This window comes from Halorubrum aethiopicum (genome assembly GCF_001542905.1).
Taxonomy (GTDB): Archaea; Halobacteriota; Halobacteria; order Halobacteriales; family Haloferacaceae; genus Halorubrum; species Halorubrum aethiopicum.
The window spans coordinates 721,565-779,235 of record NZ_LOAJ01000001.1 but is presented as its reverse complement, the minus strand read 5'-3'; the positions used below and the strand labels follow the sequence as shown (position 1 = coordinate 779,235).

General features: G+C 69.3%; 52 protein-coding genes (2 of these 52 running past the window's edge). 28 read left to right on the top strand and 24 right to left on the bottom strand.

The genetic code is table 11. The features are described 5' to 3' along the window. The 7 genes from AXA68_RS03735 to AXA68_RS03705 form a co-directional block, all read right to left on the bottom strand. On the bottom strand, positions 1 to 577 hold the 5' end (the start) of the coding sequence (locus AXA68_RS03735) for an argininosuccinate synthase (RefSeq protein ID WP_066412995.1). It extends 647 nt beyond the left edge of the window; only the first 577 of its 1,224 coding nucleotides appear in the window; it begins with the start codon at positions 575 to 577; its stop codon lies off the left edge, out of view. A 454-nt stretch (positions 578 to 1,031) separates the two neighbouring features. After that, positions 1,032 to 2,369 carry a glutamate-1-semialdehyde 2,1-aminomutase gene (hemL, locus tag AXA68_RS03730; RefSeq protein WP_066412993.1) on the bottom strand — a complete coding sequence of 446 codons (1,338 nt, stop codon included), beginning with the start codon at positions 2,367 to 2,369 and terminating at the stop codon, positions 1,032 to 1,034. Positions 2,370 to 2,448: 79 nt separating this feature from the next. Beyond that, positions 2,449 to 2,904 carry a hypothetical protein gene (locus AXA68_RS03725; RefSeq protein WP_066412983.1) on the bottom strand — a complete coding sequence of 152 codons (456 nt, stop codon included), beginning with the start codon at positions 2,902 to 2,904 and terminating at the stop codon, positions 2,449 to 2,451. 92 nt (positions 2,905 to 2,996) lie between these two features. Beyond that, positions 2,997 to 4,685, bottom strand: a complete 1,689-nt coding sequence (locus tag AXA68_RS03720; protein WP_066412981.1) for an ammonium transporter — start codon at positions 4,683 to 4,685, stop codon at positions 2,997 to 2,999. 477 nt (positions 4,686 to 5,162) lie between these two features. Continuing rightward, positions 5,163 to 6,194 carry a DNA repair and recombination protein RadA gene (gene radA, locus AXA68_RS03715; protein ID WP_066412979.1) on the bottom strand — a complete coding sequence of 344 codons (1,032 nt, stop codon included), beginning with the start codon at positions 6,192 to 6,194 and terminating at the stop codon, positions 5,163 to 5,165. A gap of 101 nt (positions 6,195 to 6,295) precedes the next feature. Next, a complete protein-coding gene (locus AXA68_RS03710; RefSeq protein ID WP_066412972.1) occupies positions 6,296 to 6,796 on the bottom strand; it encodes an amino acid-binding protein in 501 nt (166 codons plus the stop codon). 143 nt (positions 6,797 to 6,939) lie between these two features. Further along, a complete protein-coding gene (locus AXA68_RS03705; RefSeq protein ID WP_066412970.1) occupies positions 6,940 to 7,416 on the bottom strand; it encodes a histidine kinase in 477 nt (158 codons plus the stop codon). 174 nt (positions 7,417 to 7,590) lie between these two features. Here AXA68_RS03705 and AXA68_RS03700 point away from each other — a divergent pair, with 174 nt between their 5' ends. Further along, complete coding sequence (locus AXA68_RS03700; protein WP_066412968.1) at positions 7,591 to 9,780, top strand: ATP-dependent DNA helicase; 2,190 nt, start codon at positions 7,591 to 7,593, stop codon at positions 9,778 to 9,780. A gap of 30 nt (positions 9,781 to 9,810) precedes the next feature. Here the strand turns inward: AXA68_RS03700 and AXA68_RS03695 are convergent, their stop codons facing one another. Then, positions 9,811 to 10,170: a DUF7473 family protein gene (locus tag AXA68_RS03695; RefSeq protein ID WP_066412966.1), complete on the bottom strand. Its 360-nt coding sequence runs from the start codon at positions 10,168 to 10,170 to the stop codon at positions 9,811 to 9,813. Between the two features lie 61 nt (positions 10,171 to 10,231). After that, the gene (locus AXA68_RS03690; protein ID WP_066412963.1) at positions 10,232 to 10,792 is read right to left on the bottom strand and encodes a TATA-box-binding protein; all 561 of its coding nucleotides are present in this window, start codon (positions 10,790 to 10,792) and stop codon (positions 10,232 to 10,234) included. A gap of 571 nt (positions 10,793 to 11,363) precedes the next feature. Between AXA68_RS03690 and rdfA the strand changes: the two genes are divergently transcribed. The 3 genes from rdfA to AXA68_RS03675 all read left to right on the top strand — a co-directional run bounded on the left by rdfA (position 11,364) and on the right by AXA68_RS03675 (position 15,011). Then, positions 11,364 to 11,975, top strand: coding sequence for a rod-determining factor RdfA (gene rdfA, locus AXA68_RS03685; protein ID WP_198530016.1), 612 nt, complete (start codon positions 11,364 to 11,366; stop codon positions 11,973 to 11,975). A 46-nt stretch (positions 11,976 to 12,021) separates the two neighbouring features. Then, entirely contained in the window at positions 12,022 to 13,986 is a 1,965-nt protein-coding gene (locus AXA68_RS03680; protein WP_066412960.1) for an archaea-specific SMC-related protein, read from the top strand. A 122-nt stretch (positions 13,987 to 14,108) separates the two neighbouring features. Further along, positions 14,109 to 15,011, top strand: coding sequence for an HpcH/HpaI aldolase/citrate lyase family protein (locus AXA68_RS03675; RefSeq protein ID WP_066412957.1), 903 nt, complete (start codon positions 14,109 to 14,111; stop codon positions 15,009 to 15,011). Between the two features lie 19 nt (positions 15,012 to 15,030). Here the strand turns inward: AXA68_RS03675 and AXA68_RS03670 are convergent, their stop codons facing one another. The 4 genes from AXA68_RS03670 to AXA68_RS03655 form a co-directional block, all read right to left on the bottom strand. Next, positions 15,031 to 15,846 (bottom strand): IclR family transcriptional regulator, encoded by an 816-nt coding sequence (locus tag AXA68_RS03670; protein WP_066412954.1) that lies wholly within the window; start codon positions 15,844 to 15,846, stop codon positions 15,031 to 15,033. A gap of 517 nt (positions 15,847 to 16,363) precedes the next feature. Further along, positions 16,364 to 17,182 carry an aldo/keto reductase gene (locus tag AXA68_RS03665; RefSeq protein ID WP_066412940.1) on the bottom strand — a complete coding sequence of 273 codons (819 nt, stop codon included), beginning with the start codon at positions 17,180 to 17,182 and terminating at the stop codon, positions 16,364 to 16,366. A gap of 137 nt (positions 17,183 to 17,319) precedes the next feature. Further along, on the bottom strand, positions 17,320 to 18,003 hold the full coding sequence (locus AXA68_RS03660) for a 4-carboxy-4-hydroxy-2-oxoadipate aldolase/oxaloacetate decarboxylase (protein WP_066412938.1): 684 nt from the start codon (positions 18,001 to 18,003) through the stop codon (positions 17,320 to 17,322). A 194-nt stretch (positions 18,004 to 18,197) separates the two neighbouring features. Beyond that, entirely contained in the window at positions 18,198 to 18,644 is a 447-nt protein-coding gene (locus AXA68_RS03655) for a universal stress protein (RefSeq protein ID WP_066412935.1), read from the bottom strand. A gap of 439 nt (positions 18,645 to 19,083) precedes the next feature. On the opposite strand from AXA68_RS03655, the gene AXA68_RS03650 reads away from it, so the two are divergent. The 10 genes from AXA68_RS03650 (at position 19,084) to rpiA (ending at position 30,719) form a co-directional block, all read left to right on the top strand. Next, positions 19,084 to 19,521, top strand: a complete 438-nt coding sequence (locus AXA68_RS03650) for a hypothetical protein (protein WP_066412932.1) — start codon at positions 19,084 to 19,086, stop codon at positions 19,519 to 19,521. 156 nt (positions 19,522 to 19,677) lie between these two features. Then, positions 19,678 to 20,580 carry an ABC transporter permease gene (locus AXA68_RS03645; protein WP_066412929.1) on the top strand — a complete coding sequence of 301 codons (903 nt, stop codon included), beginning with the start codon at positions 19,678 to 19,680 and terminating at the stop codon, positions 20,578 to 20,580. Next, positions 20,581 to 21,624, top strand: coding sequence for an ABC transporter ATP-binding protein (locus tag AXA68_RS03640; RefSeq protein ID WP_066412927.1), 1,044 nt, complete (start codon positions 20,581 to 20,583; stop codon positions 21,622 to 21,624). Then, positions 21,621 to 22,685 (top strand): oligopeptide/dipeptide ABC transporter ATP-binding protein, encoded by a 1,065-nt coding sequence (locus tag AXA68_RS03635; protein ID WP_066412924.1) that lies wholly within the window; start codon positions 21,621 to 21,623, stop codon positions 22,683 to 22,685. The genes AXA68_RS03640 and AXA68_RS03635 overlap by 4 nt, the downstream gene beginning before the upstream one ends. Before the next feature lie 109 nt (positions 22,686 to 22,794). After that, positions 22,795 to 23,793, top strand: coding sequence for an ABC transporter permease (locus AXA68_RS03630; RefSeq protein ID WP_157884773.1), 999 nt, complete (start codon positions 22,795 to 22,797; stop codon positions 23,791 to 23,793). 246 nt (positions 23,794 to 24,039) lie between these two features. Then, a complete protein-coding gene (locus AXA68_RS17040) occupies positions 24,040 to 25,887 on the top strand; it encodes an ABC transporter substrate-binding protein (RefSeq protein WP_198530015.1) in 1,848 nt (615 codons plus the stop codon). Between the two features lie 143 nt (positions 25,888 to 26,030). Next, positions 26,031 to 26,810: a fumarylacetoacetate hydrolase family protein gene (locus AXA68_RS03620; protein WP_066412917.1), complete on the top strand. Its 780-nt coding sequence runs from the start codon at positions 26,031 to 26,033 to the stop codon at positions 26,808 to 26,810. A 663-nt stretch (positions 26,811 to 27,473) separates the two neighbouring features. Next, positions 27,474 to 28,580: a THUMP domain-containing protein gene (locus AXA68_RS03615; RefSeq protein WP_066412911.1), complete on the top strand. Its 1,107-nt coding sequence runs from the start codon at positions 27,474 to 27,476 to the stop codon at positions 28,578 to 28,580. A 141-nt stretch (positions 28,581 to 28,721) separates the two neighbouring features. Then, entirely contained in the window at positions 28,722 to 29,849 is a 1,128-nt protein-coding gene (locus tag AXA68_RS03610) for an ORC1-type DNA replication protein (protein ID WP_066412909.1), read from the top strand. A 120-nt stretch (positions 29,850 to 29,969) separates the two neighbouring features. After that, on the top strand, positions 29,970 to 30,719 hold the full coding sequence (rpiA, locus tag AXA68_RS03605) for a ribose 5-phosphate isomerase A (protein ID WP_066412907.1): 750 nt from the start codon (positions 29,970 to 29,972) through the stop codon (positions 30,717 to 30,719). A 141-nt stretch (positions 30,720 to 30,860) separates the two neighbouring features. On the opposite strand, the gene AXA68_RS03600 is transcribed toward rpiA, so the two are convergent. Next, complete coding sequence (locus AXA68_RS03600; protein WP_004267503.1) at positions 30,861 to 31,028, bottom strand: DUF1931 family protein; 168 nt, start codon at positions 31,026 to 31,028, stop codon at positions 30,861 to 30,863. Between the two features lie 205 nt (positions 31,029 to 31,233). Between AXA68_RS03600 and larB the strand changes: the two genes are divergently transcribed. Both larB and AXA68_RS03590 read left to right on the top strand, forming a co-directional pair. After that, entirely contained in the window at positions 31,234 to 32,034 is an 801-nt protein-coding gene (larB, locus tag AXA68_RS03595; protein WP_066418336.1) for a nickel pincer cofactor biosynthesis protein LarB, read from the top strand. A 4-nt stretch (positions 32,035 to 32,038) separates the two neighbouring features. Further along, positions 32,039 to 32,299 (top strand): GIY-YIG nuclease family protein, encoded by a 261-nt coding sequence (locus AXA68_RS03590; protein ID WP_066412905.1) that lies wholly within the window; start codon positions 32,039 to 32,041, stop codon positions 32,297 to 32,299. Positions 32,300 to 32,329: 30 nt separating this feature from the next. Here the strand turns inward: AXA68_RS03590 and hisG are convergent, their stop codons facing one another. After that, entirely contained in the window at positions 32,330 to 33,220 is an 891-nt protein-coding gene (hisG, locus tag AXA68_RS03585; protein WP_066412903.1) for an ATP phosphoribosyltransferase, read from the bottom strand. Between the two features lie 424 nt (positions 33,221 to 33,644). After that, positions 33,645 to 34,031 (bottom strand): hypothetical protein, encoded by a 387-nt coding sequence (locus AXA68_RS03580; RefSeq protein ID WP_066412900.1) that lies wholly within the window; start codon positions 34,029 to 34,031, stop codon positions 33,645 to 33,647. 121 nt (positions 34,032 to 34,152) lie between these two features. On the opposite strand from AXA68_RS03580, the gene uvrB reads away from it, so the two are divergent. The 6 genes from uvrB to AXA68_RS03550 all read left to right on the top strand — a co-directional run bounded on the left by uvrB (position 34,153) and on the right by AXA68_RS03550 (position 41,815). After that, positions 34,153 to 36,207: an excinuclease ABC subunit UvrB gene (gene uvrB, locus AXA68_RS03575; RefSeq protein WP_066412897.1), complete on the top strand. Its 2,055-nt coding sequence runs from the start codon at positions 34,153 to 34,155 to the stop codon at positions 36,205 to 36,207. Between the two features lie 117 nt (positions 36,208 to 36,324). After that, complete coding sequence (locus tag AXA68_RS03570) at positions 36,325 to 36,570, top strand: DUF2061 domain-containing protein (RefSeq protein ID WP_066412894.1); 246 nt, start codon at positions 36,325 to 36,327, stop codon at positions 36,568 to 36,570. A 67-nt stretch (positions 36,571 to 36,637) separates the two neighbouring features. Continuing rightward, the gene (locus tag AXA68_RS03565; protein ID WP_066412891.1) at positions 36,638 to 37,165 is read left to right on the top strand and encodes a hypothetical protein; all 528 of its coding nucleotides are present in this window, start codon (positions 36,638 to 36,640) and stop codon (positions 37,163 to 37,165) included. Between the two features lie 93 nt (positions 37,166 to 37,258). Continuing rightward, on the top strand, positions 37,259 to 37,825 hold the full coding sequence (locus tag AXA68_RS03560) for a hypothetical protein (RefSeq protein ID WP_066412881.1): 567 nt from the start codon (positions 37,259 to 37,261) through the stop codon (positions 37,823 to 37,825). A 334-nt stretch (positions 37,826 to 38,159) separates the two neighbouring features. Further along, entirely contained in the window at positions 38,160 to 40,757 is a 2,598-nt protein-coding gene (locus AXA68_RS03555) for a ribonucleoside-diphosphate reductase subunit alpha (protein WP_066412879.1), read from the top strand. After that, entirely contained in the window at positions 40,754 to 41,815 is a 1,062-nt protein-coding gene (locus AXA68_RS03550; protein ID WP_269799184.1) for a ribonucleotide-diphosphate reductase subunit beta, read from the top strand. The genes AXA68_RS03555 and AXA68_RS03550 overlap by 4 nt, the downstream gene beginning before the upstream one ends. Positions 41,816 to 41,871: 56 nt before the next feature. Here AXA68_RS03550 and AXA68_RS03545 read toward each other — a convergent pair whose 3' ends face one another. Further along, positions 41,872 to 43,164, bottom strand: a complete 1,293-nt coding sequence (locus AXA68_RS03545; RefSeq protein WP_066412873.1) for an SPFH domain-containing protein — start codon at positions 43,162 to 43,164, stop codon at positions 41,872 to 41,874. 174 nt (positions 43,165 to 43,338) lie between these two features. Here AXA68_RS03545 and AXA68_RS03540 point away from each other — a divergent pair, with 174 nt between their 5' ends. Both AXA68_RS03540 and AXA68_RS03535 read left to right on the top strand, forming a co-directional pair. Next, positions 43,339 to 43,659: an antibiotic biosynthesis monooxygenase family protein gene (locus tag AXA68_RS03540; RefSeq protein WP_066412870.1), complete on the top strand. Its 321-nt coding sequence runs from the start codon at positions 43,339 to 43,341 to the stop codon at positions 43,657 to 43,659. A gap of 597 nt (positions 43,660 to 44,256) precedes the next feature. Beyond that, positions 44,257 to 45,558 carry an O-acetylhomoserine aminocarboxypropyltransferase/cysteine synthase family protein gene (locus AXA68_RS03535; RefSeq protein WP_066412867.1) on the top strand — a complete coding sequence of 434 codons (1,302 nt, stop codon included), beginning with the start codon at positions 44,257 to 44,259 and terminating at the stop codon, positions 45,556 to 45,558. Between the two features lie 22 nt (positions 45,559 to 45,580). On the opposite strand, the gene AXA68_RS03530 is transcribed toward AXA68_RS03535, so the two are convergent. The 3 genes from AXA68_RS03530 to AXA68_RS03520 form a co-directional block, all read right to left on the bottom strand. After that, complete coding sequence (locus AXA68_RS03530) at positions 45,581 to 46,825, bottom strand: PQQ-dependent sugar dehydrogenase (RefSeq protein WP_066412864.1); 1,245 nt, start codon at positions 46,823 to 46,825, stop codon at positions 45,581 to 45,583. A gap of 91 nt (positions 46,826 to 46,916) precedes the next feature. Further along, positions 46,917 to 47,732 carry an ABC transporter permease subunit gene (locus tag AXA68_RS03525; protein WP_066412861.1) on the bottom strand — a complete coding sequence of 272 codons (816 nt, stop codon included), beginning with the start codon at positions 47,730 to 47,732 and terminating at the stop codon, positions 46,917 to 46,919. After that, on the bottom strand, positions 47,729 to 48,682 hold the full coding sequence (locus AXA68_RS03520) for an ABC transporter ATP-binding protein (protein WP_066412859.1): 954 nt from the start codon (positions 48,680 to 48,682) through the stop codon (positions 47,729 to 47,731). The genes AXA68_RS03525 and AXA68_RS03520 overlap by 4 nt, the downstream gene beginning before the upstream one ends. Positions 48,683 to 48,993: 311 nt before the next feature. Here AXA68_RS03520 and AXA68_RS03515 point away from each other — a divergent pair, with 311 nt between their 5' ends. Continuing rightward, positions 48,994 to 50,409 (top strand): GntP family permease, encoded by a 1,416-nt coding sequence (locus tag AXA68_RS03515; RefSeq protein ID WP_066412856.1) that lies wholly within the window; start codon positions 48,994 to 48,996, stop codon positions 50,407 to 50,409. Between the two features lie 46 nt (positions 50,410 to 50,455). Here AXA68_RS03515 and ligA read toward each other — a convergent pair whose 3' ends face one another. After that, a complete protein-coding gene (ligA, locus tag AXA68_RS03510; protein ID WP_066412854.1) occupies positions 50,456 to 52,639 on the bottom strand; it encodes an NAD-dependent DNA ligase LigA in 2,184 nt (727 codons plus the stop codon). Positions 52,640 to 52,753: 114 nt separating this feature from the next. Between ligA and AXA68_RS03505 the strand changes: the two genes are divergently transcribed. Then, a complete protein-coding gene (locus AXA68_RS03505) occupies positions 52,754 to 54,484 on the top strand; it encodes a YegP family protein (RefSeq protein WP_066412852.1) in 1,731 nt (576 codons plus the stop codon). Between the two features lie 79 nt (positions 54,485 to 54,563). Further along, positions 54,564 to 55,439, top strand: a complete 876-nt coding sequence (locus tag AXA68_RS03500; RefSeq protein ID WP_066412850.1) for an endonuclease/exonuclease/phosphatase family protein — start codon at positions 54,564 to 54,566, stop codon at positions 55,437 to 55,439. A 28-nt stretch (positions 55,440 to 55,467) separates the two neighbouring features. Here the strand turns inward: AXA68_RS03500 and AXA68_RS03495 are convergent, their stop codons facing one another. The 3 genes from AXA68_RS03495 to AXA68_RS03485 form a co-directional block, all read right to left on the bottom strand. Then, positions 55,468 to 56,157 (bottom strand): DUF1028 domain-containing protein, encoded by a 690-nt coding sequence (locus AXA68_RS03495; protein WP_066412848.1) that lies wholly within the window; start codon positions 56,155 to 56,157, stop codon positions 55,468 to 55,470. A 101-nt stretch (positions 56,158 to 56,258) separates the two neighbouring features. Further along, positions 56,259 to 56,939, bottom strand: a complete 681-nt coding sequence (locus AXA68_RS03490) for an alpha/beta hydrolase (RefSeq protein ID WP_066412840.1) — start codon at positions 56,937 to 56,939, stop codon at positions 56,259 to 56,261. After that, the gene (locus AXA68_RS03485) at positions 56,936 to 57,550 is read right to left on the bottom strand and encodes a VOC family protein (RefSeq protein ID WP_066412837.1); all 615 of its coding nucleotides are present in this window, start codon (positions 57,548 to 57,550) and stop codon (positions 56,936 to 56,938) included. The genes AXA68_RS03490 and AXA68_RS03485 overlap by 4 nt, the downstream gene beginning before the upstream one ends. A gap of 118 nt (positions 57,551 to 57,668) precedes the next feature. Between AXA68_RS03485 and AXA68_RS17035 the strand changes: the two genes are divergently transcribed. Further along, positions 57,669 to 57,671 carry the 5' end (the start) of a hypothetical protein gene (locus AXA68_RS17035; RefSeq protein ID WP_198530013.1) on the top strand. It continues 153 nt past the right edge of the window, so 3 of the gene's 156 nt are visible here — the first part of the coding sequence; its start codon is at positions 57,669 to 57,671; its stop codon lies off the right edge, out of view.

The window sequence follows — 57,671 nt, the reverse complement described above, 5'->3', positions numbered from 1 at the left end:
GCGGCTCGTAGTTCGGGTTCTCGAGTTTCCCGCCCTCGACCGCGCGCGACCAGATGTTCTCGTCGATGGACCAGACGCCGCCGTCGCCCGCCTCGACGGGCAGGTCCTTCTCCGCGGCGTACTCGATCTCCCACTCGCGGGTGAGCCCGAGCTCGCGGACCGGCGCGATCACCTCGAGGTCGGAGCCGCGCCAGACGGCCTCGAAGCGGAGCTGGTCGTTGCCCTTGCCCGTACAGCCGTGGGCGATGGCGTCACAGCCCTGCTCCTCGGCGACCTCGAGGATCGACTCGGCGATGACGGGACGCGCCAGCGCGGTCCCGAGCGGGTAGCCCTGGTAGGTGGCGTTCGCCTTCACCGCGTCGAAACAGAGGTCCGCGAACTCCGCCTTCGCGTCGACGACGTGGAGGTCGAGCCCCAGCGCCTCGGCGGTCTCCTCCGCCTCGTCGAACTCGTCGGTCGGCTGGCCGACGTCGACGTTGACGCCGATGACCTCGTCGTAGCCGTACTCCTCTTTCAGGATCGGAACGCAAACCGTGGTGTCGAGTCCGCCACTGAACGCGAGTGCAACGCTTGTCATTATCGGAGCAGAACCGTCTTAGACCCTTAAATTCATCGATTTAGATGTCGTAACAAAACCCCGGAGCCGACGCTGACGGACGGTATAGTGACGACTCTCCGGGACGGAACGGCGCGAACGCGACGAGTGAACCCTGCGGCCTCAGGGGGCCGGTCGTCGCGCCGCGCCGGAAACCGGTCGCGGCGGTCGGACTGCTCGTCGCGGTCGCGGGGCTCGTCGCTGTCGGAAGAGGGCGGGGTCGCGACGAGCCTCCGCGGTCATCACTAGGACGTAATTCCGCTTCCGCATAAAAAGGTTCCGCACTTCCGACGAGCGCGAATCCCGACGAAGGTCCGCACGCGAGCGGCTACGGCTCGACGACGAGCAGCGTCAAAGCCCCAGTCGCGAGGACTCGCGCGGTGCGTTCGCGGCCCGAGGGGCCGCTCACGGCGCGCGCCACCGCACGGCGGCGTTCTCAGATAGCCTCGCGGTACGCCTCGAGCGTCGTCTCGACGTCCTCCTCGGTGTGCGCGTAGGAGGTGAACTGGCACTCGAACTGGTTGGCGGTGAGGAAGACGCCGCGGTCCTTCATCTCCTGCCAGAACACCCGCTCCCAGCGGTCGGTGGCGGCGTCCGCCACGTCCGCGCCGGTCTTCGGACAGGCGTCGTAGCGGTCGCAGTCGAGGTCCTGGAGGCAGCCGCCCGCACAGCAGGCGTCGGGGTCGTCGGGAGCCTCGCGGGTGAAGACCGTCTTGAACATCGAGTCGGTGCCGACGACGGTGTACTCGGGGGCGCGCTCGGCGCAGATCTCCGCGATCCCCTCCCGGAGCTTCCGGCCGAGCCGGTTCACGTGCTCGTACACGTCGTTCTCGGCGGCGTACTCCAGCGTGGCCTTCCCCGCGGCCATCGTGACCGGGTGCCCCGAGAACGTGCCGGACTGGAAGACGTCGCCGGACGGGGTGAACTCCTCGATCACCTCCGCTCGCCCGCCGATCGCGCCGACCGGGAACCCGCCGCCGATTATCTTTCCGAACGTCGTCACGTCCGGGGTGACGCCGAACTTCGACTGCGCGCAGCCGAGCCCGCCCACCCGGAACCCCGTGATCACCTCGTCGAAGATCAGAAGCGACCCGTGGTCGTCACAGAGGTCCCGCAGCGTCTCGTGGTAGCCGTCGACGGGCATCACGATCCCCATGTTGGCGAGGATCGGCTCGACGAGGACCGCGGCGATGTCGTCGCCGTGTTCGGCGAACACCTCCGTCGCGGCCTCGGGATCGTTAAAGGGGATCGGGAGGGTGTGTTCGGCGAACGACTCGGGGATCCCCGCCGTCGAGGGACGCGGGTTCTCGGGACCGCCCTCGACGAGCGTCGACTCCTGTGCGCCGTGGTAGCCGCCCTGCATCACGACGACCTTGTCGCGGCCGGTGTGGCCGCGCGCCAGCCGCACCGCCGACACCGTCGCCTCCGTCCCCGAGTTGACGAACCGGATCGACTCGACGCTCGGGACGTGTCGCGCCACGAACTCCGCGTGCTCGACTTCGATCTCCGTCGGCGCGCCGTACATCGGCCCGGCGGCGACGTGCGACTGGATCGCCGCCTCGACCGGCTCGGGCAGGTCGTGGCCGTACAGCAGTGGGCCGTACCCCATCACCCAGTCGACGTACCGGTTTCCGTCGGCGTCGATCACGTGCCCGCCGTCGCCGCGCTCGACGAAGAACGGGTGCGGCATCGTCGCCCGGACCGAGGAGTTGACGCCGCCCGGCGAAACCGACAGCGCGCGGTCGTACAGTTCACGGGAGCGTTCGTGGTTCATATTCACCGGTTCGACCGCCCCGTGGAAAGGTGTTACCGAGTCGGCCGCGGTCGCCCCCGCCGACGCCGGAACGGCCGGCCTACATTCCGCCGTCGCTCCGCACCATGATCGCGCCGCTGACGAGCATGAGCAGCGCGAGGACGGCCATCCCCAGGTCCCACGGCATCGCCGCGGTCACCGTCGCGTCGCCCATCGCGCCGCCCATGCCGCCGCCATCGCCCATGCCGCTCCCACCCATCGCCCCGTCACCGCCCATCCCGCTTCCGCCCGTGCCGCCCGCCATCCCGGTCGCCAGCGCCGCCTGGGTGGCGAGCATGACGACGGCGTACGCGAACATCAGCCCGCCGCTCGTCGCGTCGTCAAGGGGGAGGGTCGGCGCGAGCAGGAGGGCACCGTGGACGACGACCACCGCCCCGAGCGCGAGCATGAGCCACGCGGTCGCCGTCATGCGCGTCGCGCCGGCGGCGCTGGCGAGGGAGTAACCGCCGGAGGCGAACGCGATCGCCGCGCCGTACAGCCGCGTGTTCGAGACCATGCGGTACGTGGCGACGGCGGAAACAAAAGGGTTGGTCGGTCGTGTGCCGGCTCCGCGAGGCGGTCATCCCGCGAGCGGATACTCGCCGCCGACTACACTGCCTCGGGACCCGTCGCGCCGGTCCGGACCTGGAGCGCGTCCTCGACCGGCAGGATGAACACCTTGCCGTCGCCCGGCTCGCCGGTCTCCGCGGCCCCGCGGATCGCCTCCGCGACCTCGTCGGCCGGGATGTCGGCGACGACGACGTCGACTTTCACCTTCTGGTGGAGGTCGACGGTGAACTCCTCGCCGCGCCACTGGCCCGTCTTCGCGGGCTGGCTGCCGCGGCCGGAGACGTTCGTCACGGTGAGCGAGGGGGCCTTGACCTCCGCGAGCGCCTGTTTTATCGCCCCGAGCTTGTCCGGGCGGACGATGGCGGTGACCATCTTGATCTCCGTGCCGTCCTCCTCGCCGCCGTCGGCGCGCGGGGAGCCGTCGGGCGAGGACGCGTCGCCGGCGGCGACCGTCCCGCCGTCGGTGCTGACGGTCGGCTTGCCGAACTCGGGGTACGTCTCGACGCCGTGTTCGCTGACGTCGAGCCCGTCGCGCTCGTGTTCGGGGGTGACGCGCGCCTGTCCGACCGCCTTGAACGCGCCGAAGACCGCGGCGGTCGCGGCGACCGTCCACACCGTGATGACGGCGACGCCGATCACCTGCGAGACGAGCAGGCTGGTGGAGAAGCCGTTGATGTGGACGAACGGCAGCGCGAGGACGCCGATGACGCCCGCGGAGCCGTGGACGGGGAACACCGCACAGACGTCGTCGATCTTCATCCGGTCGGAGGCGAACTCGAAGACGAGCGGGAGCTGAAGGCCGCAGACGAGCGCGACCAGGATCGCCCCCCACCACGTGACGAGGTTCGCGATGCCGGTGACGCCGACGAGACCGGCGAGCAGGCCGTTCGCGACGTACAGCGTGTCGACCTTCTTCGTGGCGTACACCGAGGCGAGCGCCGCCCCGACGCCGCCCGCGGCCATCCCGAGCGTCGTCGCCAGCGAGACGCGACCGACGGACGCGTAGCCGCCGAGCGCGAGCTCGCCCGCGTCGGTGACCGAGAACACGGTTGCGGTCGTGCCGACGTTGAAGCCGTACCAGCCGAAGGCCAAGACGAGGGTACCGAGCACCGCGAACGTCATCGAGTGACCGGGGATGACGTTCGTGGAGCCGTCCTCGGCGTAGCGGTCCATGCGCGGGCCGAGCACGTACGCCGCGGTGAGGCCGGCGATGCCGCCGACCCCGTGGACGATCATCCCGCCGGCGAAGTCGGTGAATCCGAGTCCGGCGCCGCCGAGGAAGCCGCCGCCCCAGGTGATCCCCGCGACGACCGGGTAGATGACCGCCGAGATGGCGATCGTGTATGCCACGTACGCGCGGAGCTTCGCGCGACCGGCGACCGCGCCGGAGACGATGGTGGCCGCCGTCATCGCGAAGACGGCACCGAACAGCCAGCTGTTGACCCAGGCGCCGTCACCGAGCGCCGCGGCCGACGAGAAGCCGCCGCCGCCGGCGACGCCCTCGATCCCGAAGCCGACGAGGAAGTAGACGAGCACGCCGACGCTCCAGGTGAGCAGGTTCTTCGTGAGCTGGTTCGCGACGTTCTTCGCGCGGACCTGGCCCGCCTCGAGCATCGCGAAGCCGGCGTGCATGAAGAAGATGAGGAAACACACCACCGCGACCCACATCAGGTTCACCCCCTCCGCGAGCACGCTCGGATCGATGCTGGCGAGGACGCCGGCCGTCACGCCGAACGCACCTCCATTGAACGTACGTCTATCATACGGTTCGTTTCGTCCGCGTTCATGTGTTGAATCACGTTCCCCGGTCGGGTATCAGGAATATATAAACGTTTGAGTTGAGTTTCGAAAGAAATTTTCCTAATAATACACTCAGTGTCAAATATAAGGAGAATACTAGTATGTTTAAGGACGTATTCCGGCTGGTCGGTTGGCAATCGTTGCGAAAAAACTGACCGCACATAGTATAAGATACCTAACTATTTCGGCGGAAACGGCGGCGATCGTCGGCGATCGCGCCGGGCGCGACCCCCCTTTGCGAATATTGCCGGCCGGGGAGTCGGCGTCGACGCCGGAGATCCGACGTACCGGCGGATCTCGGGCGATACGCCCGCCGTGCGGAGAAGTTGACGTTCGTCCACCGGGCGTCGCGATCGGCCGGAACGAGGCCGGCGAGCGTGAGCTACGCGGAGCCGACCGTCGCGGTCACTCCGGTTTCAGTCCCTCGCCCTGGACGCGCATCACGGCCTCGCCGTCGGCGAGGTTCGGCGCGTCGACGAGCCGGACGATCCGCTTGTTCCCCTTCGACTTGCGGAGGTAGATCCGGAACGTGGAGGCGTGTCCGAGGATGTTGCCGCCGATCGCCTGCGTGGGGTCCCCGAAGTAGGAGTCGGGATTCGACGCGACCTGGTTGGTGACGAGGATGGCGGTGTTGAACAGGTCGCCGATCCGCATCAGGTCGTGGAGGTGCTTGTTGAGCTTCTGTTGGCGCTCGGCGAGCTCGCCGCGGCCGACGTACTCGGCGCGGAAGTGGGCGGTGAGCGAGTCCACACAGACGATCCGGATGGGCCACTCGCTCTCCTCGTGTTCGCCCGCGAGCTCCTTGGCCTTCTCGGCCAGCAGGATCTGGTGGTTGGAGTTGAACGCCTTCGCGACGTGGATCTGATCGAGGAAGGCGTCGACCAACGCCTCCATGGCCTCCTCGTCGTCGGGGGTGCCCTCGATCTCGCGTCGCTCCATCTCGTCGGCGAGGATCTCGTCGTCGAGCCCGCGAACCATGTCGTCGATCCGCTCGGGCCGGAACGTGTCCTCGGAGTCGACGAAGATACAGCCGCCGTCGAGGCCGCCGTTCTCCTGTGAGAGCTGGACGTTGACGGCCATCTGGTGGGTGACCTGCGACTTCCCCGATCCGAACTCGCCGTACACCTCGGTGATCGACTGGGTCTCGATACCGCCGCCGAGGAGGTCGTCGACTTCCTCGATCTGCCAGGAGAGCTTGCCGATCTCCTGGCGGCGTTCGAGGACGGTCGCGCCCGTCTCGAAGCCGCCGACGTCGGCCGCGTCGCGGGCGGCGTTGATGATGTCGGAGGCGGACGATTCGCCGATGTCGGCGGTGTTCGACATCTCGCCGGGGCTCGCGACCGCGATCGACTGGTAGCTCTCGAATCCGTTCTCGACGAGTTTGTCCGCGGTCGCCGGGCCGACTCCTGGGAGGTCCTCGAGTTCGTCTTCAGGCATGTACACCCGGCTTGTGCGGCTTCGGATATAAACCCTGGTTAACAGCCGAGTGAAAGTGAAACGGGGAGCGAGCGGGCGAGCCGTGGCGGTCCGAACGCGCGCTAGAACCCGACGCGGCGGACGTAGCCCAACTCGCGGATCTCGACGAGCAGTTCGCCGGGGAGCTCGGCGTCCGTGATCACGTACAGCTTGGGGTCGTCGGTGAACTCCGGGTCGTCGCTCAGCACCTGGCGGATGGGGACGCCGTGGTCCGCGAGGATCCCGGTGACCTCGGCGACGATCCCCGCCTCGTCGGCCGCGGCGACCTCGATCGTGAGGACGGTCAGATCGAGGACGGGGGCCAGATCCATCAGGCTCGGGATCGACGAGATGTTGGTGAAGATGCGCTTCAGCTCGGGGTCCGCGAGGATCGCGTCGGTCGTGGAGTCGACGACGCGCCGGTCGACGTCGAGCTCGCGGGCGATCCCCGTGTACGGGATCTCGATCCCGCCGGAGACGACCCGTCCCTCCTCGTTGACCGAGAAGCCGCGCTCCAAGAACAGCCGGATGACGGCCTGCTGGCTCGGGGATCCCTCGAACTTCTCGAGGATCTCGTCGAACATTCGTCCGTACGGGTGCTCGCCGGACGCTTAAAAACGCGGGTGACGGGTCGGGTCACGGAGGGACACGCGGAAGGGAAGCGGATCGGACGCGGACGGGGAGCGAGTCGGAGCGGGTTCCGGCCCGGAGCGGGTTCCGGCCCGGATCAGTTCGGGATGGCGGCGTAGACGACCCCGAGGACGACCCCGTACAGCAGGTGGCCGACCGCGCTCAGCGCGCTGACGTTGGGCAGCGGGGGGTTCGCGGGGGAGCCGACGGCCGAGAGCCAGATCGGCATGGCGATCACGGCGAGTGCGGCCCAGACGAGGAGGCCGTAGGCCGCGCCGAGCCCGACGGCGTTCTCGACGGTGGCGGCGAGGGCGGGCCTCGCGCCGACGAGCGCGGCGAACCCGACGCCGATCACCGCGCCGTGGGACATGTGGATGATCCAGCCGAGAACGGGGGCGGCCGGCGGCGCGAGCCCGTACATCGAGGGGATCACGACCTCCAGAAGCGGGGCGGGGATGACGAACGTCATCACGAGCCCGAACGCGGCGCTGCCCACGAGCCCGCCGGCCACGCCCGCCTTCCAGTCGCCGGTTGCAGTCGATACGTCCGTCGCCGTCGCGGTTTCGGTCGCCATAGCGGTCCGGTCGTCGCGCGATAACCGGTAATAAACGCCGGTAGTGTGCGTTCGAACCGCACGGGACCTCAACGGATATATACGCAGAACACCAATCACATGGGGGTTTCGTCGATCGACCACTTCCGCCGAGGTACCCCACCCCTTTTGCCCGATGCCGCCGAAGCGGCGACCGTGTCAGAGTCGCCGCACCTGCGGTTCTTCCCCTACGAGGAGCCGTACCCCAACCAGCGCGAGGCGATGGACCGGGTCGCCAACGCGCTCTCGCGGGGACAGGACGTGCTGTTCGAGGGCGCGCCGGGGACGGGGAAGACCCTCTCCGCGCTCGTGCCCGCGCTCGAGCACGCGAGAGAGAACGATCGGACGGTCGTCATCACGACGAACGTCCACCAGCAGATGCGCCAGTTCGTCGAGGACGCGCGGGCGATCACGCGGACCGAGCCGATCCGGGCGGTCGTCTTCAGGGGAAAGTCCTCGATGTGTCACATCGGCGTCGACTACCAGGAGTGTCAGACCCTCCGGGACGCGACCCGCTCGATGGTGGAGACGGAGTCGGAGAAGCGCGAGCTCGAGCAGCGCCAGCGCGAGCTGCTCGCCGAGAGCCGCGAGGGCGACGCGGGGGCCGCCGAGGCCCGCGAGGCCGTCATGGACGAGCTCGACGACCTAGAGGCGGAGCTCGACGACCTAGAGGCGGCCAACGTCTGCGAGCGCTACCGCAACAACCTGACGCGGGACACGGACGGCTTCTTCGAGTGGCTCTTCGAGGACGTGCGGACCCCGGACGACGTCTACGAGTACGCCGAGGAGCGCGACCTGTGCGGCTACGAGCTGTTGAAGGAGGGGATGGAGGGCGTCGACCTGGTGGTCTGTAACTACCACCACCTGCTCGACCCGAACATCCGCGAGCAGTTCTTCCGGTGGATCGACCGCGACCCCTCGGAGGTGATCACCGTGTTCGACGAGGCGCACAACGTCGAGGACGCCGCCCGCGAGCACGCCTCCCGGTCGCTGACGGAGAACACCCTCGACGCCGCCCTCGAGGAGCTCGCCGACAGCGACGACTCCCGCGCGGAGCCCGCGGAGAACGTGCTCTCGGCGTTCCGCGACGCCCTCGTCGACGCGTACGACGACGCGCTCGGGTTCGCCGCGCGTGAGTCCGTCGGCGAGGGCTGGGAGGACGTGTCGATCGCCAACGACGACCGCCGCGACGACCTCACGCTCGCCTTCCTCGAGCGGTACGAGGGCCGGGGGATCGACGCCGAGCTCGAGCTGGCCGTCCAGCTCGGGAAGGCGATCGACGAGGAGTACGAGCGCGCCTACCGCGAGGGCGAGGCGACGAGCCGGGCGGAGTGCCGCACCCTCCAGGCCGCCCGGTTCGTCTCGACGTGGATGGAGGAGGGGACCGCGCTCGGCCAGTACCCGGTCGTCTCCGTGCGCCGCGACGGCGGCACCGACGAGGTGTACGGCCGCGCCGAGCTGTACACCTGTATCCCGCGGTCGGTCACCTCGGCGCTGTTCGAGGAGGTGGCCGCCTCGGTGCTGATGAGCGCGACGCTCCGCCCCTTCGACGTGACCGAGGACGTGCTCGGCGTGGAGGACGCCGCCACGCTCGCGTACGGGATGGGGTACCCGGCGGAGAACCGGCGGACGTTCGCGGTCGACACGCCGCCGCTCTTCGCCTCCGAGCGGAACGACCCGGAGACCCAGGAGGCCGTGGCCGGGCTCCTCCGCGACGCGATCCGGTTCACGCCGGGCAACACGCTCGTCTTCTTCCCGTCGTACGGCGAGGCCGAACGCTACCACGAGCGGCTCGGCGGCGACGGCGGGCTCGCGGGCGCTGACCTCGGCTCGCTGTACCTCGACGGCTCCGGCGAGGACGAGGAGGCGCTCCGACGCCGGTTCGTCGCGAGCGACGACGCCGCGCTCTTCACCTCCCTGTGGGGGACGCTCGCGGAGGGAGTGAGCTTCGACGGCGACGACGCCCGTACGGTCGTCGTGGTGGGCGTCCCGTACCCGCACCTCTCCGACCGCATGGAGGCGGTCCAGGACGCCTACGACCGGGCGTTCGCCGACCGGGACCGCGCCCGCGACCCCGGCTGGGCGTACGCCGTGGAGATCCCGACGGTCCGGAAGACGCGACAGGCGATCGGCCGGGTGATCCGCGGCCCGGACGACTTCGGCGTCCGGATCCTCGCCGACCGGCGGTACACGACCGCCGACATGGGGAAGTACTCCGTGCGCGGCGCGTTCCCCCCGGAGGAGCGCGAGGAACTACTCGACATCGACCCCGAGAAACTGAAGTTCGCGATGTTGAACTTCTACGGCGACCACGACGCCTACGAGGGATCGCCGCCGCAGCCGTGAGCGATCGCGGTCGCTCCCGGAGCCTCGAAGTCACGTCGGACGCGTCGAGAGCAGCAGCGCGATCCCGCCGAGCACGACCCCGACGAGGATCGTGACGGCGGCGTGGATGACGGTCATGACCGCGACGACCCGCGGCGGCTGGTCGTAGCTCCACTTGAACATGAGGGCGTCGAGCCCGAACGCGACCGTCACGGTCACGGCCGCCGGGACGGCGAAGCCGCCGCCGACGACGCTGACGGCGGCGGGAAGCGGGCCGACGTACAGCGCGCGCCGCGGGTCGACGTCGCCGAGGACGTTCCGGGCGGCCACGTGGGCGGTGACGGAGAGGAACAGCGCGAAGACGACGGTCGTCACGAGCACCGAGAGCGGCGTCACCGTCTGAGCGGGCATACGCCGCGTAGGCGGTGGAGCCTAAAAGGGCCGACGGGATCGGAGCCGAGCGTGCGCCGCCTCAGTCGAGGAGGCCGAGCCCGGACAGCTCCTCGACGATCACGTCGACGGCGGCGGCCGCGTCGGCCGGATCCGTGCCGCCGGTGACGACGAGTTTTCCGCTGCCGAAGAGCAGGGCGACGACATCGGGCTCCTCGATCCGGTAGACGAGCCCGGGGAACTGCTCGGGCTCGTACTCGATGTGCTCCAGCCCGAGCCCGATGGCGATCGCGTTGAGGTTGAGGCTCTCGCCGAGGTCGGCGGAGGTGACGATGTTCTGGACCGTGATCTCGGGGTCGTCCTCGATCGGGATCTGGAGCTCCCGGAGCTTCTCGAAGACGATGGCGAGACTCTCGTGGACCGCCTCGGTCGAGTTCGCGCCGGTACAGACGATCTTGCCGGAACGGAAGATGAGCGCCGCCGACTTCGGGTCGGCGGTGCGGTAGACGAGCCCGGGGAACTGCTCCGGGTCGTAGTCGGCTCCCTCGAGGTCCATCGCGACGCTCTGAAGGTCGAGCTCCTGCCCGATCCCGGTAGAGGCGACGACGTTCTCTATCGTGATCGTGTCCTTCGGATCGGCCATTCGCTCGAACGTAGGACGGTCAGGCTTTTAAAAAGGTCGGTAGGTGGGAGCGACGGCGGCGAGGAAAAACCCGCGACCGGAACAAAACACTCAACAAAATATACTATATTGATATCGTATAATTATCGGATAGTGGCCGGCGGAGAGGGTCGGATCGAGAACGAGCGGCGATCTCGCCGATCTGATTCCGTGAATCGACCGATAATCGGTTTTCAGGCGTACTAGAGCCGTATATTGGTCAGATGGAGGAATCGGCTCGCGATCGAGTTCGTTCGAGTTCGTGATCGAGTGTGAACGCATCGCGATCTACCCGTTAATTCCGCTTATGTCGATTTTACCGGGCGATATGGGGTATCGACGGATCGAGTTCGGTACCGATCCAGTAAATCTCATCCGGCTGCGACCGAGGACGTCGATTCAGCGTCGATCCAGAAACAGAGTAGTATATGAATTAATAGGGTTTTATTGAAATACCTGTTTAGATATGTGTTCGGCGTCGGGATGACCGATTCCCGGCGACGGATCTGCTTTACACCAGTACTTTTGTAAAGTCAGGAGTCGGATCGGGCGTATGGGCGACGCCGGATCCGGTTCGACGAGCAAGGTCGAGCGGACGATACGGGAATACGGGCTCGAGGGCCTCGGCGCGGAGCTGGAGGCGGCCTGGACGGGCGAGGACGGCGACCGGACCAGCCTGCGGTCGCTCGCCGAGGAGTTCAACCGGACGGTCCTCGGGGCGGCGATGCGGGAGGCCGACGGCTCGGTGACGCGGTCCGACGTCGAGAGTGCCCATCGGGCGCTCGCGGACGACGACGTCCCGCGATCGGAGACCCTCCGAGCGCGGCGGGAACTCGAGCGACTCGGCGTCGACGTGGACGCGGTCCTCGGGGACTTCGTGAGCCACCAGACGATCCACACGTACCTCACGGGCGAGCGGGAGGCTCGGCCGCCGGAGGAGGACGCGGACCGGCTCGACGACCGGCGGGAGACGATCGAGCGGCTCGCGGGGCGGACGGAGGCGGTCGCCGACTCGGCCGTGGAGGCGCTCGCGGACGCGGGCGAACTCGCGGACCGCCCCTACGAGGTGTTCGTCGACGTCCGGGTGACGTGCGGGGCCTGCGGGGCGGACTACCGGGTGGGAGAGCTGCTTCGGCGGGGCGGGTGCGCTTGTGCGGCCGAGTGACGACGAGACACAAGTATTTACCGACGGGGGGATGTGTGCGTACACGATGGCACGGAGTGAAGTGGCGCTGGAGTCCGTTCAGGTGCGCGCACGGAACATCGGCGGGATCGACCGAACCGCGGTCGAACTCTCCTCCGGCGTGACGCTGTTACGCGGGCGAAACGCCACGCATCGGTCCTCGTTCCTACAGGCGATCATGGCGGGGCTCGGGAGCACTCGGCCCTCGCTGAAGGGGGACGCCGACGAAGGGGAGGTAACGATCGACGTCGACGGCGAGACGTACTCGCGGACGCTGACGCGGCGGGACGGGCGGGTCGTCTTCGAGGGGGAGCCGTACCTCGAGGACCCGACGGCCGCGGACCTGTTCGCGTTCCTGCTCGGCGACAACGAGGCGCGGTTGGCCGTCGCCCGGGGGGAGGACCTTCGGGAGGTCATCATGCGCCCGATCGACGTGGACGCGATCGAGGCGGAGATAGCGGAGCGGACGCGCGAGCGGGACGCGATCGACGAGCGGCTCTCCGAACTCGAGGGGATCGAGGCGGAGCTGCCGCGCCTCGAGTCGAGACGAACGACCCTCCGCGAGCGACTGGAGGAGAAGCGAACGGAACTCGAGGAGGTGGAGGAGGCCATCGAGCGGGCGGACGCCGACCTCGAGGAGAGCCGCGAGCGGCGCGAGGAGATCGACGACGCGTTCGAGACGGTTCGGCGGGCGCGGGCGGAGCTCGAGGACCTCCGGTTCGAACGCTCCACCGAGGAGGCGACCGTCGAGGAGCTCGAATCGGAGCGTGCGGAACTGGAGGAGGAGCTCGAGGCGGTCGACGCCCCGGAGACGGATCCGGACCGGATCGACGACCGGGTCGACGACCTCCGCGAGCGGAAACGCGAGCTCGACGACACGCTCGGGGAGCTCCGAAGCGTCATCAACTTCAACGAGGAGATGCTGGCCGGCGACGAGCTCGACGCCGACCTCGCCGGCGACGGCGGTGACGGGAGCGTCGGCGACGGATCCGAACGCGACGTGACCGACGCGCTGGTCGCCGACGGGGACCGAACCGTCTGCTGGTCGTGCGGGTCGCGGGTCGAGCGGACCGCGATCGAGGAGACGATCGAGCGGCTCCGGAGCCTCCACGAGGAGAAACTCTCCGACCGGAACGAGCTTCAGAGCCGGATCGACGAGCTCTCGGAGCGGCGGTCGGCGGTCGTGGAGCGGACCCGCGCGATCGAACGGGCGGAGGGTCGGCTGTCCGAGGTGGCGAGCGAACTCGAGGAGTGTCGCGACCGGATCGAGGAGTTGGAGACGGCGATAGACGAGAAGCGAGCCGAGATCGAGGAGCTGGAGGCGGCGGCGCGGGACGCCGGCGGCCCCGACTACGACGAGGTCATCGCGCTCCACCGCGACGCCACCGAGCTGGAGCTAGAGATCGAGGGGATCGAGGCCGACCTCGAGGAGGTCGACGCGGAGATCGACGACGCCGAGGCGACGATAGCGGAGCGGGACCGCCTCGAGGACGAGCGGGAGGCCCTCACGGAGGAGCTGGTCGACCTCCGGACGCGCGTCGACCGCATCGAGGCGGACGCGGTGGAGTCGTTCAACGAGCACATGGCCGCCGTCCTCGACATCCTCGAGTACGACAACATCGAGCGGATCTGGATCGAGCGACGGGAACGGGACGACGCGGGGGGCAGACGGGAGACGGCTCGGACGGAGTCGGAGCTCCACGTCGTCCGATCCGACGACGAGGGGGCGAGCTATCAGGACTCCGTCGCACACCTCTCGGAGAGCGAGCGCGCGGTGACCGGGCTGGTGTTCGCGCTGGCGGGGTACCTCGCTCACGAGGTGTACGAGGACGTGCCGTTCGTGCTGCTCGACTCGCTCGAGGTCATCGACGCCGACCGGATCGCGCGCGTCGTCGAGTACTTCGAGGAGTACGCGGAGTACCTCGTCGTCGCGCTGCTCCCGGAGGATGCCTCGGCGCTCGACGACGGGTACGACGTCGTCTCCGACATCTGACCGGACCGCGATCCGGCGCGGAAACGCGTCGCGGTCCGACGTGACGCGTCGCGGGTCGCGCGGACGGAGCGAATATTCGTTGCGTGCGTGGGTTTTTGGTTCGGGCTGTGGATCCGCTATCCATGAACCTCAGACGCACGCTCCTCATCACGCCCGCCTCGGACGAGGACCTCATCCGGAAGGGACGCACGACCGACGCCGACGCGCTGTTCCTCGACCTGGAGGACGCCATCCTCTCGGAACGGAAGGAACGGACCCGAAGCGACCTCGTCGAGTTCCTCGCCGCCGACCCGGAGATGGACAAGTCGATCGCCGTGCGGATCAACGCCGTCACCACGAAGTGGTGGTACGAGGACCTGATCGAGACGGTCGGCGCGGCCGGCGAGCACGTCGACAGCCTCATCGTCCCCAAGGTGTCGCGGGTAGAACAGCTCCACGCGGTCGACCTGCTGTTGCGGCAGGTGGAACGGAACGCCGGAATGGAGCCCGGCGAGGTCGGTCTGATCCCGCAACTCGAGAGCGCGACGGCGATCAACAACGCGACGCGGATCGCCCGGTCCGTGGACCGGCTCGCCGCCCTCCTCTTCGGCCCCGGCGACTACGCGGCGAGCATCGGGGTCGGGCAGACGGCCGACGGGGCGGAGGTGGGCGGACACTGGGAGTACGCCCGTTCCCGAGTGGTGAACGCGGCGAGGGAGGTGGGAATACAGGTGATCGACGGGATGTACCCCGACACCGGCGACACGCAGGGGTTCCGCGCGGCGTGTCAGGCGAGTCGCGCCCTCGGGTTCGACGGCAAGACCGTCGTCCACCCGAACCAGATCCACATCGCGAACGAGATCTTCACGCCGAGCCCGCAGGACGTCCGGCGCGCGCGCCGGATCTACGAGGCGTACACCGCGTCCGACCACGACGAGCGGGGGACCGTCGAGGTCGACGGACAGGTGATAGACGAGGAGACGTTCGAGATGGCCAAAGAGATCGTCGAGAAGGCGACGGAGGCGGACGAGCTCTCCGACCTCTGAGACGGCTCGAAAAGGGGGTTCAGTGCGAGTGGACGTGCCAGGAGTGTTTCGGGGAGAACGTCGCTTGGGAGTCGTACCAGGAGGTGAGCGAGAGTTCGACGCGCTCGACCGCCTCGAGCAGGCGATCGCCCGCCGAGAGCGGGCTGGCGGCGTCGCCGGGGACCGTCACCGTCAGCGCGCCCATGACGGCGCCGTCCCGGCGGGAGAGCGCACCCGCGAACGTTCGGTCGGAGCTCGTCGAACTCGTCTCGACGGCGTACCCGCGGCGGTGGATGCGGTCGAACCGGTCCCGGACCTCGTCGTCGACCTCGGGGTGGGCGACGGTCTCGGCGTCGTCGGGCTCTCCGGCGGCGGCGTTCCCGTCGGCGGCGTTCCCGTCGTCGCTCCGCCCGTGTTCGGCGAGCATCACGGGCCCCGCGATCGACTCGGCGAGCGGCGTCCGTTCCCCGAGGTGTCGTTCGGCGATGCCCGGATAGTACCCCTCCTGGGCGATCATCGTCGCGTCGTCGCCCTCCTTGAGGTAGAGACGGACCACGCCGTCGGTCTCGGCCGCCAGCGACTTCATCTCGATCCGCGCCGCCTGATACAGCGGCGACTGGTCGCGGAGCCTGCCGCCGAGCCGGAGGAGCTTCGTCGAGACGTGGTACTGTTTGTCGTGGTGGGTCACGTACCCGCAGTCGACGAGCGTCGTCAGGTGACTGTGGACCGTGCTCTTGCTCATTCCGAGCGTGTTGGCGACCTCGGTGACGCCCGCGCCGTCCTCCCGCTGGAGGTGCTCTAGGATGGTGAGCGACTTCTCGGTGGTTCCAACACGGTTCCGCGATGGTTCGGTCATACGTAACGATCGATCCATGGATACTAATCTGTTCGGATATGCTAAATTAGTGAGGTGTGTCGTGTCTCGATCGGAGCCGTTCGGAGCCGAGGACGGCGGGATCGCGGTTTCGGAACCGCGATACCGCATGGACGTTCATTATAGTAGAACGAGATCGTGTGGTGGTTTCACAACCCACACGGAGATACGGGACGTACGGGCGTTGAATCGGCCGTTCTCCGCTGGAGAGCCCGGATCGGCGGCTCGAGATCCACCGTCGAGCCGAGTGCGTTCAGATATGCTGAACGTCTTCGGGACGGCGTGGAGACAGCGGTTCGGTACCACGGATCAAGGATCGAAAAACGGTGACGGGAGCGAGGGCGAGGGTTCGAAGCGAAGCGGTGGAACGGAACCGGAGACGGCGAAACGAGATCGGGGAGTGGAGACCCGACGCCGCCGTCGGTCGGCCTCGGTCGGGCTCGTCGGCCCCGGTCAGACCCAGTCGACTTCAGTCCGGGCCTGTCGCCCCCGGTCGCCGTCAGCCCGACCAGGTCGGGGCGTACGACGGGTCGTACTGGCGGTCGCGGCGGTCGATCCCGTCGATCCGCTCCACGTCCGCCGCCGAGAGCTCGAGGTCCCGAGCGCGGACGTTGTCGACGATGTGGTCGCGGCTCGTCGCCTTCGGGATCGGGACGACGCCCTTCTCCATGGCCCACGCGAGGCTGACGCGCGCCGGACTGACGCCGTGGGCGTCGGCGATCTCCGCGATCTCCGGCACGTCGAGGACGCGTCCGTTGCCGAGCGGCGCGTACGCGACGAGGTCGATACCGTGTGAGTCACAGTACGTCCGGAGCCGCCGCTGGGGGAGGAGCGGGTGCATCTCCACCTGGAGCGCGTCGATCGGGACCGGGGACGCTTCGCGCGCCTCGTCGATCTGCGCCGGGGTCATGTTACAGACGCCGAGCCGGTCGAAGAGCCCCTCCTCGTGGAGGTCGGCGACCGCGTCGAACGTCGTCTCCGGGTCGTAGCCGTCGGCGGGCCAGTGGACGGCGTAGAGGAGGTCGACGCGGTCGACGCCGAGCCGGTCGAGACACGCGCGTGCGTTCTCCGTGACGCTGTCTCCCGAGTAGTCGTCCGTGAACTTCGGGTGCAACACCTTGGTGGCGAGGAAGACGTCATCGCGGTCGACGTCGGCGGCGGCGATCCCCTCGCCGACGGCGACCTCGTTCCCGTACGCCTCCGCGGTGTCGACGTGTCGATACCCCTCCTCCAGCGCGGTCCGGACGCTCCGGACGCAGTCGTCGTGGTCCGTGACCCGGTACGTGCCGAGTCCCGGCGCGGGAATGTCCGCGGTCATGCGAGCGATTCACACATGCGGAACGAGGATACTAAGTGTTGTCCCCATCCCGTCCCGTCTCGTCCCGTCTCGTCCCGTCCTCGTCGCTCGCGCACGGGTCGGCCCCTCACACCCGCACGCGTCGGGCGATCCGACCCTCACACGTCTTCGGGCGAGTCGACGACGCGGACGTCCGCGTCGTCGATCAGGTCGCGGATCCCGAGGATATCGGCCAGGGTCTCCCCCTCGTCGATCCGCTCGCGTAAGGTCGCCTCGTGGTCGGCGATCGCCGCCGCGGCCGCCGCCGCGTCGTCGGCCGCCTCGCGCGGGACCACGGTGACGCCGTCCCGGTCGCCGACGACGACGTCGCCCGGTCGGACGGCGACGCCGCCGACGGAGACCGGGACGTTCACCGATCCGGGGGTCTCCTTCACCGCGCCCGCCTGCGAGACGGCCGCCGAGAACACCGGGAACTCGCTCTCCGAGAGGTGGTCCGTGTCCCGGACGTTGCCGTCGGTGACGAGCCCGCCGAGCCCCTGCCGTTTCGCGTTGCGCGTGAGCAGTTCACCCCAGACCGCCGCCCGGCGCGACTCCGTGGCGACGACGAGGACGTCGCCCGGCTCCGCCAGGTCGGACGCGAGGTGGACCATCGCGTTGTCGCCTGGCGGGACCCGGACCGTACAGGCGGGGCCACAGACCGTGACCTCCTCGTTTATCGGCCCGACCTCCGGGTCCATCGCCGTCCGTTCCCCCAGCGCCTCGTGAACGCTCGCGGCGTCCGACTCGCCGAGCGCGTCGATCGTCTCCCGGTCCGGCCGTTCGAAGTCCCTCACAACGACCATACCACCGAGTTTCGTCGACGGGTCAAGAACGTACCGGCGGTTTCGCTCGCGAGACCGGACGCTCCGCCGTGAGGAGGTGTTCGGAGGGCCACGCTCGGAGGAACGCGTTCGGCGGGAAGCGTTCGGAGAAACGCGGTCGGAGGGGAGCGTTCGGAGAAGAGTGTTCGGCGGAGCGTCGACCGCCGGACGACCGCTCAGTCCGTCATCACGGTGACGACGGGGCAGTCGACGTCGAGCAGCACGTCCTGGGTGATGCTCCCGAACAGCGCCTTCCCGACGGGCGACCGGCGTCGCCCCCCGAGCACGAGGTACCGCGGGTCGATCTCGTTCGCGATCGAGACGATCTCGTCCGCCGGCTCCCCGACGGCCCCGCGCGCGTCGACGCGGGCGTTCTCGAACTCCGGAACCGCGTCGCGGACCGCGCGGCGGGCGAAGCGGGCGGCGCTCTCCTTCTCCTGGGTGATCGAGAGGTCGTGGAACCGCTTCGAACTCTCGATGGTTTCCTTGTGGTCTTCGAACTCGGACCGCGGAACGACGTGGAACGCCGTGACGGTATCGTCGTACTTCTCCGCGAGTTCGTAGCCGAGCGGGACGACACGGTTCATGGCCTCGGTCTCGCCGACAGCTATCAGAACGGTCACAGGCGTCGTGATCGACGCCCCCTGTAATATAGATTGGCCCCGACGCGCCGCGTGAACCCGGGAATCCGCGAGCGGACGGTCGACGCCGCGGTCCCGACCGCTCCGGGGCCGTCCACTGCGGGACCGCTCCGGGGCCGTCCACTGCGGGACCGCTCCGGGGGCGTCCGCCGCGGGAAGCGTTTATGTACGTACGGCGACCGGGTGGAGACACCATGTCAGCCGACAACCCGCTTCTCGCGTCCGGGGTCCTCGCCGCCGAGGGAGGATCGGTGACGCTCTCCGAGGAGTTCGAGGAGGCGGTCGAGGAGTACCTGTCGCGGTTCGAGGGACACACGGAAGCGGAGTTCGCCGACGCGATCGAGGAGATCGTCGGCGACGACGTCGCGGTCGAGCCGCTCGCGGCGCTCGGCGAGAAGGACCCGCGGACGGTCGCCGAGCTGTGCGCCCTCGCCGACCGACTGGGGAGCGACGGGGAGGGAACGGGGGGAACCCGGTTCAGCTGCTCCCGTCGCTGCGGCTGTTCCGCGACGACGACGTCCGAACCGACGGGGTTCCCCAGTCGTTCGTCCCCGTCCCGGCGACGCAGCTCCCGGAGCTGTTGCGGATCTACTCGCCGGCGCTCGTGTACGCGTGGCTGGACGACTCCGAGAGCTGTGACCTCGCGAGACGCGACCTGGAGGCGGTGTTCGAGGAGCCACAGGAGGTGATGCCGTTCGCGGTGTACGGACCGGACTACAGGGAGTTCCTCGAGCGGGAGTACTCCCTCACCGCCGGCCCGGCCGTGTTGTTCACCCGCGACGGCGAGGTCGAGGCGCGGCTCTACGGGGCCCACGGTCCCGGCACCATCGAGACGGAGCTCGAACGACATCGGCGGTGAGCGCCGGCGGGCACGCCGCCGTCAGATCCCCGCGCCGTCCCGGAACGACGACCCCAACCACCCGAACTTTTATTAAGTACTGGGAGAAGCCGACATACACCCTACAATGGCCAGTAACGGAGAGTGTGCGCACTATCGAGAGGTCCGCACAGACCAATGAGTATCGCTGACAAGGTTCACGCGTATCGCAACAGCGACCTCGCGATCATCGCGAGGCGTGCGCTCGAGAACCTCCTCGAGGAACGGATCACGAGGGTCGCCTTCGTGATCCTGGCGATCATCCTCGTCATGGGCCTGATCGGCCCGGCGATCGCACCGTACTCGTACAACACCCAGCAGATGACCGACGACGGCGAGCTGATGCGCTACGCCGAGCCGTCGCTCGAGCACCCCCTCGGCACGAACGACCGCGGCGAGGACGTCCTCTCGCGGCTGCTGTACGGCGCGCGGGCGACGCTCATCACCGGGCTGCTCGCCGGCGGCCTGATGATGACGATCGGGTTAACGGTCGGGATGACGGCCGGATACGTCGGCGGGAGGACGGAGAGCTTCCTCATGCGATTCGTCGACTTCATGTACGGGATCCCCTTCATCCCGTTCGCGATCGTCCTCATCACGTTCTTCGGGGCGGGATTCTACACCACGGTCGCCATCCTGGGACTGGTGCTCTGGCGGTTCATAGCCAGGGTGATACGATCCCAGGTGCTCCAGATAAACCAACGGCCGTACATCATGGCCGCGCGGGCGACCGGGGCGAGCACCCCGTGGATCATGCGGAAACACATCCTCCCGAACATCGCGAACATGGCCGCGCTGTTCTTCGCGATGGGCGTCGGGCTGGCGATCCTCGAGCAGGCCGGCCTCTCGTTCATCGGGGTCACGGACCCGTTCACGCCGACGTGGGGGATCATGATCCGGAACGCGAACCAAGCGGGGCGTATCGCCGAGGCCTGGTGGTGGACGTTCCCGCCGGGCATCATGATCGCGTTGACCGTGCTGTCGCTGTACCTGCTCGGTCGCGGCTACGAGGGAAGCGGTGACGACGAGGTGGTGGTGTAAATGACGGACCCAATACTAGAGTTCGAAGACGTCGACATTCGCTATCGAACGGAGCAAGGAAACGACGTACACGCGGTCAACGACGCGTCGTTCTCGATAGACCGGCACGACTACTTCGGGCTGGTCGGCGAGAGCGGCTGCGGCAAGAGCACGATCGCGGACGCCATCGTGGGCGGCCTCGACGCCAACGGCGAGGTCACCTCCGGGACGATCCGGTACAAGGGCGAGGAGATCCAGGACTACTCCGAGAAGGAGTTCAACCAGAACGTTCGCTGGAAGGAGATCTCGGTCATCCCGCAGTCCTCGATGAACAGCCTGGACCCGGTGATGAAGCTGAGCAGCCAGGCGATCGAGATGGCGAAGTACCACACGGACCTCACGGAGACGGAGGCGGTCGACCGGCTCCGCGAGCTGTTCGAGGTCGTCGGGCTCTCCGAGTCGCGGATCCACGACTACCCGCACCAGTTCTCCGGCGGGATGCAACAGCGGGCGATCATCGCGTTCGCGCTGTACCTCCGGCCCAGCCTCATCATCGCCGACGAGCCGACGACGGCGCTGGACGTGATCATGCAGGACCAGATCATCGACTACATCAACGGCCTGAAAGACGACTGGGACATCAGCATGCTGATGATCACCCACGACATCTCGGTCGTCTTCGAGAACTGCGACTCGATGGCCGTGATGCACGGCGGGCAGGTCGCGGAGACCGGGAGCGTGGTCGACGTGTTCGACAGGCCCCGCCACCCGTACGCGATCCTGTTGCAGAACGCGTTCCCGGACGTCCGGTTCCCGGACCGCGAGCTGGCGGTCATCGACGGCCACCCGCCGCAGCTTCGCGGCGAGGTGGACTTCTGTACGTTCGCCGACCGGTGCCCCTGGGCGAAACCCGAGTGCCGCGAGGGCGCGCCCGAGGCACAGGCCGTCGCCGGCGACGACGACCACCAGGCCTGGTGTATCCGCGCGGACGAGATGGAGGAGCTGGCCGCCGACCACCTCGATCGGAACGCCACCGAGGAGAGCATCCTGGAGGGACAACAATGAGCGCGGACGACCCTGTCCTCGAGCTCGAGTCGATGGACAAACACTTCAAGACGACATCGAGCTTCGTCGAGACGGTCAAGGAGACCGTCTTCGGGGAGGGGCCGAAGCTCGTTCGCGCCGTCGACGACCTGGACATGACGCTCGAGCAGAACCAGGTCCAGGGCGTCATCGGCGAGAGCGGCTGCGGCAAGACGACGCTCCTGCGGACCGTCATGGGGCTGTACGACCCGACGGGCGGTGACGTCCGGTTCCAGGGGCAGTCGACGAGCGAGTTCGACAAGGCCGACTGGAAGGAGTTCCGCCGGAAGGTACAGATCGTGTTCCAGGACCCGTTCAACTCCCTGGACCCGAAGTTCAGCGTCCGCCGGACGATCGCGGAGCCCCTGGAGATACACGACATCGACTACGAGCGGTCCGACATCGAGGAGATGCTCGAGAAGGTCGGACTGACGCCCGCGAGCCAGTACATCCAGCAGTTCCCGAACCAGCTGTCGGGCGGGGAGAAACAGCGGGTCGCCATCGCGCGGGCGCTCATCACCGACCCCGAGGTGATCCTCGCCGACGAACCGTCGTCGATGCTCGACGTCTCGACGCAGGCGGAGATCCTCAACCTGTTGAACGGGCTGACCAGCGAGTTCGGCGTCTCGATGATCTACATCTCCCACGACCTCTCGACGGTCTCGTACATCTGCGACGAGATCAACGTGATGTACCTGGGACGGATCGTCGAGAAGGCCGAGACCAGGGAGCTGCTCTCGGACCCGAAACATCCGTACACGAAGGCGCTGATCCAGTCGATCCCGATCCCGGATCCGCACCACGAGCGCGAGCGGGCGACGATCGGCGGCGAGCCGGGCGACCCGATCGACATGCCGGAGGGGTGTCGGTTCAAGACGCGCTGTCCGGATCGGATGGACGTGTGTGACCACACGCCGCTCGACGTCGACCCCGACGGCGAGGGGGAGCGCTCGGTCGCCTGTCACCTCTACTACGACCACGAAGCGACGGCCGGCGACGCGGAGGGGCCGGTCGAGGAACACACCCCGGAGACACCGACATGACCCGAAACGAGCCCACGGAGGCACGACCCGACGCGAAGCGACCGACGAGCAGCTCCGCGGCCGTCGACCACGTCGACGGCGGCGGCTCCGGAACCGGAGGTGACCGGCCGTGAGCCGCCTGAGCTACTTCATCCGCCGGACGGCGATAACGGCGGTGCTCATCTTCCTCGTGGCCTCGGCGCTGTTCTTCTTCTTCCGGGCGATGCCGGGGGACTACTCGTCGCTCCTGGTCCAACAGGGGATGAACCCCGAACAGATCGCGCAGCTGCGGGCCGACTGGGGGCTCGACGAGCCGATATACGTCCAGTACTACCAGTACATCACCAACCTCCTGACCGGGAACGCGGGGCAGTCCTTCCGCTTCAGCCAGCCGGTCTGGGAGCTCGTGGCTCCGCGCATCCTGAACTCGTTCGTGCTCGTCGCGCCGGCCATCACCGCGACGTACATCGTCGGCGGGCTGTTCGGCGCGTACATCGGCCGCCGCCGCGGGAGCCCGCTCGAGAAGTCGGGGATCATCTCGGTCTCCGTCTTCCACTCGATCCCGGACTTCTTCCTCGGCATCATGCTGATCGCGCTGTTCTCCTCGACGCTGGGGATCTTCCCGACCTCCGGGATGCTCTCGCCGGCGACGATGATCCAGGTCCAGGACCAGGCGTACTGGCAGCGGTTCCTGCTGCCGGAGTTCTGGCGACACTACACGCTGCCGTTCATGACGGTTCTCCTGTACTTCATGCAGTACCCGACGCTGATCATGCGGAACAGCGTCGTCGAGGTGAGCGACCAGGAGTACCTCCACTACCACCGGCTGAAGGGGCTGCCTGAGTCGAAACTGCTCCGGAAGATCATCCGTCACGCCTCGCTGCCGGTCATCACGCTGTACCCGATCTCGCTGGCGGCGTCGATCAGCGGGCTCGTCCTGATCGAGGTCGTCTTCAACTGGCCGGGGATCGGCCAGCTGTTGGTCTCGTCGGTCCTGGCGCGGGACTTCCCCGTGATCCAGTTCGTGTTCCTCATCGCGGCCACCTGGGTCATCATCGGGAACTTCCTCGTCGACCTCCTGTACGGCGTGCTCGACCCGCGCGTCTCCGTCGCCGGCGACGAGGACTGAGGCGTCGCCGTCCTCCCGGCTCCCTTTCGATTCCTCGATCTCGATTCTTCGACCCCGATCTCTCGGCTCCGGTCCTTCGACGCCTCGACCCCGATCCCTCGACCTCGATACCCCGTTCGCGCGGACGATCGCCTCAGGGACCGCGTAGACGGTCGATTCCGGCCCGTTTCTCCGCCCGAAACGTGACGTACGTCAGAATTTCTAACTATCACAAATTTTTTAACAATACCTCCGAAGGCATAGGGTATGCCATCAAGTGGCAACCGCGTGGAGCGGCAGAGCATAGACCGTCGACAAGCGCTGAAAGTCATCTCCGTGGCGTCCGCCGCCGCGCTCGCCGGCTGTGGCGGGAACGGCTCCGGTGGAGACGGAGGCGGCGGCGACGGGGGCGGCGGCGACGGAAGCGGAGACGGAGGCGGCGACGGCTCCGGTGGCGGCGGCGGCGGCAGTCCGGAGGGACTCGGCGAGCGGGTTCCGACGCTGACCTTCCAGTACTGGTCGGACCAGGGGCCGCCGACGATCCTGTTCGAGGAGACCATCTCGAGCATCCAGTCCGTCGCGTCGGACGTCGGCATCCAGATCGAGACGCAGCCGATGACGACCGCGGAGGGGATCACGGCGGTGAGCGACGACGTGCGCGACTTCCACCTGGCCGTGAACAGCCACGGTCCGGACCCGGGGCGGCTCGACCCCAACGGACTGCTCCAGTCGTACAGCATCGACAACGCCGGGTCGAACGGTCAGTACAACCCCTCGAACTACGCCAACACGGAGTTCTCGAACCTCGCCGACGAGCAGTCGTCGATCGGGGTTCCCTCCGACCGGCGGGAGGTCGTCGGCGAGGCGATGAGCCTCTACTCGGAGGACCTGCCGTTCATCCCGACCATCGAGCGGCCGACGACGGCCGCGATCAACACGGACATGGTCGAGCCCGTCGAGGCGGGCGGAGCGGGCCTCTCCGCGGTCAACTGGGCCGCGCTCGTCGAGTCGGGCGCGCAGACGACGAGCGGCACCGACACGATCCTGGCGAACCTGCCGGGGGAGTTCCTCACGAGCAGCTTCTACCCGACCGTCGGCGACACCGACTCGCTGGGGCTGTACACGCAGCTGACGCACTCGCCGCTGATGCTGTACGACTCCAACTACGAGCGGGTGCCCGTGCTCGCGGAGGACTGGGAGGTCTCGGACGACGGGACGGCGGTGACGTTCAACCTCCGCGACGCCACGTTCCACAACGGGGAGCCGGTGACCGCGACCGACGTCAAGTGGACCTACGAGTTCCTGAGCGAGCAGTACCACAACGGTCCCTACCAGTGGACCGACCTCCCCGAGGAGCTGACCGTGGAGGCCGTCGACGAGACCACGGCCCGCTTCGAGACGCCGGAGCCGGCGCCGACGCTGGTGACGGCACAGCTCCCGACGTTCGGCGTGCTGCCGCGTGACGCGTACGTCGACGCCGGCATCGAGGAGAACCCGACGGACTTCGAGGACCCCATGATCGGCGCGGGGCCCTACGAGATCGCGACGTACAACAACCAGGAGAACATCGAACTCGTTCCGCACGACGGGAACCCGGCGTTCGACGTCGAGTCGTCGATCATCATGTCGATCTACGACAGCGTCTCGGCGGTCCGCCGCGCCTTCGAGAACGAGGAGCTCGCCATCGCGGTGACGCTGACGCCCGACGCCGGCCGGCAGATCAGCGAGACGATGGGCGACACCGCACAGATCGTCAACGGGGCGGCGTTCCTGCCGTTCGGCATGATGCCGCAGATGTCGTACGCGCCCGGCATGCACATGGAGTTCCGCCAGGCGCTCTCGCACATGGTCGACCGGCAGGGCCTGAACGAGACGTACGCCTTCGGCGAGTCCGACGAGGTGACGTACTGTACGTTCAACTCCCAACAGCACCCGTGGTACAACGAGGAGTACCTCAGCGAGGCCGGCCCGGAGACCCGCGACGTCGAGACCGCCCGGCAGGTCCTCGAGGACGCCGGCTGGGGCTGGGACGACGACGGCAACCTCTACTACCCCGAGGACGCGGACCTCGAGGCGTGGCCCGAGGGCGAGACGCCGAACCCGGACAACTTCTGAACGCGTCGGCGACCACCGATCCCCGGATGCTTTTTTGCGGCGGCGAGGACGCCTCGAGTCGACCGTATCGCCCCGCGTTCCGACGGAATTCGCGGCTGCGACCCCGAACCTTTTTTTGGGAGAGCGTCACACAGTAACTCGCCATGCGAAAGGTTAGATTTCGAGATCCGGCTGGATCCGTCCGTACCGGCGAGTGGACCGACGACGACGAGCTTCGATTCGGCGAGGAGAAGTTCGATCCGGACGAGGTCGACGTGCTCCCGCCGACAGAACCGAGCAAGATCGTCTGCGTCGGGCTCAACTACTCGGCGCACGCCGAGGAGACCGACTCGGAGATCCCCGACCGACCGCTTCTGTTCTTGAAGGGACCGAACACGCTTGCCGCCCACGGGGACACGATCTCGCTGCCGGAGGGGAAAGAACGGGTCGACCACGAGGCCGAGTTTGGCGTCGTCATCGGCGAGCAGTGCCGAAACGTTCCCGAGGACAGAGCCGAGGAGGTCATCGCCGGCTACACCTGCGTGAACGACCTCTCGAACCGCGACGACCAGGAGAAAGAACAGAACTGGATCCGCGGGAAGGCGTTCGACAACGCCGCGCCGATCGGACCGGTCGTCGCCGACCCGGAACACGTCCCCGACGACGCGGAGATCAAGCTGACGGTCAACGGCGAGGTGAAACAGCACTCCTCGATCGACGACCTGATCTTCTCCGTCCCGGAACTCATAAGCGAGATCACGAAGCTGGTCACCCTCGAGCGCGGCGACGTCATCGCGACGGGGACGCCCTCGGGCATCAGTCCGCTCAGCGACGGCGACACGGTCGCGGTCACGGTCGAGGGCGTCGGCACGCTCGAACACGACATCGTGGGAGCGGGCGAGTTCTCCGGCGACGTCGACCACCGGTTCATGCCGAACCAGTGACGCCCGCGTCTCGACCCCCGAGACGCCGCTGAGCCGACGGAGCGAGAGGACGCGAGACGGGAGGCACGAGACGGGAGGCACGAGACGAGAGGCGCGAACGGCGATCGAACGACCCGACGATCGAGCGGACCCGACGACCGAGCGACACGAACGGTCATCCAGAGGCACACGTATTCCCGCCGCTCGAGCACGCACACGCCGGACGACCGCCGGAATCGGGTGGAAATAACCCGGATCCGGGCGAAACGCGGCGTTCGAGCCGACGACGCGCGAGATCCACCCACGCCGTCGGCGCTCCGAGGGAGCCATGAACCGGAGACGCCCCGTCGCAAGACGACGCCTACGGGACCGATATATAATTTTTCCGTATATGATTGAAAAAGTATGTTATTGGAAGAATTGATCCGGTTACGCCGAGAACGCGATACGTACGCCGATACAGATATAGACTAGAAACAGAGAAAGTATATATTTGTAGTGTTTGTATAGAATTAATACTCTAGAAGCGGTTATAGACCAAATAACACATATAACGGTAGATTTAGTCATCTATTACTATGATAAGTAGTAATTCGTAGTTTATATCAATTTGTATATATTGGTCTCGAACGGTGAGCGTCCGGATCCGCCACCCTCATGCGACGCCGTCGCGGAGCATCCGGCGTGTACTGGCTCGAACTCGCGGGGGAGACGGACGCGTTCGCGGCCTGCGAGGCGGCGACGGCCGCGACCGGCGTCGAACTCCTCGCGCCGGGGGTGGCGGCCGCCGGGAGCGTCGGCGAGGGCGTCGAGCGGCTGGCGTACACCCGCGCCGCCCACGAGGCGATCGCCCGGACGGACGCGACGGTCGCCTCGGCGGTCGCCGCCCTCGAGGCCGCGCCGCTCGACCGGACGGGAAGCGTCGCGGTTCGCGCCCGCAACGTCCGGAACACGGCCGACGCCTCCACGACCGACGCCGAGCGCGCGCTCGGGAGCGTCCTCGTCGACCGCGGCTTTTCGGTCGACCTCGACGACCCCGACCACGTCCTGCGCGCGCTGTTCGCGGCGGGCGAGCGCGCCGACCACGACGCGGTCGCCGGGGCGGACGGCGAGAGCGCCTCCGTCTGCGCGCTCGGCTGGGCGGCTCTGGAGGCCGCCCGCGACTTCGCGCCGGATCCGACCGACCGGCCCTTCTTCCAGCCGGGGAGCATGGCACCCGCGGACGCCCGCGCCTACGTCAACCTCGCCGGCGCGGCCCCCGACCGAACCCTGCTCGACCCGATGTGCGGGACCGGCGGGCTCCCGCTGGAGGCGGGGCTCGTCGGGGCCGACGCGGTCGCCTGCGACGCCCAGGCGAAGATGGTCCGCGGGACGAGAGAGAACCTCCGTGCGTACGTGGGAGACGACCGGGGCGACGAGGGCGGTGGGGACGGTGGCGACGACGGGGACGTGAACGATGCGGGCGACGGGCCGAGCTGGCACGTCGCCCGCGGCGACGCCACGGACCTCCCGCTCGTCGACGACGCGGTCGACGGCGTCGCCTTCGACGCGCCCTACGGCAGACAGTCCAAGATCGCCCGCCACGAGCTCGCGGACCTCGTCGCCGGCGCGCTGACGGAGGCCGCCCGCGTCGCGCCGCGCGCCGTGATGGTCGCCGACCGTGACTGGCGTCGACCCGCCCGCGAGGCGGGATGGGAGGTCGTCGCCGCCTTCGAGCGCCGGGTTCACCGGTCGCTGACGAGACACGTGTTGGTCCTGGAGCGCGAACGGGGCTCGTCGCGGGCGACGTGACCGCGGACGAGCTCGGGGTCGAAGCGACGTGAGAGTGAAACCGAACGCCCGAGGACCGCGCGGTTCGACCGCCCGCGGACGGGTTTTCAGTTTCGCCGCGGCCGGGCAACCGTTAAGTGACCGGCGGGGAGTGGTACCCCCATGCCCGGGGACGCCGACGACGACATGCTCTCGTGGGACGAGTCGGTGTTCCGCGACGAGTCGGTCTTCGAGATCGACCACGTCCCCGAGACGTTCCGCCACCGCGAGAGCCAGCTCGAGAGCCTGAAGTACGCGCTCCGGCCGGCCGTCCGCGGCTCCCGCCCGCTCAACACGATCGTCCGGGGACCGCCGGGGACGGGCAAGACCACCGCGGTCCAGAAGCTCTTCTCGGAGCTGCGCGCGCGCACCGAGGTGCGGACCGTCCGCGTGAACTGCCAGGTCGACTCGACGCGCTACGCCGTCTTCTCCCGGCTCTTCGAGGGGATCTTCGAGTACGAGCCGCCCTCCTCGGGGATCTCCTTCAAGAAGCTGTTCGGCCAGATCACGGACCGGCTCGTCGAGGAAGACGAGGTGCTCGTGGTCGCCCTCGACGACGTGAACTACCTCTTCTACGAGAACGAGGCCTCCGACACGCTCTACTCGCTCCTGCGCGCCCACGAGGCGCACTCCGGCGCGAAGATCGGCGTGATCGTCGTCTCCTCGGACCTCTCGCTCGACGTCATCGACGACCTCGACGGCCGGGTCCAGTCGGTGTTCCGCCCCGAGGAGGTGTACTTCCCGGTGTACGACGCGACGGAGATCTACGACATCCTCGGCGAGCGCGCGAAGCGCGGCTTCCACGAGGGCGTGATCGGCGACGCCGAGCTGGACCGGGTCGCCGACTTGACCGCCGAGAGCGGCGACCTCCGCGTCGGGATCGACCTCCTGCGTCGCGCGGGGCTCAACGCCGAGATGCGCGCCTCGAAGTCGATCGCGACCGAGGACGTCGAGTCCGCCTACGACAAGTCGAAACACGTCCACCTCTCGCGGTCGCTCCGTGGGCTCTCCGACTCCGAGCGCGCGCTCGTCCGCGTGCTCGCGGCCAACGACGGCGAGCAGGCCGGGGCGGTGTACGAGGCGTTCCACGAGGAGACGGACCTCGGCTACACCCGCTACTCGGAGATCATCAACAAGCTCGACCAGCTCGGCGTGATCGACGCCGAGTACGCCGACGTCGAGGGGCGCGGGCGCTCGCGCGAGCTCACCCTCGCGTACGACGCCGAGGCGGTGCTGGACCGGCTGGAGTGAGCGACGAAGGCGGCGGTGGACCGGGCGGGTCGAGGCGTGACGCCGGGGAGACGGCGCGGCCCGAAGGCGTCGATCGGCCGGGCCGACGCCTTTTCACCCTCCCCGCCCGCACGCGGGATCATGAAGACGACCGGCGGCAGCGACGCGATGAAGCGACGGGCCGGCGAGTCGGCCGCTGAGGCGGTCGACGACGGCGACGTGGTGGGCCTCGGAACCGGGTCGACGGCCGCCCACGCGATCCGCGCGATCGGCGCGCGCGTCGACGCCGGGCTCGACGTCCGCGGCGTGGCGACCTCCTTCGCGAGCCGCGAGCGCGCCCTCGAGGCGGGGATCCCCCTCGTCGACCTCGACGAGGTCACGGGTCCGGACGCGGCGGGGATCGACGTCGCCGTCGACGGGGCCGACCAGGTCGCCGTCGGCGGGGAGAACTCGAGCGACGGCGGAGCCGACCGCGTCGCCGGCGACCTGGACCTGATCAAGGGCGGCGGCGGCGCGCACGCCCGCGAGAAGCTCGTCGATTCGGCCGCGGAGCGGTTCGTCGTCGTCGCCGACCCCTCGAAGGAGGCCGCGGTCCTCGACCGGGCGGTTCCGGTGGAGGTCCTCCCGAGCGCCCGCGGCGTCGTCGCCGAGGCGGTGCGGGCGGCCGGCGGGGAGGCGACGCTCCGACGAGCCGAACGGAAGGACGGTCCCGTCGTCACTGACAACGGGAACCTCCTTCTCGACTGCGCGTTCGGCGAGATCCCGGAGCCGGAGGCGCTCTCGGGGACCCTCGCGGGGACGCCCGGCGTGCTCGAACACGGGCTGTTCGTCGGGCTCGCCGACGAGGTCCACGTCGGGACCGCCGAGGGTGTTCGGATACTGGAGGCGTGACTGCGGAGGGCGTGACTGCCGGAGAGCGTGACTGCCAGAGGGCGTGACCGTCGGAAGGCGTGACCACACGGGAGCCGCGATCGGGCGATGGCGGCCGCTGTTCGGGGATCGGGTCGAAAGAAAACGGCAGGGTCGGACGCCTTACAGGTCGCGAGGCTGGACCGTCTTCCGGTCGTTGGCCTCGGCGCGGCGTGCGGCGTCTTCGAGCAGCTCGTCCACTTCTTCGTCCAGCGCGTCGTAGAAGTCCGAAGCGACGTTCTTGTCGTCCAGGGCTTCCTTGACTGCCGCCTTGACAATGAGGTCTGCCATGCGGTCGTGGGTATCCGTCGATAGTTAATAAGAGTTCCTGAATTCGCCCGCGAGGGACGCCGTGCGGGCGGTTCAGGGCGGGGTGCCGAGCGGGTGACTTATATATTTTGTGGAGCGTCGGGCCGCGCCGGGGATCGGAACGGCGGGCCGAGGGGATCCGTCGCGGATCGACGGCTACGAACCCGTGCGTCCCGACGGGTCGAACATGCGCGAGGAGAGACAGCGCGGAACGGACGGATCGACGGTTCGCGGAACGCTGGAGGCGCTCGCGAGCGGGGAGATCGGCGTCTCGGAGGCGGAGTCACGGATCGCGGGGTACGCGACGACGGCCGCGGGTCGGTTCGACTCCGCCCGCGAGGATCGCCGCGGTATCCCGGAGGCGGTCCTCGCCGAGGGGAAACGCCCCGCCGAGACGGCGGCACTGGCGACGACGGCTCTGGAGACGACGGGCCGGGCGCTCGTGACTCGCGCGAGCCCCGACCACGCGGCGGCGGTCAGGGAGGCCGTCGGGGACGCCGCGCCGGAGGCCGACGTCGACCACGACGAGGTGACCCGCACCGTCGTCGTCCACGCCGCGGGGTTCGAGCCGCCGGAACTCGCCGCGACCGTCGCGGTCGTGACCGCCGGGACCGCCGACGCGCCCGTGGCGGGCGAGGCGGAGGTCGTCGCCCGCGAGATCGGCGCGAGCGTCGATCGGGTCGAGGACGTCGGCGTCGCGAACCTCGACCGGCTGCTCGACCAGATAGCGCGGATCCGGGAGGCCGACGTCGTCGTCGTCGCGGCCGGCCGCGAGGGGGCGCTGCCCACGGTGGTCGCCGGGCTGGTCGCCGCGCCCGTGATCGCGGTTCCCGTCTCGACGGGGTACGGCGAGGGCGGCGAGGGCGCGGCCGCGCTCGCCGGGGCGCTCCAGTCGTGTACCGCCCTCACGACGGTGAACGTCGACGCCGGGTTCGTCGCCGGCGCGCAGGCGGGGCTCATCGCCCGCGCGATAGACGGCGGGAACTGAACCCGTGTCCGACCACCACGTGTACGTGATCGAGTGCGCCGACGGCACCCTCTACACGGGGTACACCACCGACGTGGAGCGGCGGGTCGCCGAACACGACGCGGGCGAGGGAGCCAAGTACACCCGCGGTCGCACCCCGGTGACGCTGCGACACGTCGAGTCGTTCGACTCGCGGTCGGCGGCGCTCGCGCGCGAACACGCGATCAAGTCGCTGTCGCGCGCCGGGAAGGAGGAACTGATCGCCGGGGACGGCGAGGGAGCCTGACGCGAGCGCCGGCGCGCGGCGCGGCGGCCGCTACTCCACGAGCCGTTCGATCTCGGTGACGAGGATGCCGCTCGCGCCGACCGCCTTCAGCTCCGAGATGGTCGCGAACGCGTCGCGCTCCTCGACGACGGCGTGGACCGCGACCATGCCGTTTCCCTCCGCGTCGGCCTCGACGTCCATCACGGTCGGGCCGCCGAGTCCGGGGATCACGTCCTTCACCTCCTCGAGGCGATCCGTCGGGGCGTTCATCATCAGGTAGCGGCGGCCGTCGGCGGCCAGTACGGACTCGAAGGCGGTGACGACCTGCTCGACCTTCGGGTCGGAGACGACGTCGGGGCGGGCGAACAGCCGGACCGAGGAGTCGAGCACGTCGTCGATCACGGCGAGGCGGTTCACCTTCAGGGTCGTCCCCGTGGAGGTGATGTCGACGATGGCGTCGGCCATCTCGACGTGGGGGGTGAGCTCGGTCGCGCCGGTGACGGTGACCACGTCGGCGTCGACGCCCACGCGCTCGAGGTAGCTCCGGGTGACGGTCGGGAACTCGGTGGCGATCGTCCTCCCGGTCAGGTCCTCGACCGTCTCGACGTCGCCGTCCTCGGGCGCGGCGAGGACGAGCCGGCAGGAGCCGTATCCCAGATCGAGCACGTCGACGAGGTCGTCGTCGGACGCGTCCGCGGGATCCGAGACGACGCCGCCGGACTCGGCGGCCTGGTCCAACCCCGTGACGCCGAGGTCGGCCGCGCCGTCGCGCACGTACTCGGGGATGTCGGCCGCGCGGACGTAGAGGACGGTCACGTCGGGATCGACCGTCTCGGCGTACAGCTGTCGGTCCGCGGTCTCCTCGACGTGGAGCCCGGCGCGCTCCAACAGCGAGAGCGTCGGCTCGTGCAGGCGGCCCTTGTTGGGGACGGCGATGCGCATACGGGAGGGTCGCGGGGCGTGCGGGAAACGTTTTCGTCCGGGGAGCGACGGAACGAGAGACCCGTCGCGGTGGCGCGCCTGCGAGCGGCCGCCACCGGCGGCCGCGAGCCAGCCCGCGAGGGAGTCGCGAGGGAGTGGGCGACCAGCGGGGAGCCCCGAAGTGAGCGACGAGGCTGGGGAGGCGTGAGGCTGCTGTGCGGAGCGGTGCGGGGTGGGACTCAAAGGGGCGGCCGCGAGGACGAAGCACGCTGCAGCAAGCACCGCAGGAACGAGCGAAGCGAGTGACGAGGAGCGCAGCAAAGCGCGCGAGTCCTCGCGGCCGGGGCTTTGGCGGTGTTCACCGTCGATCGGCAGTCAACGTCTTATAACTGAGCGGCTGGGGATTTGGAGACCTCGATCTTCTCCACCGACCGGGAGATCCGTCTCAGGCCGCGTCGAGCCGCCTCCTCACCAGCCAGTACGCGACGGGGAGACAGCAGGCGAACGTGACCGGCCAGACGGTCAACTGCGAGGCGGGATCGGGCGGCGACACGAGGCTCCCGGCGATCAGGCCGCCGATCCCGGCGACGACGACGGTGGCGGCCGCTCGCTCCGACCGGGACGGCGGCCACTGGCGGGGGCGGCCGCGCCGCCACCACAGCAGGTAATAGAACAGCACAACACCTGAAAGCGGTGCGAAGATCCCCCAGACGGCCGGATAGTCGCTTCCCCGGGCGTGCGCGTCGAAGTTGACCCAGACGCCGGACGCGGCCCAGACGAACAGGACGAGGGCGGCGCCGACCGCGGCGACGGGCGTGAGTTGGAGGGACACTGGTCGGTGTTCGCTCCGGCCGATAATCGGTCTTCCCCCGATGGACCTCTCTGTCTGGGAACCTCGTCGTCGACCGTCTGGCCGCGCCGCTCAAGTGGTTCCGCCGCCAACGACGCGTATCGTGAGCGACGCCGACTCCCCCCTCTCCGAGGACCGCCCGACCGCCGACAGACCGCTCCGGGTGGACGCCCCGTTCGAGCCCGCGGGCGACCAGCCCGAGGCGATCGAGAAGCTCGTCGAGGGGTTCGAGGCGGGCGCGGAGAAACAGACGCTGCTCGGCGTGACTGGCTCCGGCAAGACCAACACGGTCTCGTGGGTCGCCGAGGAACTCGATCAGCCCACCCTCGTTCTCGCCCACAACAAGACGCTCGCGGCCCAGCTGTACGAGGAGTTCCGCGAGCTGTTTCCCGACAACGCCGTCGAGTACTTCGTCTCCTACTACGACTACTACCAGCCGGAGGCGTACGTCGAGCAGACGGACACGTTCATCGACAAGGAGATGTCGATAAACGAGGAGATCGACCGGCTGCGCCACTCCGCGACGCGCTCGCTTCTCACCCGCGACGACGTCATCGTCGTCGCCTCGGTCTCCGCGATCTACGGGCTCGGCGACCCCGAGAACTACCGCGAGATGGCCCTCCGGCTGGAGGTCGGCGAGGAGGTGGGTCGCGAGGGGCTGCTCGCGGATCTGGTCGATTTGAACTACGAGCGCAACGACGTGGACTTCACGCAGGGCACCTTCCGGGTGCGCGGCGACACCGTCGAGATCTACCCGATGTACGGCCGGTACGCGGTCCGGGTCGAGCTGTGGGGCGAGGAGATAGACCGGATGGTGAAAGTCGACCCGATGAAAGGCGAGGTCGTGAGCGAGGAGCCCGCGGTCATGCTCCATCCCGCCGAGCACTACTCGATCCCCGACGACAAGCTGGAGCAGGCGATCGCCGAGATCGAGGAGTTGATGGAGAAGCGCGTGGCCCACTTCGAGCGGGAGGGCGACCTCGTCGCGGCCCAGCGCATCGAGGAGCGCACCACCTTCGACGTCGAGATGCTCCGGGAGGCGGGCTACTGCTCGGGAATCGAGAACTACTCCGTCCACATGGACGACCGCGACCCCGGCGACGCCCCCTACACCCTGCTCGATTACTTCCCCGACGACTTCCTCACCGTGATCGACGAGTCACACCAGACGATCCCCCAGATCAAAGGGCAGTACGAGGGCGACAAGTCCCGCAAGGACTCGCTCGTCGAGAACGGGTTCCGGCTCCCGACCGCCTACGACAACCGTCCGCTGACGTTCGAGGAGTTCGAGGAGAAGGCCGACCGGACGCTGTACGTCTCCGCGACGCCGGGCGAGTACGAGCGCGAGGAGTCGGCGAACGTGGTCGAACAGATCGTCCGGCCGACCCACCTCGTCGACCCGAAGGTGGAGGTGGCCGACGCGACCGGGCAGGTCGAGGACCTGCTCGACCGGGTCGGCGAGCGCATCGAGCGCGACGAGCGCGTCCTCGTCACCACGCTCACGAAGCGGATGGCGGAGGACCTCACGGAGTACTTCGAGGAGGCGGGGATCGACGTGGCGTACATGCACGACGAGACGGACACGTTGGAGCGCCACGAGATCATCCGCGACCTGCGGCTCGGGAACATCGACGTGCTCGTCGGGATCAACCTGCTTCGGGAGGGGCTCGACATCCCCGAGGTGAGCCTCGTCGCCATCCTCGACGCCGACCAGGAGGGATTCTTACGCTCCACCACCACGCTCGTCCAGACGATGGGACGGGCCGCGCGCAACGTCAACGGCGAGGTCGTCCTCTACGCCGACCGGGTCACCGACTCGATGGAGGCGGCGATAGAGGAGACCCAGCGCCGCCGCGAGATCCAACTGGAGTACAACGCCGAACACGGCTACGAGGCGACCACCATCGACAAGCCGGTCGGCGAGACGAACCTGCCGGGCTCGAGGACGGACACCTCGTCGGTCAGCGTCGGCGACGTGGAGAGCGAAGAGGAGGCGGAGGCCCGGATCGAGGCGCTCGAGGAGCGGATGAACGAGGCCGCGAGCAACCTGGAGTTCGAGCTGGCCGCGGACATCCGCGACCGGATCGCGGAGCTTCGGCGAGCGTTCGAACTCGACGGCGACGAGGAGGGCGTCCCCGCGCCGATGCTCGAGGAGTGAGCGGGAATCGGTTTCGTGGCGCGGGGCGTTGGGGAAGTAGGAAACCACATATAGTTATGAATAGGTAAGAACGTAGCCGATACGAGTTACTTACTTCGCGCGGCTCCACGAACGAGCATGCTCGGGGACCTCCGCTCGCGGTCGGCGCTCCAGGCGCGTCGGCGCGCGATCGTGAAGACGCTCTGTTACCGGCTGATCATGGTCCTCATCACCGTGACCGTCGCGTGGGCGGTCGTGGGGGACATCGGCGACGCGGTGAACATCGGGCTCGTCGCGAACGTCGTGAAGACCGGAACGTACTACTTCTACGAGCGAACCTGGGACCGGATCTCGTGGGGAGTCCCCGCGTCGACATCCGAGTAGCCACCGATTATCAGCCGAGCGAGCCGCGGCGACGGGGTTTTTACCGAGGACCGACCGACCGGAGAGCATGTATCGTCGCGCGGTCGTTGCCGGCGCGTTCGCCGTCGCGACCGCGGGGTGTACGGACCGGATCCACGACCTCGCGGCGTCGGCCCCGGGAGACATCGGGGTCAGGAGCCGGTACGTGGACGACGACCCGTTGGCTCCCGAAGAGAGCGTGCGCAGTCAGCCGCCGGAGCTCTTGACGCACGCCCTCTCGTTTCGGTCGGCCACGGCCGCACGGGGGGCGGTCCGCCCGGGCGCGACGCGGACGCGCTCGTTCGTCGACGCGACCCCGTTCGTCGACGACGGGGGCGACGCCGTGCTCGTGATCGCCCAGCGACTGGCCCCGCCGGGGCTCGACGTCCGCCTCGGGTCGGTGAGCCGGATCGGCGACCGCGCGCTGCGGGTCGCGGCCGACGAGATCGGTCACCGCCCGGGCGACGAGGACGACCTCGCGGTCCACACGCTCCTCGTCCGGCTGGCCGACGAGCGCGGGCCGCCGGAGCGCGTCGTCGTGTCGATCGAGGGCGACCGCGCCGGCGTCACGATCTGAGCACGGGCCCTCCATCGGCCGGCGGAGCCGACGGGGCGGCGACGCCCTCGGCCGGTTCGGCGAATATATACGCCCCGCCGGCGTCGCACGAACGTGACCTCCGGCACCGCCGTCCCCCGCCGCGCGCTCGGGGCGGTCCAGCTCGCGATCGCGGGGCTGCTCCTCGCCCAGCCGCTCGCGCTTCGGTCCGTCACCGCCGGCACCGCGGTCCCGACGCTCGCGGAACCGAGATCGTTGATCGGGTTGGCCCCGCCCGCGCTCGTGGCCGCCGGGGCGGTGACGCTCCTCTCCGGGATCGCGGCCGTCCGCGGTCGGACGCTGAGCGCGCGCGCGAGCCTCGCGTCGCCGCTGCTCTGTGTCGCCGTCGGCGTCGCCCTCGGCGTCGACGTCGGCCCCGACGCCCTGTCGGCGCCGGCGCTGCGCGTCTCGGGGGTGACGCCGTTCGTCGTCGCCGGCGCGGTCGTCGGCGGGTCGCTCGCGCCCGTCGTCCTCGGGGCGACCCGCGAGGACACGGTGGCGCTGCTCGCCGGGGCCGTCCTCCTGCTGGTCGGGATCGCGCTCGCCCCCGCGCCCGCCCTCGCGCTGGCCGCGGGACTTCTCGGCGGGGGCGTCGCGATCGGTCTCCTGTGGGTCCTCGACGCCGAGAGCTGGCGACCGTGAGGCGTGTCGCTCGGTCCCCGAACCGCTCCGCGCGGCAGTGAACCGCTCCGCGCGGCCGTGAGGCGGCCGGTTCGGGACGCGACCGGCCCGAAGCGCGACCGACGACAGCACGGGCTCAGTTGTGCGATAAGCAACTACGATTGTATTACTGAAATTCTGTTGGTAATGTTTATGCCGGTGCAGCCGGAGACGTTTGACACGGCTCACACGGGACGGTTCGTTCGGAGCGGTTCGCCCGGTTTCCACGGGTAGCCGCGCGTTCGCGCCGTATCACGAACGCGTCGAGAGTGGCAACGCTGCCCGGCACGCCGACCCGTGGAGCCACGGAGCACACATGAGCACGACGACACACGACACCGCGGTTCGCGACCTACTCGACCGAGCCCGGGAGGGGAACGAGGACGTACTGGACGCCGACGAACGCGACCGGCTGGTCGCCGAGATCGAGCGCGCGCTCTACGACGGGGCCGACGCCGACGAGGTCGCCGAGGCGACCGTGGACGCGCTCACGGCGCGGATCGAGCGCGACCCCGCCTACGACGCGATGGCGGCCCGCGTCGCCCGCGAGGACTACTTCCGTCGGGTGACCGGCGAGCGCCCGCCCGACGACGAGGGCGACCTCGCGGCGGCGTACCGCGACGCCTTCCGCGAGGCGATCGACCGCGGCCTCGAGGCGGACCTCCTCGACGAACGGATGGGCGAGTACGACCTCGACCGGCTGGCGGAGGCGCTGGATCCGGCGCGGGACGAGCTGTTCGAGTACACCGCGCTCGACACGCTCGAACAGCGCTACTACCTCCGGGAGGCGGACGCGGAGCCGTTCGAGCTCCCGCAGGTCTTCTGGATGCGGGTGGCGATGGGCGTCGCGCTCCGCGAGGAGGAGTCGGAGCGGGCCGCGCGCGCCGAGGAGTTCTACGAGGTCCTCTCCACGCTGCGGTTCGTCCACTCCACGCCGACGCTGTTCCACGCCGGGACGACACACCCGCAGCTCTCCTCGTGTTACCTCACCACCGTCCCCGACGACCTCGAGGGGATCTTCGAGGCGTACAAGGAGCACGCGAAGCTCTCGAAGTGGTCGGGCGGGCTCGGCAACGACTGGACCCCGCTCCGCGCGGACGGCGCGCTGGTCTCCTCGACCGGCGTCGAGTCGACCGGGACGGTCCCCTTCCTGAAGATCTCCAACGACGTGACCGGCGCGATAAATCGATCGGGGAAGCGTCGCGGGGCCGCGGCCGCCTACCTCGAGGCGTGGCACCTCGATTTCCCCGCCTTCATCGACCTCCGGCGGAACACCGGCGACGAGCGCCGGCGCACCCACGACATGAACACCGCGGCGTGGGTGCCCGACCTGTTCATGAAGCGGGTCGAGAACGACGCGGAGTGGACGCTGTTCTCGCCCGACGAGGTGCCCGACCTCCACGGGACCTACGGCGAGGAGTTCGAGGAGCGGTACGAGGCGTACGAGGAGGCGGCCGAAGCGGGTGAGCTTCGCCAGTACGAGACCGTCGACGCGAGCGAGCTCTGGCGGGAGACCCTGACGCGACTCTTCGAGACCGGCCACCCGTGGATCACGTTCAAGGACCCGTGTAACGTCCGGTCGCCCCAGGACCACGCCGGGGTCGTCAACTCCTCGAACCTCTGTACGGAGATCACGCTCAACACGAGCGAGGAGGAGACCGCCGTCTGTAACCTCGGCTCGGTCAACCTCGCGCGACACATGACCTTCCGCGGCGACGCCGAGGCCCACCCCGCCCCCGACGACGTCGCGGCCGCGGCCCGCGGAAGCGGGGCGGACGGCGACGACGCGGACGCGGGCGGCCCGGTCGCCGTCGGCGTCGACGGCGACGCGGCCGAACTGGACGCCGAACTGTTCGCCGACACCGCCGAGACCGCGATGCGGATGCTCGACAACGTCGTCGACCTCAACTTCTACCCGACGGAGAAGGCCGAGCGCTCCAACATGCGCCACCGGCCCATCGGGCTCGGGATGATGGGCTTCCACGAGGCGCTCCAGCTCGCGCGCGTCCCGATGAACTCCGAGCGCGCCCTCGCGTTCGCGGGGCGGGCCGGGGAGCTGCTGGGCTACCACGCGATCGACAACTCCGCGCGGCTGGCCGGCGAGCGCGGCGCGTACGACTCCTTCGAGGGCTCGAAGTGGGACCGCGACCTGCTGCCGCAGGACACCCTCGACCTGCTCGCCGAGGAGCGCGGCCGGGAGATCCCCGTCGCCCGCGAGGAGACGCTCGACTGGGACGCGGTCCGCGAGCGGATCGCGGAACACGGCATGCGCAACTCCAACACCACCGCGGTCGCGCCGACCGCGACCATCTCCACCATCGCGGGCACCTCCCCGTCGATCGAGCCGCTGTACTCGAACCTCTACGTCAAGTCCAACATGTCCGGCGACTTCACCGTCGTCAACGAGCGGCTCGTCGCCGACCTCAAAGCCGAGGGGCAGTGGGGGTCGGAGGCGCTCGATCGCCTGAAGTACCACGACGGCGCAGTCGGCGACCTCGACCTGCCCGGCGAGCTCTCGGACCTCTACCGCGGCGCGTTCGAGATCGATCCCCGTCACCAGCTTCGGCTCACCGCGCGCCGCGGCGCGTGGATCGACCAGAGCCAGTCGCACAACGTCTTCTTCCCGTCGACGGACGGCTCGCTGCTCGACGACGTGTACCGGACCGCCTGGGAGCTGGGGCTGAAGACGACCTACTACCTGCGCACGCTCGGCGCGTCGAGCATCGAGCAGTCGACGCTGGACATGGCCGAGTACGACGACACGCAGTCGCGCGGCGGCGGGTTCGACGACGAGGACGGTGCGACCGACGAACCCCGTGAAGATGCGGGGACGGACGCCAGCGACGGAGGCGACACGGACCGCGTCGACGGGCTGCCGACCGTCGAGGACCCGACCTGCGACGCCTGTCAGTGAGCCGGAGGAGACGAACGACGGCCGACACCACGTCACACACTACACCACAACACACGACCCACACCATGCCGCTCATCAACACCGACAGCCAGCACGACCCGAACAAGATCCTGCCGATCGACTACGACTGGGCCCGCGAGTACTACCGCGACGGGGTCAACAACAACTGGGTGCCCGAGGAGATCCCGATGGCGGACGACGTCCACCAGTGGGAGGGCGACGAGCTGACCGACGCCGAGCGCCGCCTCGTCGAGTGGAACCTCGGGTTCTTCTCGACGGCCGAGTCGCTGACCGCGAACAACCTCGTCCTCGCCGTCTACGACTACGTCACCGCGCCGGAGTGCCGTCAGTACCTGCTCCGGCAGGCGTACGAGGAGGCGGTCCACACGGACACGTTCATCTACTGCTGTGACTCGCTCGGCTTCGATCCCGAGTACCTCTACGGGATGTACGACCGCATCCCCGCCATCGAGGCGAAGGACGACTTCGTCGTCGAGTTGACCCGCGCCATCGACCGCCCCGATTTCACGATCGAGACCGACGACGACGTGCGCGAGTTCCTCCGCGATCTCGTCGGCTTCTACGTGATCATGGAGGGGATCTTCTTCTACGCCGGCTTCGCGATGATGCTGGCGTTGAAGCGGCGCGGGAAGATGGTCGGGGTCGGCGAGCAGTTCGAGTACATCATGCGCGACGAGTCGCTCCACCTCAACTTCGGGGTCGAGCTGATCAACACGATCCGCGAGGAGAACCCCGGCGTCTGGACCGACGAGTTCGAGGCGGAGATCGACGGGCTGATCCGCGAGGCGGTCGAGCTCGAGTCGACCTACGCCGCGGAGGCGTGCCCGCCGGACCTGATGGGGATGTCCGCGGAGGGGTTCATCGAGTACGTCGAGTACATCGCGGACCGGCGGCTCACCCAGCTCGGGATGGAGGAGGCGTACGGGACCGAGAACCCGTTCCCGTGGATGTCGGAGGCGGTCGACCTCAACCGCGAGGCCAACTTCTTCGAGCGACAGGTGACCGAGTACCAGTCCGGCGGCTCGCTCGACTGGTAGGCCCCCGCGAGCGACGCCGGGGGCTCACCGATCGAGGCTCTCGCCGCTCCGGGGTCTCACCGGCCCGGACTCTCCGACTCCGACTCCAGTTCGATGTCGCGGTCGGCCTCGCGGTCGGGGCCCCCCGCGTCGTCGAGGTCCGCCCCGGCTCCGACGTCCACGTCGCCGCCCACGTCGACGTCCCCGCCCACGTCCACGTCGCCGGCGACGCCCGCCGCGTCGCGCTCGCGGCTCTCGTCGGTCCGGAGGTCGTCGTCGGCGACCGTGTCGAGCTGTTCGAGCGCGCTCTCGATGTCGTCGAGCCCGAGCAGCCGTTCCGTCTCCTCGTCGAACTCCTTGCCCTCCAGCCCGTCCATCTGCTGGACGTCGGAGCCGGAGAGCGCCTTGCCGTAGCGGCCGACGAGGCTCGTGAGCTCCTGCGGGAGCACGAACGTCGTCGAATCTCCCTTCCCGATCGCCGCCAGGGTGTCCATGCCGCGCTCGATGATCGCGCGCTCGCCCATCGACTCCGCCGAGCGCGCCCGCAACACGGTCGAGATGGCGTCGCCCTGCGCCTCGAGGATCTGGCTCTGTTTCTCCCCCTGCGCGCGGATGATGTTCGACTGCTTGTCACCCTCCGCCTGCTCGACCGCCGAGCGCCGTTCCCCCTGCGCCTCGAGGATCATCGCGCGGCGGCGGCGCTCCGCGCCGGTCTGTTGCTCCATGGCGCGTTTGACCTCCTCGGAGGGGCTCACCTCGCGGACCTCGACGCCCTCGACGCGGATCCCCCACTCGTCGGTCGGCTCGTCCAGCTCCTCGTTGATCCGGTCGTTGATCTGCTCGCGCCGCGAGAGCGTGTCGTCGAGCTCCATGTCGCCGAGGACGGCCCGGAGCGTCGTCTGGGCCAGGTTCGAGGTCGCCCTCTTGTAGTCGTCGACCTCGAGGAACGCCTTCTTCGCGTCCATCACCTTGATGTAGACGACCGCGTCCGCGGTCACCGGCGAGTTGTCACGCGTGATCGCCTCCTGACGAGGGACGTCCAGCGTCTGCGTCCGCATGTCGAACGCGTACGTCCGCGAGACGAACGGAGGGATGAGGTGGACGCCGGGGTCGAGCAGCGTCCGGTACTCGCCGAACACCGTCAGCGCCTCCTTGTCGTAGGCGTCGACGACCTCGACCGCGCTGGCGAGCGTGACGAGCGCGACCAGGATCGCCAGCACGCCGACCCCGAGGGTGAGGCTCTGGCTCAGCGCCGCGAACCCGACGACCAGCGCGAACGCCAGCGCCGTGTACTGCCAGACGGAGTCGGGGATCTGCCCCGTCAGGTCGCCGAGGTCTGGAGGGTCGCTCTGCGGACCTTGTGTTCCCATACCCGAGGTTACGGTTCGACGACGTTAACAGTTCGCACGAAACCGGGGTCGGAGACGCGCGGAGCGGGCGACGCGCGGGGATCCGCGGTGCGGCTCCGGATCGACGGTGTGGTCGCCGACCGCCGTCCGCGCCGTGGAGAAGCGTCTTGGTCTGTGGACGAGTGGGTACGCCGGATGTATCTGGTGACGTTCCGCCTCGCTCCGGGCGAGTACGACGCGGAGTTCCACGAGTTGAACGACGCGATACAGGCGGCCGCCGAGGACACCGAGGGGTACCTGGGCAAACGGACCTGGCACGCCCCGGACGACGAGGAAGTGCTCGTCGTCTACTACTGGGAGTCGTTGGACGCGCTCGAGTCGTTCGGGGCGGACGCGGACCACGAACGCGCGAAACGGCGGTGGACGGAGTGGTACGACGCGTACGAGGTCACCGTCACGGAGGTCGTCGAGGCGTACGGGAGCGGGTTCGGCGAGGACGCGAACCCGTTCGTGTAAGCTCCAACGAGAGGGCTCCGTTGAATCCTGTTCTTCGGATGCGTTCTCTACTGAGATCCTCGTCAGGATCTGAGTGCTTACAGAACGGGTGTTTCGTGGATGAATCGGATGGATAGAAGGGGATCGTTGCTGGCGCGGTGAACACCGCCAAAGCCCCAGTCGTGAGGACTCGCGCGGCTTGCTGTGCTCCTCACTCGGTCGTTCACTTCGTTCGCTCCCTCGTTCCGGTGCTTGCTGCGCCGGGCTTCGTCCTCGCGACTGCCCCTTTGAGTCCCACCCAACCGCAACCCCCCCGCACCTCACACCTCCCCAGCCTCGCGGCTCCTTACAGTCGCCGCGTCCCTCGCGGGCTCCTCGTGCCCCGTCGGGGCACTCGGAGGCGCGCCACCGCAATCGATCACTCACTCTCATCTGTAGTGATCACAACCGAGTCAGTGTATCTCACTTGTCGGGGACTTCAACGGGACGCTACGCCGGCTACGCTGCCGACGCCGAGGGACGCGGTCGTGATCTCTCCAACGAACGGCCTCTCCGAGCTACCGGTAGCATCCGTGAACGTCTATCGGCTTTAACCGGATCGCGCACGGAGGGACCGACATGCCAAGCGACGAGGACACCGACCGCGAGTTCCGCACGCGAAGCGTCCACGCCGGATCGACCCCGGACCCGACGACGGGGGCGCGCGCGACCCCGATCTACCAGACGACCGCCTACGAGTTCGACGACGCCGACCACGCCGCGCGGCTGTTCGCGTTGGAGGAGGCCGGCAACGTCTACTCGCGGATCATGAACCCGACGAACGCGGCGTTAGAGGAGCGGATCGCCTCCCTCGAGAACGGCGTGGGCGCGATCGCCACCTCCTCGGGGATGGCGGCGCTCGACCTCGCGACGTTCATGCTGGCGTCGGCCGGCGACAACGTCGTCACCTCCTCGGCGCTGTACGGCGGCACCTACACCTACCTCACCCACTCCGTCGAGCGCCGCGGGGTCACCACGCGGTTCGTCGACCCGCTCGACTACGAGGGGTACGCCGAGGCGATCGACGACGACACCGCCTACGTCCACCTCGAGACGATCGGCAACCCGTCGCTCGTCACGCCGGACATCGAGCGGGTCGCGGAGATCGCCCACGACCACGGCGTCCCGCTGTTCGTCGACAACACGTTCGCGACGCCGTACCTCTGCCGGCCGCTCGACCACGGCGCGGACCTCGTCTGGGAGTCGACGACGAAGTGGCTCACCGGCAACGGGACCACGATCGGCGGCGTCCTCGTCGACGGCGGCTCGTTCCCGTGGGGCGAGTACCCCGAGAAGTTCCCCGAGATAGCGAAGGACAACCCCGCCTACCACGGGATCAACTACGTCGACGCGTTCGGCGACGCCGCGTTCACCTTCGCGGCCGTCACCCGCGGGCTTCGCGATCTCGGCAACCAGCAGGCCCCCTTCGACGCGTGGAACACGCTCCAGCAAACCGAGTCGCTCCCGCTGCGGATGGACCGGCACTGCGAGAACGCGGCGGTCGTCGCGGAGTACCTCGAGGAACACGCGGACGTGGCGTGGGTGAACTACCCCGGCCTGGAGAGCCACGAGACCCACGCGGAGGCGAGCGAGTACCTCGACGGCGGCTACGGCGGCATGATCACGTTCGGGCTGGAGGCCGGCTTCGAGGCCGCGAAGGCGACCGTCGAGAACACGGATCTCGCCTCGCTGCTCGCGAACGTCGGCGACGCGAAAACCCTGGTGATCCACCCCGCCTCGACGACCCACCAGCAGCTGACGGAGGAGGAGCAGGCGGCGGCGGGCGTCACCGGCGACATGGTGCGACTCTCCGTCGGGATCGAGGACCCCGCGGACATCGTCGCCGACCTCGAGGCGGCGATCGAGACGGCGACGGAGTGAGAAGGCCGACGGGCCACCGACCTCACGCCGGCGTCAGCCGCGCGACCGGAGCGTCGCCGGCGTCGACCGCGACGTAGAGGTGGCCCGTGTCCGGGTGCTCCGCGACGGTGCGGACCCGCCACTCCCGATCCGCGAGCAGCCGCTCGATCCCGGTCGCCTCCCGCCCCTCGACCGTCAGTCGGGCGAGCGCGCGCGAGGCGAGCCCGCCCACGAACAGGTCCCCCTCCCACGCGGGGAACGCGGCCCCGGTACAGAACGTCATGCCGCCCGGCGGGAAGCCGCCGCTCCCGCAGGGCCACGAGTACGCCGGCGCGATCACGTCCTCGCGGTCGTCGTGGGAGACGCCGATGGGCTCGCCGGAGCCGTAGGTACACCCCTCGTCGGCGACGGGCCAGCCGTAGTTGCCGCCCTCACGGAGCACGTTGATCTCGTCGCCGTCCTGCTCGCCGTACTCGCTCTCCCACAGGTCGCCGGTGTCGGGGTGGACGGTCAATCCCTGGGCGTTGCGGTGGCCGTAGCTGAAGACCGCGTCCCGCGCGTCCGGGTCGTCGACGAACGGGTTGTCGTCGGGAACCGAGCCGTCCGCCTCGAGCCGGAGGGTCTTGCCGAGTTCGACGCCGAGGTCCTGGGCGACGTGGTCCGGTCCGAAGTCCTTGAACTGGCGGTCGCCGACGGTCACGTACAGCCGCCCGTCCGCGTCGAAGGCGATCCGCGAGCCGTAGTGGCCCGTCGAGTCGACGAACGGCTCCGCGGCGTGGAGGCGTTCGAACGCCTCGAGACGGGCGTTCTCCCGGTCGAGCCGACCGCGGCCGACGTGGGTCGTGGTGTCGCCGTCGGCGTTCGCCGCCGAGTACGTGAGGTACGCCCAGGGATCCGAAGCCGTCGGTCCGAGCGCGACGTCGAGGAGTCCGCCCTGTCCGCGGGCGTCGACCGTCGGCGTCCCGTCGACCGACCGAACCTCGCCGGAGTCCGGGTCGACGACGTTCAGCGTCCCAGGACGTTCCGTGACGAGGAGGTCGCCGTCGGGGAGGAAGTCGATCGCCCACGGGTGCGAGAAGCCCGACGCGACGGTCTCGACCGCGAACGCCGCGTCCGAGCCGTCGGTGGCGGTATCGTCGTCGCCTCCGGCGGTGCCAGCACCACCGCCGGCGTCGTCGCTCCCGCCGGCGTCGTCGCCGTCGCCGCCCGAGTCGTCGCGGCCCGCACAGCCGGCGAGCGTTCCGGTCCCGGCGAGGCCGGCGAGCGAGAGGAATCGGCGTCTGTCCATCGAGGATCGTGTGAACGGTGGGGCTCGCCGGCCATCAAGGGTGCGGTGGACCGGAAAGGACCGAGCGGGAGAAAACCTCGAACCGCCGAGATCAGAGGTCTGCGCGGTCGAACTTCAACAGCCCGGCGAGCGGCGGCGCGAGCGTCCAGAAGACCAGCATCGCGACCGCGGACACCTGCTGGTTGACGGAATCACCCGAGAGGAGTTGGTCGCCCAGGAACGCGTTGGCGAGGAGTTCGATCCCGCTCGTCGGGTTCGCGGCGTCGAGGAAGGTGCGTATCTGCGCCATGGAGACGGGCAGGGCCTCGATCGGGCCGGAGAACGCGCCGACCACGCGACCGGTGAACAGCCCCCACAGGAGCACGAAGAGCGCGTAGACGCCGACGCCGGCGATGAGCGCGCGCTGGCGGGTCGCCACCGCCGCCGAGCAGCCGACCGCGATGGCGACGAACACGACCCCGAGCGCCGCGGCGAAGACGGTGTACCCGAGGAACGATCCCGCGTTGAACGTCACCGGAACGACGATCAACACGAGCGCGGGCAACAGGAAGCCGGCGAACGTCGCGAGCGCCAGCGCCGCGCCCCGACCGAGCACCTTCCCGAAGACGACGTCGGCCCGCGAGTGGGGGAGAGAGAGGAGCAGCTTCAGCGATCCGGACTCGCGCTCGCCGCTCACCGCGTTGTAGCCGACGACGACGCCCACGAGCGGGACCAGCCCGGTCACGAGCACCGGTCCGACGAACGCGCTCAAGAGGAGTTCGGTCGCGAACTGGCCGGCCTGACCCTGCGGGCGGACGACGTACGCGAAGAGGGCGACGAGAAGCGAGAACAGCGCGACGAGGAGGACCATGCCGCGCGACCGGACCGTGTCCTGGAAGTCCTTGTTCGCGACCGCGAGGAGACTCATGCGTCCACCTCTCCCGTGGCCGCGTCCTCCCGTCCGGTCGGCGTTTCCTCGCCCTCCGTGTACGCTAAGAAGAGGTCCTCCAGCGACGCCTCCTCGGTGTGGAAGTCGTCGACGACGGCCCCGGCGTCCTCGGCCGCGGCGATGACCCGCGTCTTCACGCCGGGGTCACAGCTCACGCGGAGCGTGTCGCCGTCGCGGTCGACCCGCGAGACCCCCTCGACCGCGCGGACCGCGTCGACGACCGCGTCGGTCGCGTCGTCGACGGCGACCTCCAGCGTCTCCCCGTCGCCGACCGTCTCGCGGAGCCCGTCGATGGAGTCCTCGGCGACGAGTTCGCCCTCCCGGAGGATGCCGACGCGGTCACAGACGGCCTCGACCTGCGCGAGCACGTGCGAGGAGAAGAAGACGGTCGCGCCGCGGTCGGCCTCCGCGGCGACGATCTCGCGCATGTCCTTCACGCCCGCGGGGTCGAGCCCGGAGGACGGCTCGTCGAGGATCAACAGGTCGGGGTCGCCGACGAGCGCCATCGCGAGCGCGAGCCGCTGGCGCATCCCCTTGGAGTAGTCGCCCGCCCTGCGGTCGGCGTCCTCGAGGAGGCCGACGCGCTCGAGGACGGGATCGGCCTCGACGTCGACCGCCTTCGACTCGATCGCGAACTCGACGTGTCTCCGGCCGGAGAGCCGCTCGTACACGGAGAAGCCGTCGGGGAGGACGCCGGTCCGCCGCCGGATCTCGACGCTGTCGGCGGTGGCGTCGCGGCCGAGCACCGTCACCGTGCCCGCTGTCGGCCGGACGAGATCGAGCACCATGTCGATGGTCGTCGACTTGCCGGCCCCGTTGGGGCCGAGGAAGCCGTACACCTCGCCCTCCTCGACCGTGAGATCGAGGTCGGACACGGCGGTGACGCCCGGGAACTCCTTCGTCACGCCGCGCAGCTCGATTGCGGTCATACCCCCCCGTTCCCGCGGCATTTGATAAAGGGTTGTGCCTCGCCGCCGCGGCGACGGTCCGCCGATCGGCGGGAGGAGAACCGTCGCGGCCGACGCCACACCGCCTCCCGACGCGGGAACTGAACGAGGAGAGACATATATTTTCGAAACCAATAAAAAATATCTGAGTTTTATCTGACTAGTTTTTCTCGGATTGAAACGCGACCAACGCGGAGGGTACGCGTCCCGATCGTGGATGTTACCAACCCGCAGTAACGCGATTCTTCGGGCTCCACAAATTTTAATGAGGTATGTTCAGGACATCGATCGGGATGGCACCCGTACCACTCCAAGGAACCGTTCAGTTCGCGCACAGTCCACTACTAACTTTCATTATCGGTCTCATAATCGTGATCGGACTGCTGGTGTGGTTGGACCTGCCGGCGTTCATCGGGCTGATCATCTCGGCGTTCCTCGTCGGCGTGGTGAACACGATCTTCGTCGCGGACTTCACCGCCGCCGACGCCGGAAGCCAGGTAGCGACGGCGTTCGGGAACGGGATGGCGGGGATCGGGATACCGATCCTGATGGCCGCCGTCATCGGCAAGGGGATGTTGGAGAGCGGCGCGGCCCAACGGATCGTCCGGGGCTTCCAGGGCCTGCTCGGCGAGAGCAACTCCGACGTCGCGCTGCTCGGGAGCAGTTCGGTGTTGGCGGTCCCGGTGTTCTTCGACAGCGTGTTCTACCTGATGGCGCCGCTCGCGCGCTCGATGCGGGCGCGCGTCGGTCGCGACTACACGCTGTTCATCGTCGTCGTCGGGGCGGGGGCCGCGACGACGCACGTGTTCGTCCCGCCCACGCCCGGCCCGCTCGCGGTCGCCGACCAGGTCGGGAGCAACCTGGGGACGACGATCCTCGTCGGGCTGGTCACCGCCATCCCGGCGGCGATCATGTCCGGGCTCGTCTACGGTCGCTGGATCAACGCCCGACTCGACATCCCGCTGCGGGACACGATGGCGACGTCGACGGAGGAGCTCCAGGAGGTCGCCGACCGGCCGACCAGCGAGCTCCCCGGCGTCCTCGAGTCGCTGGCTCCGATCCTGCTGGCCGTCCTGCTGATCGCGTCCTCGACGTTCGTCAACACGTTCCAGGAGGCCGTTCCGGCGCTGGCCTCGCTCCAACCGATCACGGACTTCCTCGGCAACAAGAACGTCGCGTTGACGGTCGCCGCGCTCGCGGCCGCGTACACGTTCTACCGCTACGACACCATGAGCCAGAGCGAGTGGAGCGACGAGCTCACCGAGGCCCTCCAGAGCGGCGGGAACATCGCCGCGATCACCGCGGCCGGCGGGGCGTTCGGCGCGCTGCTCGCCGCCTCCGGCATCGGTGACTACCTGGCGGGCGCGCTCCAGGAGGTCGGGATCGGCCTGCTCATCACCGCCTGGCTCATCGCCGCGATCGTCCGCATCGCCCAGGGGTCGGCCACCGCCGCGATGTTGACCGCCGCCGGGATCATGGCGCCGCTCACCGGACAGCTGACCGTCCACCCGGCGTACCTCGTGATGGCCATCGGGGCCGGCGGAAACATCTTCTCGTGGTTCAACGACTCCGGCTTCTGGCTCGTCAGCGAGATCGGAGGGCTCACCAAGGGGGAGACGCTCCAGACCTGGACCGCCCTCACGACGATCATCTCGGTGACCGGGCTGATCACCGTGTTGATCGTCTCCACGGTCCTCCCGCTCGCCTGAGACGGGGGGCTCCGGATATCCTTCCTTCGAACCCTCCGCTCCGGCGCTAGCCGCCGTCCGCCGGCGGCCAGTCGATCCCGCGTTCCGCGAGCAGGTCGGCGAACCCGTCCTCGTCGAGGACGGGCACCCCCTCGGCGTCCGCGTCCTGGCGTTTCGTTCGACCGGGATCCTCGCCGACGACGAGGTAGTCCGTGTTCCCGGAGACCGACGAGGTCGCGTTCGCGCCGTGGGCCTCGACGAGCCCCTGCGCCTCGTCGCGGGTCGTCGAGAGCGATCCGGTGAAGACGAACGTCAGCCCGTCGAGCGCGTCCGCCGTCTCGTCGTCCCCGACCGTCTCGACGGACTGCGGCTCCACGCCGCGCTCGCGGAGCCCCTCGATCGCCTCCCGGTTCTCGGGGGAGTCGAGGAACTCCCGGATCGACGCCGCCACCGCCGGTCCCACGTCGTCGACCTCGCGGAGCGCCGCCTCGTCGGCGTCGAGCAGGGCGTCGAGGTCGCCGAACGTCCTCGCGAGCGCGCGCGCGGTCGTCGGGCCCACGTCGGGGATCCCGAGCCCGGCGAGGAACCGGTCGAGCGGCGGCTCCCGCGTCGCCTCCAGCTCGTCGACCAGGTTCTCGGCGCTCGTCTCGCCCCACCCCTCCAGGGCGGCGAGGTCGTCGACCGAGAGGTCGTACAGGTCCGGGAGCGACTCGACGAGCCCGGCCTCGCGGAGCCGTTCGACGCGTTCCGGACCCAGTCCCTCGACGTCGAGCGCGTCGCGGCGCGCCCAGTGTTCGACCGCGCGCTCCAGCTGTGCCGGACAGCCGAGCCCGCCGGTACAGAAGGCGAGCGGGCCGTCCCGTTCGACCGGCGCGTCACAGACCGGACACGTCTCGGGGAAGGCGTAGGTCCCCGCCGAGCGCTTCTCGACGACCTCCGGGACGTAGGGGATCACGTCGCCGGCGCGGTAGATCCGGACCCGGTCGCCGACGTTCACGCCGAGCGCCTCGATCTCGGCGGGGTTGTGGAGCGTCGCCCGCGAGACGGTGACGCCGCCGATGTCGACCGGGTCGAGCTCGGCGACGGGCGTGAGCCGGCCGGTGCGGCCGACCTGGACCGTGATCGCCTCGACCGTCGTCGTCGCGGTGCGCGGCGGGAACTTGTAGGCGAACGCCCATCGCGGGGCGCGCGAGGTCGACCCGAGCGCCTCGCGGGCGTCCCGGTCGTTCACCGAGATCACGACGCCGTCGATCTCGTAGTTCAGGTCGTCTCGGTCCGCCATGAGGCGGTCGCGGTAGTCGATCGCGGCCTCGACATCGTCGACCAGCGCCACCCGGTCGGTCCGCCGGAGCCCGAAGCGGTCGAACGCGTCGAACTCGGCCCAGTGGGCGTCCGGACAGCCGGCGGCCGAGCCGTCGGTCGGATCGGTCGCGGCCGCGTCGGCGGCCGGATCCTCCGCGTCCCACGCCAGCACGTCGAAGAAGAAGACGTCGAGCGGGCGCTCGGCGACGACGGCGGGGTCGAGCTGCCGGAGCGTCCCGGCGGCGGCGTTGCGGGGGTTCGCGAACGGCTCCTCGCCGCGCTCGATCAGCTCCTCGTTGTACGCCTCGAAGGCGTCGCGGGGCATGTAGGCCTCGCCGCGGACCGCGAGCCGGGCCGGCGGATCGCCCCGAAGCCGGCCGGGAACGGACCGGATCCGCCGGACCTGCTCCGTCACGTCGTCGCCCTCGCGCCCGTCGCCGCGAGTCGCGGCGCGGACGTACTCCCCGTCCTCGTAGACGACCTCGATCGAGAGGCCGTCGAACTTCGGCTCGCAGACGTACTCCACCGACTCCGGGTCGAACCCCGCGTCGGCGACCCCACGCCGGACGCGCTCGTCGAACTCGCGGACGGCGTCCGCCTCCTTCGCGCTGTCGATGGAGCGCATCGGCGCGACGTGCTCGACCGTCTCCAGCGCGTCGAGCGGCTCGCCGCCGACCCGTTCCGTGGGGGAGTTCTCCGTCGGGAGGTCGAACGCCTCCTCCAGCTCGCGGAGTCGCTCGAAGAGCCGGTCGTACGTCGCGTCCGCGATCAGCGGGTCGGCGTCGACGTAGTAGCGGTGGTCGTGTTCGCGGATCGCCGACCGCAGGAGCGACGCCTGCCGCGCCGCCGCCTCGGACGACAGCTCCGCGACCGGCTCGAAGTCGGTCGGCGGCTCCTCGACGTAGGGGTTCTCCTCGGGGTCCGCGTGCCGCGTCGACGAGCTCGTCATCGACCGACGGTAGGGGCGGTATCAGTTAAAAGCGTCCGACCCGGTCGGTGGACCCCGCACAGGCAGTGGTACCAACCCACATATATAACACACCGGACGTGTATTATCCCGAACATGGCAGAAGACACGCCGACGGGACCGCTGGCGGAACTGTACGAGGGGCGCATCGGGACCCCGACGACGGACGACGAGGTGCGTGGATACTGGATATTCTCGCTGGGCGTGCTCGTGGGCGTGCTCGGCGTCGTCGTCTTCGCGGTCACCGCGCCGCGGACGACGACTCGTGCCGTGGGATACGCGCTCGTGGCGCTCTCGCCGCCGCTCGTGATGCTCGGGGCGATCGTTCGGTTCCCGCTGCGACGATCCGCGACGACGCTCGGGGCGCTGGGCGGGCTGTTGACGCTCGCCGGAGTCGCCTACTTCTTCGTCGTCTTCCCCGATGGCTGGTCGCGGGCGACGGGGAACGCGACCGTCAACGCGCTGTACGCGGCCGGCATCGTCGTGATCGGGCTGGCGGGGACGATCGTTCCCCTCGTGACCGACCCCGTCCGCGAGGACTACGAGCGGATGCAAGCCGAGACGGCCGCCACCGCGGCCGCCAGCGAGGAGACGGAAGCGGAGCTCGCGGCGACGGAGGACGAGCTCGAGACGACCCGCGAGGAACTCGCCGCCGCCGAGGACCGCATCGAGGAGATCGAGGCGGGAGCGGCGGCGGACGCGGAGGAACGCGAGGCCGAGACCGCGGCCGCACGGGCCGAGACCGCGGCGCTCCACGAGAGCAAGGCCAGGTTCGAGCTGTTCGAGGACGCGAGCGGGCGGCCGCGCTGGCGGCTCCGCCACCGCAACGGCAACGTCATCGCGACCTCGGGACAGGGGTACAGCAGCCGCGGGAAGGCCCAGAAGGGACTCCACAGCGTCAGGCGGAACGCGCTGGGCGCGGGGCTGTTGCGGATCGAGACGCCCGTCGAGGAGGCCGAGGCGCTCGCCGACGACGACGGCCCCGAGCCCGCGGACGCCGACGAGCCGGACGTGGCCGTTCCGAGCGACGACGAGACGATCGAGAGCGAGGCGACGTTCGAGCTGTTCGAGGACGCCGCCGACGAGTGGCGCTGGCGGCTCCGCCACGACAACGGCAACACCATCGGCGACTCCGGGGAGGGATACGCCTCGAAGTCCAACGCGAAGCGCGCGCTCTCGCGGGTCCGCGAGCACGTCGCCGCCGCCGACTACCTCCGGGTCGACCCCGCCGCCTTCGAGGTGTACCGGGACAAGGGCGGAAAGTGGCGCTGGCGGCTGATCCACGAGAACGGCAACGTCCTCGCCGACTCCGGGCAGGGGTACAGCAGCCGGTCGAAGGCCCGCCAAGGACTCGAGAGCGTGCGGTCGAACGTCGGCGACGCCGACCTCGCGGACCTCGACGCAGAGCCGGACGACGGGGAAGCCGGTGACGAGTCCGCCGGCGAGGGCGGGTCCGGCGACGGCGGGGCGAAGGCGACGTTCGAACTGTACGAGGACAACGCCGGGGAGTTCCGCTGGCGGCTCCGCCACCGCAACGGCAACGTCATCGCCGACTGCGGCGGAGGGTACGCCTCGAGGAGCGGGGCGAGAGACGCGATCGAGGGCGTCCGCGGATACGCCCCCGAGGCCGACGCGCTGGAGGTCGGAAACGCCGCCTTCGAGATCTACGAGGACGCCGGGGGCGAGTGGCGCTGGCGGCTCCGCCACCGCAACGGCAACGTCGTCGCCGACTGCGGCGAGGGCTACGCCTCCCGGTCGAACGCGGTCGAGGCCGTCACGGGCGTGAAGCGGAACGCGCCGGGGGCCGCGGAGGAGACCGTCGAGTGATCCGGCCGCGTCCGGCGGAACGCGCCGGGCGCGCACGTCGGGCGGTTTACGTCGAAGCGCTCACAACCGGGCGAGTGAGATGAGCCGGATCCGGGTCCTGAGCTACAACGTCCGCTACGACAACCGACACGACGGCCACGACGCCTGGTACGCCCGCAGGGACGGGGTCGCCGACCTGGTCCGGTTTCACCGGCCGGACGTCGTCGCGTTCCAGGAGCCGCTGCCCGCCCAGCGGGACGACCTCCGCGAGCGGCTTCCCGAGTACGCCCTCCTCGGGCGCGGGCGAAAGCGCGACGACGCCGGCGAGGGATGCCCGATCGGCGTCCGCACCGACCGCTGGCGGGCGGTCGACGACGGCACGTTCTGGCTCTCGGAGACGCCGGCGGAGCCCTCGACCGGCTGGGACGCCGCGCACCCGCGGATCGCCACCTGGGCCCGGATCCGACCGCGGGAGGAGCCGGACGGACCGGCCGGACCCGCCGACTCCCCGTTGCTCGTCGTCAACACGCACCTCGATCACGTGAGCGCGCGCGCACGGCGCGAGTCCGCCCGACTGCTGCGCGAGCGGATCCCCGAACTCGCCGCAGTGGACGGCGAGGACGGAGACGCGGGTTCCGCCGACGACCCCTTCGACGGATCCGAGCGGGTTCCGCGAGTGCTCGTCGGCGACTTCAACTGTACGGCCGGGTCGGATCCCCACCGGATCCTGACCGGGGACGACCCGGACGGCGGAGCGGGCGACGCCCTCCGCGACGCGGCCGCGGCCGCCGACGTGCGACACGGGCCGCGGACGAGCCTCACCGACTTCTCGCGGCTGATCGACAACCGACGGATCGACCACGTGCTCGTCTCGTCGACGGTCGAAACGGAGGCGTTCGCGACGCTCGCGGACCGGGACGACCGGGGACGCTACCCCTCCGATCACCTGCCGGTGCTCGCCCGACTCCGGCCGTGATCCGCGCCACGGCCGCGGTCGCCGAGGTCTACTCCCCGTCGTCCGCGTACCGCGCCAGCGCGTCCTCGTAGCCGCGGCGGGCGGTCTCGAACGTCTCCCGGAGGTCGGCGATCGGCGTCTCGGTGGCGTCGACGCGGAGGTCGTCGTGGAAGGGATCGAGACGGCCCGTCTCCTCGGTCCGCGCGACCAGAACCGCCGCCGACTGGACCGAGAGGTCCTCGCGTTTGTCGCCGCCCGCGTCGTGGCCCGCCGCGAGCGCGTCGATCAGCCGCTCGGCGAGCGGTGCCTCCCCGTGCGCGGTCGACTCGTAGGCGGCCGCGGCGTCCTCGAGCGCGGCCGGCCCGACGAGGAGGTTGCCGGCGGCGGTGTAGTTCTGCCCGACGCGGTGGCCGCACCACTCCCCGCACTCGTCCCCGGTGAACGCGAAGGTCCCGTCGGCGTCGACGCCGTGGAGCTGTCGCCGGTCGCGACCCTCGTCGGCCGCCAGCAGCGCGTCGAGCGCGTCCCCGACCGCGAGCCCGTCGGCGAGGTACTCGAGCCCCTTGCGGCCGAGTTCGACGTTGGTGTGCGACTGCGTCGCCACCGCGCCGCGTTCCGAGGCGAACGGGCACAGCGCGCCGACGCCCGGCAGCCGCGTGGTGACCGCCACCCCGAACCGGACCTGGCCGTCGCCCGCGTCGTCGGTGTACCGCTCGCGGACGCAGATGCTGAAGGTCACGTGTCGGGGTCGACGCCGCCGGCGAAAAAGGTACGGAACGGGGACGGTCCGGGCCGGGAGGGCGACGGTCCGTCCTCGCGGCGGGGGAGTCTCGGCGGCGGCTACGCCAGCGCCGCGACCATCGCCGAGACGTGCTCCGTCTCGTCTTCGTTGATCCCGTGGCCCATCCCCTCGTAGATCCGGGTCTCGACGTCGCCGCCGAGCGCCTCCACCACCGCGGCCGTCTCGTGGACGCGCTCCTCGGGGATGTGCGGGTCGACGTCGCTACAGCCGAGGAAGGCGGGGGTTCCGGCGAGCGCGTCGTCGGGGGCGTCCGCGACGTAGTCGTCGACGGCGACCGAGTCGCCGATCAGCCCGCCGCTCAGGACGGCGAGCCCGCCGTACTCGCGGGGGTTCCGCGCGACGAACTCGCTCGCGAGACACGCGCCCTGTGAGAAGCCGGCGACGAGGACGCGCTCGGAGGGGATCCCGGCGTCGGCCGCCGTCTCGACGGCGGTCTCCACGGCACGCAGTCCCGAACTCCGTCCGGGCTCGTTCTCCTCGACCGGCGCGAGAAACGAGTTCGGATACCAGGTGTTCGCGGCCGCCTGCGGCGCGAGCAGCGCGACGCCCCCGTCCGCGGGCGACACCTCCTCGCCGAACCCGACGATGCTCCGGGCGGTGGCTCCCCGGCCGTGGACGAGGACGACCGCCGCATCGGCCTCCTCGAGGGGCGTCCCGGCCGTAACCAGCTCCTCGTCGCCGTGGGGGTCGTCGCCGGCGTGCGGGTTCTTCCGGCTCATACGCCGACTCCGGCGTCGGCCTCGGGCAGGTCGTACTTGTTCACCGGCAGGCCGAGCTCCTCCAAGGCCGCCTCCATGTGGCGATCCTGTGCGAAGTCCGCGCCGTCCTCCTCGCGGAGCCGCTGGGCGGTTGCGAGCACCTCGCCCTTGCGGTCGGCGGGGATCTCGTACTTGTCCGAGGAGAGCTCGATCACGAGCCCGTTGTTGTCCTGGGTGTAGATGGAGTGGAAGATCCCGCGGTCGAAGACGTTGTACCCCTTGCCGGCCTCCTCGAGCGCGCGCATGATCTCCTCGTACTCGTCGGGGTCGACGCTGAAACAGAGGTGATGGACCGCGCCCGTCCCCGGCCGCTGGCCGCGCGCGGAGGGGCGGTCGTCGCTCACGAAGACGGTGAGGATCCGGCCGTCGCCGGTGTCGAAGAAGAGGTGCGTCTGCGAGGGGTCGTCGAGGTTGGGCTGGCGTAAGACGAGCGGCATCCCCAGCAGGTCGCGGTAGAACGCGACCGTGTCCGCCTCGTTGCTGCCCCAGATCGTGATGTGGTCGGTGCCGGTCGTGTGAAACGGCGCGTCGGGTCGCTCCGCGGTCACCGGGACCTCGCTCTCGTCGGTCATACCACCCCTTGGGGACCCACCGGAATAAAGCCGGGAGAGACCGGACGGTGATCGGCTGACGTGGATGTTATCGGGTCGAACCGAACGGATTTTAGCGTCGTCGCGAGGAGGGGACGATGTG

Coding starts and splice junctions, on each gene's coding strand:
- hemL (WP_066412993.1), bottom strand. CDS start 2,369: ATGAACCACGAACGCTCCCGTGAACTGTACGACCGCGCGCTGTCGGTT.
- AXA68_RS03725 (WP_066412983.1), bottom strand. CDS start 2,904: ATGGTCTCGAACACGCGGCTGTACGGCGCGGCGATCGCGTTCGCCTCC.
- radA (WP_066412979.1), bottom strand. CDS start 6,194: ATGCCTGAAGACGAACTCGAGGACCTCCCAGGAGTCGGCCCGGCGACC.
- AXA68_RS03710 (WP_066412972.1), bottom strand. CDS start 6,796: ATGTTCGACGAGATCCTCGAGAAGTTCGAGGGATCCCCGAGCCAGCAG.
- AXA68_RS03705 (WP_066412970.1), bottom strand. CDS start 7,416: ATGGCGACCGAAACCGCGACGGCGACGGACGTATCGACTGCAACCGGC.
- AXA68_RS03695 (WP_066412966.1), bottom strand. CDS start 10,170: ATGCCCGCTCAGACGGTGACGCCGCTCTCGGTGCTCGTGACGACCGTC.
- AXA68_RS03690 (WP_066412963.1), bottom strand. CDS start 10,792: ATGGCCGATCCGAAGGACACGATCACGATAGAGAACGTCGTCGCCTCT.
- rdfA (WP_198530016.1), top strand. CDS start 11,364: ATGGGCGACGCCGGATCCGGTTCGACGAGCAAGGTCGAGCGGACGATA.
- AXA68_RS03680 (WP_066412960.1), top strand. CDS start 12,022: ATGGCACGGAGTGAAGTGGCGCTGGAGTCCGTTCAGGTGCGCGCACGG.
- AXA68_RS03675 (WP_066412957.1), top strand. CDS start 14,109: ATGAACCTCAGACGCACGCTCCTCATCACGCCCGCCTCGGACGAGGAC.
- AXA68_RS03670 (WP_066412954.1), bottom strand. CDS start 15,846: ATGACCGAACCATCGCGGAACCGTGTTGGAACCACCGAGAAGTCGCTC.
- AXA68_RS03665 (WP_066412940.1), bottom strand. CDS start 17,182: ATGACCGCGGACATTCCCGCGCCGGGACTCGGCACGTACCGGGTCACG.
- AXA68_RS03660 (WP_066412938.1), bottom strand. CDS start 18,003: ATGGTCGTTGTGAGGGACTTCGAACGGCCGGACCGGGAGACGATCGAC.
- AXA68_RS03645 (WP_066412929.1), top strand. CDS start 19,678: ATGAGTATCGCTGACAAGGTTCACGCGTATCGCAACAGCGACCTCGCG.
- AXA68_RS03640 (WP_066412927.1), top strand. CDS start 20,581: ATGACGGACCCAATACTAGAGTTCGAAGACGTCGACATTCGCTATCGA.
- AXA68_RS03635 (WP_066412924.1), top strand. CDS start 21,621: ATGAGCGCGGACGACCCTGTCCTCGAGCTCGAGTCGATGGACAAACAC.
- AXA68_RS17040 (WP_198530015.1), top strand. CDS start 24,040: ATGCCATCAAGTGGCAACCGCGTGGAGCGGCAGAGCATAGACCGTCGA.
- AXA68_RS03620 (WP_066412917.1), top strand. CDS start 26,031: ATGCGAAAGGTTAGATTTCGAGATCCGGCTGGATCCGTCCGTACCGGC.
- AXA68_RS03610 (WP_066412909.1), top strand. CDS start 28,722: ATGCCCGGGGACGCCGACGACGACATGCTCTCGTGGGACGAGTCGGTG.
- rpiA (WP_066412907.1), top strand. CDS start 29,970: ATGAAGACGACCGGCGGCAGCGACGCGATGAAGCGACGGGCCGGCGAG.
- AXA68_RS03600 (WP_004267503.1), bottom strand. CDS start 31,028: ATGGCAGACCTCATTGTCAAGGCGGCAGTCAAGGAAGCCCTGGACGAC.
- larB (WP_066418336.1), top strand. CDS start 31,234: ATGCGCGAGGAGAGACAGCGCGGAACGGACGGATCGACGGTTCGCGGA.
- hisG (WP_066412903.1), bottom strand. CDS start 33,220: ATGCGCATCGCCGTCCCCAACAAGGGCCGCCTGCACGAGCCGACGCTC.
- AXA68_RS03570 (WP_066412894.1), top strand. CDS start 36,325: ATGCTCGGGGACCTCCGCTCGCGGTCGGCGCTCCAGGCGCGTCGGCGC.
- AXA68_RS03565 (WP_066412891.1), top strand. CDS start 36,638: ATGTATCGTCGCGCGGTCGTTGCCGGCGCGTTCGCCGTCGCGACCGCG.
- AXA68_RS03555 (WP_066412879.1), top strand. CDS start 38,160: ATGAGCACGACGACACACGACACCGCGGTTCGCGACCTACTCGACCGA.
- AXA68_RS03545 (WP_066412873.1), bottom strand. CDS start 43,164: ATGGGAACACAAGGTCCGCAGAGCGACCCTCCAGACCTCGGCGACCTG.
- AXA68_RS03540 (WP_066412870.1), top strand. CDS start 43,339: ATGTATCTGGTGACGTTCCGCCTCGCTCCGGGCGAGTACGACGCGGAG.
- AXA68_RS03535 (WP_066412867.1), top strand. CDS start 44,257: ATGCCAAGCGACGAGGACACCGACCGCGAGTTCCGCACGCGAAGCGTC.
- AXA68_RS03530 (WP_066412864.1), bottom strand. CDS start 46,825: ATGGACAGACGCCGATTCCTCTCGCTCGCCGGCCTCGCCGGGACCGGA.
- AXA68_RS03525 (WP_066412861.1), bottom strand. CDS start 47,732: ATGAGTCTCCTCGCGGTCGCGAACAAGGACTTCCAGGACACGGTCCGG.
- AXA68_RS03520 (WP_066412859.1), bottom strand. CDS start 48,682: ATGACCGCAATCGAGCTGCGCGGCGTGACGAAGGAGTTCCCGGGCGTC.
- AXA68_RS03515 (WP_066412856.1), top strand. CDS start 48,994: ATGGCACCCGTACCACTCCAAGGAACCGTTCAGTTCGCGCACAGTCCA.
- ligA (WP_066412854.1), bottom strand. CDS start 52,639: ATGACGAGCTCGTCGACGCGGCACGCGGACCCCGAGGAGAACCCCTAC.
- AXA68_RS03505 (WP_066412852.1), top strand. CDS start 52,754: ATGGCAGAAGACACGCCGACGGGACCGCTGGCGGAACTGTACGAGGGG.
- AXA68_RS03500 (WP_066412850.1), top strand. CDS start 54,564: ATGAGCCGGATCCGGGTCCTGAGCTACAACGTCCGCTACGACAACCGA.
- AXA68_RS03490 (WP_066412840.1), bottom strand. CDS start 56,939: ATGAGCCGGAAGAACCCGCACGCCGGCGACGACCCCCACGGCGACGAG.
- AXA68_RS03485 (WP_066412837.1), bottom strand. CDS start 57,550: ATGACCGACGAGAGCGAGGTCCCGGTGACCGCGGAGCGACCCGACGCG.